The 56,185-nt window shown below is 71.1% G+C and carries 52 protein-coding genes and 1 pseudogene (2 of these 53 running past the window's edge); 26 read left to right on the top strand and 27 right to left on the bottom strand.

Annotated features, from left to right (window positions below):
• Positions 1-869, top strand: the 3' portion of a protein-coding gene (locus QF034_RS25930; RefSeq protein WP_307177186.1) for a helix-turn-helix transcriptional regulator. Its footprint begins 52 nt before the window's first position; 869 of the gene's 921 nt are visible here — the last part of the coding sequence; its start codon lies off the left edge, out of view; its stop codon occupies positions 867-869.
• A gap of 97 nt (positions 870-966) precedes the next feature.
• Here QF034_RS25930 and QF034_RS25925 read toward each other — a convergent pair whose 3' ends face one another.
• The 3 genes from QF034_RS25925 to QF034_RS25915 all read right to left on the bottom strand — a co-directional run bounded on the left by QF034_RS25925 (position 967) and on the right by QF034_RS25915 (position 6,455).
• Positions 967-4,281, bottom strand: coding sequence for a S8 family peptidase (locus tag QF034_RS25925; protein WP_307179974.1), 3,315 nt, complete (start codon positions 4,279-4,281; stop codon positions 967-969).
• Between the two features lie 315 nt (positions 4,282-4,596).
• Entirely contained in the window at positions 4,597-5,847 is a 1,251-nt protein-coding gene (locus QF034_RS25920) for a L,D-transpeptidase (RefSeq protein ID WP_307177185.1), read from the bottom strand.
• Positions 5,848-6,122: 275 nt separating this feature from the next.
• Positions 6,123-6,455 (bottom strand): hypothetical protein, encoded by a 333-nt coding sequence (locus QF034_RS25915; protein ID WP_307177184.1) that lies wholly within the window; start codon positions 6,453-6,455, stop codon positions 6,123-6,125.
• Positions 6,456-6,564: 109 nt separating this feature from the next.
• Here QF034_RS25915 and QF034_RS25910 point away from each other — a divergent pair, with 109 nt between their 5' ends.
• Positions 6,565-6,879, top strand: a complete 315-nt coding sequence (locus QF034_RS25910; RefSeq protein WP_208641698.1) for a hypothetical protein — start codon at positions 6,565-6,567, stop codon at positions 6,877-6,879.
• Positions 6,880-6,946: 67 nt separating this feature from the next.
• Here QF034_RS25910 and hutH read toward each other — a convergent pair whose 3' ends face one another.
• The 3 genes from hutH to QF034_RS25895 form a co-directional block, all read right to left on the bottom strand.
• Positions 6,947-8,539: a histidine ammonia-lyase gene (gene hutH / locus QF034_RS25905; RefSeq protein WP_370880852.1), complete on the bottom strand. Its 1,593-nt coding sequence runs from the start codon at positions 8,537-8,539 to the stop codon at positions 6,947-6,949.
• 93 nt (positions 8,540-8,632) lie between these two features.
• Positions 8,633-9,784 (bottom strand): GGDEF domain-containing protein, encoded by a 1,152-nt coding sequence (locus QF034_RS25900; RefSeq protein WP_307177183.1) that lies wholly within the window; start codon positions 9,782-9,784, stop codon positions 8,633-8,635.
• A 181-nt stretch (positions 9,785-9,965) separates the two neighbouring features.
• Positions 9,966-10,766: an enoyl-CoA hydratase/isomerase family protein gene (locus tag QF034_RS25895; protein ID WP_307177182.1), complete on the bottom strand. Its 801-nt coding sequence runs from the start codon at positions 10,764-10,766 to the stop codon at positions 9,966-9,968.
• Positions 10,767-10,981: 215 nt separating this feature from the next.
• On the opposite strand from QF034_RS25895, the gene QF034_RS25890 reads away from it, so the two are divergent.
• Positions 10,982-11,617: a hypothetical protein gene (locus tag QF034_RS25890; protein WP_307177181.1), complete on the top strand. Its 636-nt coding sequence runs from the start codon at positions 10,982-10,984 to the stop codon at positions 11,615-11,617.
• Positions 11,618-11,646: 29 nt separating this feature from the next.
• Here the strand turns inward: QF034_RS25890 and QF034_RS25885 are convergent, their stop codons facing one another.
• Entirely contained in the window at positions 11,647-12,750 is a 1,104-nt protein-coding gene (locus QF034_RS25885; RefSeq protein ID WP_307177180.1) for an adenylate/guanylate cyclase domain-containing protein, read from the bottom strand.
• Positions 12,751-13,050: 300 nt separating this feature from the next.
• Positions 13,051-13,917 (bottom strand): biotin--[acetyl-CoA-carboxylase] ligase, encoded by an 867-nt coding sequence (locus tag QF034_RS25880; RefSeq protein ID WP_306964388.1) that lies wholly within the window; start codon positions 13,915-13,917, stop codon positions 13,051-13,053.
• A 110-nt stretch (positions 13,918-14,027) separates the two neighbouring features.
• Between QF034_RS25880 and QF034_RS25875 the strand changes: the two genes are divergently transcribed.
• The 4 genes from QF034_RS25875 to QF034_RS25860 all read left to right on the top strand — a co-directional run bounded on the left by QF034_RS25875 (position 14,028) and on the right by QF034_RS25860 (position 16,733).
• On the top strand, positions 14,028-15,638 hold the full coding sequence (locus tag QF034_RS25875) for an acyl-CoA carboxylase subunit beta (RefSeq protein WP_307177179.1): 1,611 nt from the start codon (positions 14,028-14,030) through the stop codon (positions 15,636-15,638).
• Between the two features lie 24 nt (positions 15,639-15,662).
• Positions 15,663-15,872, top strand: a complete 210-nt coding sequence (locus QF034_RS25870; RefSeq protein WP_031132777.1) for an acyl-CoA carboxylase epsilon subunit — start codon at positions 15,663-15,665, stop codon at positions 15,870-15,872.
• 79 nt (positions 15,873-15,951) lie between these two features.
• Complete coding sequence (mmpB, locus tag QF034_RS25865) at positions 15,952-16,080, top strand: morphogenic membrane protein MmpB (RefSeq protein ID WP_267482369.1); 129 nt, start codon at positions 15,952-15,954, stop codon at positions 16,078-16,080.
• 32 nt (positions 16,081-16,112) lie between these two features.
• Complete coding sequence (locus QF034_RS25860; RefSeq protein ID WP_307177178.1) at positions 16,113-16,733, top strand: Maf family protein; 621 nt, start codon at positions 16,113-16,115, stop codon at positions 16,731-16,733.
• Here QF034_RS25860 and QF034_RS25855 read toward each other — a convergent pair.
• On the bottom strand, positions 16,702-17,181 hold the full coding sequence (locus tag QF034_RS25855) for a hypothetical protein (protein ID WP_307177177.1): 480 nt from the start codon (positions 17,179-17,181) through the stop codon (positions 16,702-16,704). The genes QF034_RS25860 and QF034_RS25855 overlap by 32 nt on opposite strands.
• Before the next feature lie 344 nt (positions 17,182-17,525).
• Here QF034_RS25855 and QF034_RS25850 point away from each other — a divergent pair, with 344 nt between their 5' ends.
• Positions 17,526-19,301, top strand: a complete 1,776-nt coding sequence (locus tag QF034_RS25850) for an acetyl/propionyl/methylcrotonyl-CoA carboxylase subunit alpha (RefSeq protein ID WP_307177176.1) — start codon at positions 17,526-17,528, stop codon at positions 19,299-19,301.
• A 289-nt stretch (positions 19,302-19,590) separates the two neighbouring features.
• On the opposite strand, the gene QF034_RS25845 is transcribed toward QF034_RS25850, so the two are convergent.
• Positions 19,591-20,565, bottom strand: coding sequence for a DeoR/GlpR family DNA-binding transcription regulator (locus tag QF034_RS25845; RefSeq protein ID WP_307177175.1), 975 nt, complete (start codon positions 20,563-20,565; stop codon positions 19,591-19,593).
• 165 nt (positions 20,566-20,730) lie between these two features.
• Positions 20,731-22,179: an NAD(P)H-quinone dehydrogenase gene (locus tag QF034_RS25840; RefSeq protein ID WP_307177174.1), complete on the bottom strand. Its 1,449-nt coding sequence runs from the start codon at positions 22,177-22,179 to the stop codon at positions 20,731-20,733.
• A gap of 97 nt (positions 22,180-22,276) precedes the next feature.
• Here QF034_RS25840 and QF034_RS25835 point away from each other — a divergent pair, with 97 nt between their 5' ends.
• From QF034_RS25835 to QF034_RS25825, 3 genes are all read left to right on the top strand, one after another.
• Positions 22,277-22,714, top strand: coding sequence for a gamma-glutamylcyclotransferase family protein (locus QF034_RS25835; protein WP_086565456.1), 438 nt, complete (start codon positions 22,277-22,279; stop codon positions 22,712-22,714).
• Between the two features lie 92 nt (positions 22,715-22,806).
• Positions 22,807-23,631 carry a purine-nucleoside phosphorylase gene (locus tag QF034_RS25830; protein ID WP_307177173.1) on the top strand — a complete coding sequence of 275 codons (825 nt, stop codon included), beginning with the start codon at positions 22,807-22,809 and terminating at the stop codon, positions 23,629-23,631.
• A 406-nt stretch (positions 23,632-24,037) separates the two neighbouring features.
• Positions 24,038-25,720, top strand: a complete 1,683-nt coding sequence (locus QF034_RS25825) for a phospho-sugar mutase (RefSeq protein ID WP_307177172.1) — start codon at positions 24,038-24,040, stop codon at positions 25,718-25,720.
• 108 nt (positions 25,721-25,828) lie between these two features.
• On the opposite strand, the gene QF034_RS25820 is transcribed toward QF034_RS25825, so the two are convergent.
• Positions 25,829-26,545, bottom strand: a complete 717-nt coding sequence (locus QF034_RS25820; protein ID WP_307177171.1) for a PH domain-containing protein — start codon at positions 26,543-26,545, stop codon at positions 25,829-25,831.
• A 198-nt stretch (positions 26,546-26,743) separates the two neighbouring features.
• Here QF034_RS25820 and deoC point away from each other — a divergent pair, with 198 nt between their 5' ends.
• From deoC to QF034_RS25805, 3 genes are read left to right on the top strand one after another with little or no spacing between them, the layout of a single operon-like run.
• Positions 26,744-27,706: a deoxyribose-phosphate aldolase gene (gene deoC / locus QF034_RS25815; protein ID WP_307177170.1), complete on the top strand. Its 963-nt coding sequence runs from the start codon at positions 26,744-26,746 to the stop codon at positions 27,704-27,706.
• A 20-nt stretch (positions 27,707-27,726) separates the two neighbouring features.
• Positions 27,727-29,163 carry an aldehyde dehydrogenase family protein gene (locus QF034_RS25810; protein WP_307177169.1) on the top strand — a complete coding sequence of 479 codons (1,437 nt, stop codon included), beginning with the start codon at positions 27,727-27,729 and terminating at the stop codon, positions 29,161-29,163.
• Positions 29,156-30,043 (top strand): aldehyde dehydrogenase family protein, encoded by an 888-nt coding sequence (locus tag QF034_RS25805; protein ID WP_307177168.1) that lies wholly within the window; start codon positions 29,156-29,158, stop codon positions 30,041-30,043. Before QF034_RS25810 ends, QF034_RS25805 begins: the two co-directional genes overlap by 8 nt.
• A gap of 86 nt (positions 30,044-30,129) precedes the next feature.
• On the opposite strand, the gene QF034_RS25800 is transcribed toward QF034_RS25805, so the two are convergent.
• Positions 30,130-30,528 (bottom strand): hypothetical protein, encoded by a 399-nt coding sequence (locus QF034_RS25800; RefSeq protein WP_307177167.1) that lies wholly within the window; start codon positions 30,526-30,528, stop codon positions 30,130-30,132.
• A 101-nt stretch (positions 30,529-30,629) separates the two neighbouring features.
• Between QF034_RS25800 and QF034_RS25795 the strand changes: the two genes are divergently transcribed.
• Positions 30,630-31,289 (top strand): uridine kinase family protein, encoded by a 660-nt coding sequence (locus tag QF034_RS25795; RefSeq protein WP_370880964.1) that lies wholly within the window; start codon positions 30,630-30,632, stop codon positions 31,287-31,289.
• A gap of 181 nt (positions 31,290-31,470) precedes the next feature.
• On the opposite strand, the gene QF034_RS25790 is transcribed toward QF034_RS25795, so the two are convergent.
• Positions 31,471-32,217, bottom strand: a complete 747-nt coding sequence (locus QF034_RS25790; RefSeq protein WP_307177165.1) for a SigE family RNA polymerase sigma factor — start codon at positions 32,215-32,217, stop codon at positions 31,471-31,473.
• 237 nt (positions 32,218-32,454) lie between these two features.
• Here QF034_RS25790 and afsQ1 point away from each other — a divergent pair, with 237 nt between their 5' ends.
• The 5 genes from afsQ1 (at position 32,455) to QF034_RS25765 (ending at position 36,305) form a co-directional block, all read left to right on the top strand.
• On the top strand, positions 32,455-33,132 hold the full coding sequence (gene afsQ1 / locus QF034_RS25785; protein WP_158101933.1) for a two-component system response regulator AfsQ1: 678 nt from the start codon (positions 32,455-32,457) through the stop codon (positions 33,130-33,132).
• Positions 33,129-34,733 (top strand): ATP-binding protein, encoded by a 1,605-nt coding sequence (locus QF034_RS25780; RefSeq protein ID WP_307177164.1) that lies wholly within the window; start codon positions 33,129-33,131, stop codon positions 34,731-34,733. The genes afsQ1 and QF034_RS25780 overlap by 4 nt, the downstream gene beginning before the upstream one ends.
• Entirely contained in the window at positions 34,733-35,350 is a 618-nt protein-coding gene (locus QF034_RS25775; RefSeq protein WP_307177163.1) for a hypothetical protein, read from the top strand. Before QF034_RS25780 ends, QF034_RS25775 begins: the two co-directional genes overlap by 1 nt.
• Before the next feature lie 95 nt (positions 35,351-35,445).
• The gene (locus QF034_RS25770; RefSeq protein WP_307177162.1) at positions 35,446-36,030 is read left to right on the top strand and encodes a VanZ family protein; all 585 of its coding nucleotides are present in this window, start codon (positions 35,446-35,448) and stop codon (positions 36,028-36,030) included.
• A gap of 62 nt (positions 36,031-36,092) precedes the next feature.
• Positions 36,093-36,305, top strand: coding sequence for a PspC domain-containing protein (locus QF034_RS25765; RefSeq protein WP_086558956.1), 213 nt, complete (start codon positions 36,093-36,095; stop codon positions 36,303-36,305).
• 82 nt (positions 36,306-36,387) lie between these two features.
• Here the strand turns inward: QF034_RS25765 and QF034_RS25760 are convergent, their stop codons facing one another.
• Together QF034_RS25760 and QF034_RS25755 are read right to left on the bottom strand one after the other, a co-directional pair.
• On the bottom strand, positions 36,388-36,714 hold the full coding sequence (locus tag QF034_RS25760) for an ATP-binding protein (RefSeq protein WP_307177161.1): 327 nt from the start codon (positions 36,712-36,714) through the stop codon (positions 36,388-36,390).
• A gap of 141 nt (positions 36,715-36,855) precedes the next feature.
• Entirely contained in the window at positions 36,856-38,013 is a 1,158-nt protein-coding gene (locus tag QF034_RS25755; RefSeq protein WP_307177160.1) for an adenosine deaminase, read from the bottom strand.
• A 123-nt stretch (positions 38,014-38,136) separates the two neighbouring features.
• Here QF034_RS25755 and QF034_RS25750 point away from each other — a divergent pair, with 123 nt between their 5' ends.
• On the top strand, positions 38,137-38,895 hold the full coding sequence (locus QF034_RS25750) for an alpha/beta hydrolase (protein ID WP_307177159.1): 759 nt from the start codon (positions 38,137-38,139) through the stop codon (positions 38,893-38,895).
• A 68-nt stretch (positions 38,896-38,963) separates the two neighbouring features.
• Here QF034_RS25750 and QF034_RS25745 read toward each other — a convergent pair whose 3' ends face one another.
• Positions 38,964-39,926, bottom strand: a complete 963-nt coding sequence (locus tag QF034_RS25745) for a LysR family transcriptional regulator (protein WP_307177158.1) — start codon at positions 39,924-39,926, stop codon at positions 38,964-38,966.
• A 63-nt stretch (positions 39,927-39,989) separates the two neighbouring features.
• Here QF034_RS25745 and QF034_RS25740 point away from each other — a divergent pair, with 63 nt between their 5' ends.
• From QF034_RS25740 to QF034_RS25730, 3 genes and pseudogenes are all read left to right on the top strand, one after another.
• A complete protein-coding gene (locus tag QF034_RS25740; protein WP_307177157.1) occupies positions 39,990-41,261 on the top strand; it encodes an MFS transporter in 1,272 nt (423 codons plus the stop codon).
• A gap of 101 nt (positions 41,262-41,362) precedes the next feature.
• Positions 41,363-42,536, top strand: a pseudogene (gene dnaN, locus QF034_RS25735) (DNA polymerase III subunit beta).
• Positions 42,537-42,655: 119 nt separating this feature from the next.
• Positions 42,656-43,672 (top strand): sigma-70 family RNA polymerase sigma factor, encoded by a 1,017-nt coding sequence (locus QF034_RS25730; protein ID WP_307177156.1) that lies wholly within the window; start codon positions 42,656-42,658, stop codon positions 43,670-43,672.
• Here the strand turns inward: QF034_RS25730 and QF034_RS25725 are convergent.
• Positions 43,556-43,942, bottom strand: coding sequence for an STAS domain-containing protein (locus tag QF034_RS25725; RefSeq protein WP_307177155.1), 387 nt, complete (start codon positions 43,940-43,942; stop codon positions 43,556-43,558). The two genes, QF034_RS25730 and QF034_RS25725, sit on opposite strands and share 117 nt — an antisense overlap.
• Before the next feature lie 136 nt (positions 43,943-44,078).
• Here QF034_RS25725 and QF034_RS25720 point away from each other — a divergent pair, with 136 nt between their 5' ends.
• Entirely contained in the window at positions 44,079-44,999 is a 921-nt protein-coding gene (locus tag QF034_RS25720) for an AEC family transporter (protein ID WP_307177154.1), read from the top strand.
• Between the two features lies 1 nt (position 45,000).
• Here the strand turns inward: QF034_RS25720 and QF034_RS25715 are convergent, their stop codons facing one another.
• The 9 genes from QF034_RS25715 to QF034_RS25675 form a co-directional block, all read right to left on the bottom strand.
• Positions 45,001-45,594, bottom strand: coding sequence for a Uma2 family endonuclease (locus QF034_RS25715; protein ID WP_307177153.1), 594 nt, complete (start codon positions 45,592-45,594; stop codon positions 45,001-45,003).
• Positions 45,595-45,690: 96 nt separating this feature from the next.
• Positions 45,691-46,968 carry a thymidine phosphorylase gene (locus tag QF034_RS25710; protein WP_307179972.1) on the bottom strand — a complete coding sequence of 426 codons (1,278 nt, stop codon included), beginning with the start codon at positions 46,966-46,968 and terminating at the stop codon, positions 45,691-45,693.
• 92 nt (positions 46,969-47,060) lie between these two features.
• Positions 47,061-47,465 (bottom strand): cytidine deaminase, encoded by a 405-nt coding sequence (locus tag QF034_RS25705; RefSeq protein WP_307177152.1) that lies wholly within the window; start codon positions 47,463-47,465, stop codon positions 47,061-47,063.
• Positions 47,462-48,727 carry an ABC transporter permease gene (locus QF034_RS25700; protein ID WP_307177151.1) on the bottom strand — a complete coding sequence of 422 codons (1,266 nt, stop codon included), beginning with the start codon at positions 48,725-48,727 and terminating at the stop codon, positions 47,462-47,464. The genes QF034_RS25705 and QF034_RS25700 overlap by 4 nt, the downstream gene beginning before the upstream one ends.
• Positions 48,724-49,845 carry an ABC transporter permease gene (locus QF034_RS25695; protein ID WP_307177150.1) on the bottom strand — a complete coding sequence of 374 codons (1,122 nt, stop codon included), beginning with the start codon at positions 49,843-49,845 and terminating at the stop codon, positions 48,724-48,726. Before QF034_RS25695 ends, QF034_RS25700 begins: the two co-directional genes overlap by 4 nt.
• The gene (locus QF034_RS25690; protein WP_307177149.1) at positions 49,845-51,416 is read right to left on the bottom strand and encodes an ABC transporter ATP-binding protein; all 1,572 of its coding nucleotides are present in this window, start codon (positions 51,414-51,416) and stop codon (positions 49,845-49,847) included. Before QF034_RS25690 ends, QF034_RS25695 begins: the two co-directional genes overlap by 1 nt.
• 211 nt (positions 51,417-51,627) lie before the next feature.
• Positions 51,628-52,674, bottom strand: a complete 1,047-nt coding sequence (locus QF034_RS25685; RefSeq protein WP_307177148.1) for a BMP family lipoprotein — start codon at positions 52,672-52,674, stop codon at positions 51,628-51,630.
• Positions 52,675-52,977: 303 nt separating this feature from the next.
• Positions 52,978-54,018, bottom strand: coding sequence for a BMP family lipoprotein (locus QF034_RS25680; RefSeq protein WP_307177147.1), 1,041 nt, complete (start codon positions 54,016-54,018; stop codon positions 52,978-52,980).
• Between the two features lie 387 nt (positions 54,019-54,405).
• Positions 54,406-55,638 (bottom strand): M20 family metallopeptidase, encoded by a 1,233-nt coding sequence (locus QF034_RS25675; RefSeq protein WP_307179971.1) that lies wholly within the window; start codon positions 55,636-55,638, stop codon positions 54,406-54,408.
• Between the two features lie 300 nt (positions 55,639-55,938).
• Between QF034_RS25675 and QF034_RS25670 the strand changes: the two genes are divergently transcribed.
• Positions 55,939-56,185, top strand: partial view of a class I SAM-dependent DNA methyltransferase gene (locus tag QF034_RS25670; RefSeq protein WP_307177146.1) — the start only. The gene runs 434 nt beyond the window's last position; 247 of the gene's 681 nt are visible here — the first part of the coding sequence; it begins with the start codon at positions 55,939-55,941; the stop codon falls past the right edge of the window.

The raw sequence follows: 56,185 nt of genomic DNA, 5'->3' as shown, positions 1-56,185 counted from the left end.
GCCTGGACCGGCGTGCCGAGCTCAGTGAGTTCCTGCGCACCCGGCGTGCCCGGCTGAAGCCGGAGGACGTGGGGCTGCCCGACTTCGGGCGGCGGCGGGTGCCCGGGCTGCGCCGCGAGGAGCTGGCCCAGCTGGCCGGGGTGTCCGTGGCGTACTACACACGCCTGGAGCAGGGCAACGGGCGCAACGTCTCGGCGGAGGTGCTGGACGCGATCGCGCGCGCCCTGCGGCTGACCGGCGCCGAGCACGCCCACCTGACGCACCTGGCGAAGCCGAAGCAGCACAAGAAGAAGCAGGCGTCGCGGGCCCAGCAGGTACGGCCGGCGTTGCGGCACCTGCTGGACTCGATCGACGCGGTCCCTGCGTATATCGTCGGGCGCCGCTCGGACATCCTGGCCTGGAACCGGATGGCCGCGGCCCTCTTCGGCGACTGGGCGGAGCTGCCGGCGCCGGAGCGGAACTGGGCGCGGCTGGTGTTCCTCAGGCCCGACTACCGCGAGCTGTTCGTCGAGTGGGACCAGAAGGCGGCCGACATCGTCGGCTATCTGCGCATGGACGCGGGCTGCCATCCGGACGACCCGCGGCTGTCCGCCCTGGTGGGGGAACTCTCCGTGAAGAGCGAGGAGTTCCGCCGGCTGTGGGCCGCGCACGACGTCAAGGAGAAGAGCTACGGCGTGAAGCGGATGCGGCACCCGCTGGTCGGCGACCTGGCCCTGTCCTTCGAGACGTTCCGCCTGGTCGACGACGGCGAGCAGTCGCTGATCACCTACCACGCGGAGCCGGACTCCCCGTCGGCGGAGGCGCTGCGGCTGCTGGCGAGCTGGGGCGCGGACGCGACCCGGGCGGGGAGCGGTACGCCGACTCGGTGAACGGCAACGGCCCGCCGGAAGCCGGGGCTTCCGACGGGCCGCTCAGTGACGAGGCCTACGGCTCACGCCGCGGGCGAGCCCTGCGGCGCAGGGTGTCTCACTTGCCGTAGTACGCGTTGTAGATCGAGATCGTCGACTTGTTGCCCTTCTTGTCGGCGATCTTGGCGTGGAAGGAGATGGCCTTCCCCTTCGCCGGGTTCTTGAAGCTGACCTTGCCCTTGCTGACGGTGAGCTTCTTCCAGGTCTTGCCGTAGTCGTACGACACGTAGACCGACAGCGACTTCAGGTTGCTGCCCTTGGCCGCGCCCTCGACGGTGACCGGGACGCTGACCGTCTTGCCGGCCGGGACCTTGCTGTCCAGGCCGGTGGCCGCGTTGAAGCGGACCGTGGAGGCGGGCAGCTGCTTGATGCCGGAGGTCTTCTTGGAGCGGAACGTCCAGCTCGCGTCGATGCGGGTGGAGGCCGCCGCGACCTTGACGCTGCGCTTGACCGACGTCGTCAGCTTGTACTCGGCGTCACCGGCCGGGACCTTGAACGGCTTCTCCCCGAACAGCGGGTCGTTGTTGCTGCCGACCTTCTTGCCGTTGCGGTACAGCGTCGTGTCGACCGCGGAGAAGGTCGAGTAGCCCGCGTTGCCCTTGCCGTCCGCGAACAGCGGCAGGGAGCCGAAGATCTGGTTGTCCTCGCGGAAGAGGCCGAAGTCGGCGTTGAGACGCGGGCCGAAGACGGCCGTGTTGACTGTCTTCGAGTAGGTCTTGCCGGCGGCGAACTTCTGCGTGCCCAGCGTGTAGCCGGCCTCGTCGACGGGGAAGCCGTCCGCGTCGACACCGCCGAACTGGGTGAACTCCAGCTGCCACTGCACGCCGCCCGCGGTGGACAGGTGCAGCGTCCGGGTGCCGGGCAGGGACTGCGGGATGCCGATCGAGGAGGCGCCGTTGCTCCACGGCATCCAGCCGACGGCGCTGATGGCGCCCTTCTTGCCCTTGGCCGCGGCGCCGAGGCCCGCCTTCACCGTGGCGAGCTCGCTCGCCTTGTAGTGCTTGGTGTAGCCGGTGGCGAGCTGCTTGACCTCGCCGCCGCCGGTGACGTCGTACTCCTCCTTGTCACCCTTGCTCCAGTGGCCGTCCCACTGCTGGGTCACGGAACCGTCGGTGATCTGCGGGCCGACGTGCGCGGTGCGGATGTCGGCGAAGGAGTCGAGGAACCAGCCGAAGCCGTAGCTGGAGTCCTTCGCCTCCACCGTGTAGTCGGCCGAGGCGAACTCCGACTTGACGGCCTTGTCCGGCACGGTGATGTCCACCGGCTTGGCCTTGCGGGCGTCCAGCGTGATCGTCGTGTTCTTGGTGACGTTCAGCTTGGGCTGGGCGAGCCAGTCGGCGCCCTGGAACTTCTCGGGGTCGTCACCCACGTAGACGTTGGTGTTGAGGATGTAACCGCCCTTGGGCACCCGGGTGGTGACGGTGCCGTCCGCGTCGTACGGCGAGTAGAACTTGCCCGCGCCCGGGCCCGAGACGGCGGCCAGGTCGGCGCTGTAGTTGCCGGCGGGCTTGCCGTCACGGTCGAGGAACTTCAGCGTGACGTCGTACGACTCGACCTCGCGCTGCACCGCGGCGGCCGTACGGACGGTCTGGCCGCCGCCCGTCGCCGTCACGTACGACGAGTAGGCGCCGTCGAGCGTGCCGCCCAGCTTCGTGTTCACGGTGAACGGGACGGAGGCCTTGCCGCCGGCCGGGACGGTCACCGAGGTGGCGCCGAGCTTGAAGAAGCCGGCCGGAGCGGCCTTGCCCTTCGGGTCGGTGGCGGTCGACGCCAGCTTCAGCGTGACGTCCTTCGTACCGAGGTTGCGGTACGTCAGTTCCTTGGTGACCGGCTTGTCGTCGGTGTGCGGCCACTGCTGGACGCCGAAGCTCACCGAGGACGGGTTGGCGATCACGGACTGCTTGATGGCCTTGTCGACCTGGATCCGGCCCGAACCCTGCTGGAACGGCGTGTACGTGCCGCCCTTGGTGGAGCCGGTGAGGGCGCCCTTCAGCTCGGGGTACTTCCACTCCGGGTGCTGCTGCTTGAGGATCGCCGCCGCGCCCGCGACATGCGGGGTCGCCATCGACGTGCCGGAGATCGTCATGTAGCCGGCCGGCTTCTCGCCGACCTCCTGGGCTATCTGGTTGCCCGGGGCGGAGGCCGCGGTGATGTCCACGCCGGGCGCGGTCACGTCGGGCTTGAGGGCGCCGTCCAGGCCGGGGCCGCGGCTGGAGAAGTCGGCCAGCACGTCCTTGTCGTCGACCGCGCCGACGGTCAGGGCCGCGGCGGCGCTGCCCGGGGAGCCGATGGTCTGCTCGCCGAAGTCGCCCTCGTTGCCGGCGGCGATGGCGAACAGGATGCCCTTCTCCTCGGACAGCTTGTTCACCGCCGCTTCAAGCGGGTCGATCGCGGGCGTGTCGCCGCCGCCCAGGCTCATGTTGACGACGTCGGCGCCCTCCGCGGCGGCCCACTCGATGCCGGCGAGGACCTCGGAGTCGCTGCCGAATCCGCCGTCGTCGAGCACCTTGCCGTTGATGATCTTCGCGCCGGGCGCGACACCCTTGTACTTGCCGCCGGACTTCGCGCCGGTACCGGCCGCGATGGACGCGACGTGCGTGCCGTGGCCGACCTTGTCGGAGGTGTCGGGCGAGGTGGTGAAGTTCTTGGCGCCGATCACCTGCCCCTTGAGGTCGGGGTGCGTGGCGTCGACACCGGTGTCCAGGACGGCGATCTTCACGCCCTTGCCGTCGTAGCCGGCGGCCCACGCCTTGGGGGCGCCGATCTGCGGGACGGACTTGTCGAGGCTGGCCTTGCGGACGCCGTCGAGCCAGACGTGCGCGATGCCGGAGGCGGTCTTGTCGCCGTTGGTGACCGCGTCCCACAGCTCGGGCGCGTCCTCCTGCGGCGTCTGTACGGCATCCGCGTTCACGGTCTTCAGAGCGTGGCTCAGGCGGCCCGCGTCGCGGACGTCGGCCTTGGTGGCCGCGGCGCTGCCCTGGTAGCCGACGATGACCTTCAGGCCCTTCTTCTGGGCCTTGCGGGTGGCGGACTTGTTGAGCTCGGTGACGTCGAACAGCCGCTGGTCGAGCTTGCCGGTGGCGACCAGGCGGGCCGCGTCGGCCGGGATCACGAGCGTGTGGCCGTCGAGCTTGCGGACCTGGACGGGTATGTCCTCACGTCCCTTGGCCCGCTCCAGGCCGACGACGCGGCCCTTGGCGTCCAGGACGACCCGGTCACCGGTGATCAGTGTGATGCGGTGCTTGGCGGTGACCGACGCCTGCTTCGCGGCTGCGGTCGTCTGCTCGCCGTTCGCCGACGCCGGGCTGGTCATGCCCGCCGCCAGGGCCACGGCTGCCGCTGTGGCGACCGTGGCCGCGCACGCCCTTTTCACTTGTCTGCGCAAGTTTCCCCCTTGCAGAAGTACCGGGCGAATTCCCCGTTCACCCGGCCGGGGGTGGTCTCGTACGCATGGACGTACACCCCCGGAAATACGCAGTATGCCGACGGGTGATCAGTCACTCAATAGTTGAGAGGGCGGTAAGAAATCCGTCGGCAGGCTGTTACACGGCTGCCGGAACTCCGTTACAGGAGAGGACGATTGGGCACGCGTGTTCTCCTTGACACGGCCGCATACGAAGGCGAGCCGCCGCCCGCCCCGGGATCGGGGCAGGGCGGCGGCTCGCCTTCGTATGCGGCTACCGGGTCGTCAGACCGCGGAACCGGCCTTCCAGTCGGCCCAGTTCATGTTCCAGCCGTTCAGGCCGTTGTCCGGCGCGACGGTCTTGTCGCCGGTGTTCTCGACGACCACCACGTCACCGATCATCGAGTTGTTGTAGAACCACGCGCCCGGGGTGTTCGGGTCGTTCGCGCCCTTGGCGTCCTGGAGGCCGACGCAGCCGTGGCTCGTGTTCACGTTGCCGAAGATGGACTTCGCGCCCCAGTAGTTGCCGTGGATGAACGTGCCCGAGCTGGACAGGCGGATGGCGTGCGGCACGTCCTTGATGTCGTACTCGCCCTTGCCGTCGTCGTCCGTGAAGCCCACGGTCGCGCCGTTCATGCGCGTCTCCTTGAACTTCTCGGACATCACCATGACGCCCTCGTAGGTCTTGTTCTGAGGCGAGCCGGCGGAGATCGGGATCGTCCGGACGACCTTGCCGTCCTGCGTGATCTTCATCTGCTTGGTCTTCGCGTCGACGTACGAGACCTGGTTGCGGCCGATCTTGAAGGTGACCGTCTTCTGCTGGACGCCGTAGACGCCCTTGGCTCCCTCGACACCGTCGAGCGCGAGCTTCAGCGTGACGGTGGCGCCTTCCTTCCAGTAGTCCTCGGGGCGGCAGTCCATGCGGTTGGCGTTGAACCAGTGGCAGGCGACCTCCTGGCCGCTGGTCGTGCTGACCTTGATGCCCTTCTGGACGGCGGCCTTGTCGGTGATCGCCTTGTCGAAGTTGATCGAGACCGGCATGCCGACACCGACGGTGGTGCCGTCGTCCGGGGTGAAGCTGCCGATGAAGCTGTTGGCCGGGGAGACCGTGGTGAACGAGGCGTTCTCGTGGGCGACGCGGCCGTCGGAGTCCTTCGCCTCCGCCGCCAGCTTGTAGGTGGTGGAGCGCTCCAGCTGCGTGCTGGGCTTCCAGCTGGTCTTGTCGGCGGATATCTGGCCGCTGACCTCGGTGCCCTCCGACGTCGTCATCTTGACGCTCGTGAGCGTGCCCTTGCTCACGGTGACGGCTGCGGAGTTGTTGATGGAGGCGTTGTCGGAGCCGTCCTCGGGTGTGATCTTGATCTGGGCCTTGGACGCCTTCTCGGCCGCGGCCTCGTCGACCTTCGACTGGGAGCTGCCGCCGCTGTCGCTCCCGGAGGCGTTGTCATCGCCGCCGGAACAGGCCGAGAGCACCAGCACTCCGCCGAGCAGAGCGGACGCGACCGTCAGGCCCTTGCGCCGCTTACTGACCGTCATCACACGCTTCTCCATCGTTGCCGATTTCCCCAAAACCCCGGGTGTCCCCGTCGCAGTCCAAGTGCCCCCGTCAGGACTCGCGAGTCCTCATCCGGAACTTTCAACGCTACGGCCGGTTCGCCCGGTTCCCCATGTCACGCACGTGTGGGAATCACCACGTCCGCGCCCGTCCGCGGCGCACGGGCGCGGACGGTGCGGCTCAGGGCGGTGCGCCGCTTGAGACGCAGTGACCCCGGACGACGGTTGCCGCCCGGGGTCACTATTTTCTCAACGCCTCAGTTGTCACTGTCGTCGTCGACATCATCCTCGTCGAGGTCCCAGTCCGGCGCATCGGGGTCGTAGTCGATCCGCTCGCTGCTCCAGGAGGCCTGCTGGAGCTCGACCCCCGGCACCTGGCTGACCAGGTCGAACGGGTCGACGAGGTACGCGAGGGCCTCGGCAGTGTCTTCCGTCACAGCGGCCTCGCCGTGGGTCCGCTCCGCCGCCGGCATCTCACCGTCGTCGGCGATCCGGCGCAGCGCGGCCTTGGTGATCCCGTCCGCGTCCTGGATCTCGAGAACGAGTTCCACCCGAAGCCGGACAAAACGTGATGTCTCTGGAGTGCTCATGGCGCGAGCGTACGTCCAGGGCCTCCCGTGACTTTCCCGTGACCCGCGACTTTCACTAACATCGCCCCACACGGCCAATTCGCCAGCGCCACAAGGGGATCGATATTCCGTGTCATCCGCTCGCCGTCCGTTGCTGACCGCCACCGCCGCGGCGACCCTGCTGGGCGCCCTGTGGTTCGTCCCGTCCGCCAACGCGACGTCAAACTCGCCGGTGAGAGACGCGGTCGCGGCGAGCCCGTCGCCGCAGGTCACGGAGCAGGCGCGGATCGCGGCCACGACCGCGGGCGACTCCGTCACCGGCACCCGCCTCGCCGACACGGGCAGCTTCGACAGCACGCCGTACGTCATCGGCGGCACGTTCTTCCTCACGCTGGGCGCGGGCTTCGTCGCGTACTCGGTCCGCCGGGAACGACTCGGTTTCTGAGGCCGGCTTCTGACGTCACGCGCCCGGGGCCCCGCCGCGTGACAGGGCCCGGGCTGCCTCCTCCTGCCTACTGAAGCGGGCCGGTGACCGTCTCCACCGCGGCCAGCAGCCGCCCGTCGCGCACGAACGCGTCCGCCGCGGCCAGGTCGGGCGCCAGGAACCGGTCCGGGCCGGGACCCTGAACTCCCGCTTCCCGCAGGGCATCGATGACCGCCCGTGTCGCCGGCGCCGGGGTCAGTCCCTCGCGCAGTTCGATCGCGCGCGTGGCGGCGTACAGCTCGACGGCCAGGACCCGGGTGAGGTTGTCGACGGCCGTGCGCAGCTTGCGCGCCGCCGACCAGCCCATCGAGACGTGGTCCTCCTGCATGGCGGAGGACGGGATCGAGTCGGCGGACGCCGGTACGGCGAGCCGCTTCAGCTCGCTCACCAGTGCGGCCTGGGTGTACTGAGCGATCATCAGGCCCGAGTCCACACCGGCGTCGTCGGCGAGGAACGGCGGCAGGCCGTGGCTGCGGTTCTTGTCGAGCAGCCGGTCGGTGCGCCGCTCGGCGATGGAGCCGAGGTCGGCGACGGCGATGGCGAGGAAGTCCAGGACGTAGGCGACCGGCGCGCCGTGGAAGTTGCCGTTGGACTCCACGCGCCCGTCGGACAGGACGACCGGATTGTCCACCGCGGCGGCCAACTCGCGGTCGGCGACCAGCCGGGCGTGGGCGATGGTGTCCCGCCCGGCCCCGGCGACCTGCGGGGCGCAGCGCACCGAGTAGGCGTCCTGGACGCGCGGCGCGTCGTCCTGGTGATGCCCGGTCAGGCCCGAACCCTTCAGCACGGACAGCATGTTGGCGGCACTGGCGGCCTGCCCCGGGTGCGGCCGGATGGCGTGCAGCTCGGGGGCGAGGACCTTGTCGGTGCCGAGCAGGGCCTCCAGCGACAGCGCGGCCGTGACGTCGGCGGACCGGTAGAGCGTGTCCAGATCGGCCAGGGCCATGACCAGCATGCCGAGCATGCCGTCGGTGCCGTTGAGGAGGGCGAGGCCTTCCTTCTCGCGCAGTTCGACGGGCTGGATGCCGTGCGCGGCGAGGAGTTCGGCGGCCGGGCGTACGACACCGTCGGGGCCCTCGGCGTCGCCCTCCCCCATGAGCGCGAGGGCGCAGTGGGACAGCGGTGCGAGGTCGCCGGAACAGCCGAGGGAGCCGTACTCGTGCACGACCGGGGTGATCCCGGCGTTGAGGAGGTCGGCCATGGTCTGCGCGACCTCGGGCCGTACGCCGGTGTGCCCGGAGCAGACGGTCTTCAGTCGCAGGAACATCAGGGCCCGTACGACGTCCCGCTCCACGCTCGGCCCCATGCCGGCGGCGTGCGAGCGGACGATGTTGCGCTGGAGCTGTGCGCGCAGCTCCGGGCTGATGTGCCGGGTCGCCAGGGCCCCGAAGCCGGTGCTCACGCCGTACACGGGGTCGGGCTTGGCCGCCAGCGCGTCCACGATCTCGCGGGCCGCGGCGAGGGCGGCCAGCGCCTCCTCGGAGAGCTGGACGCGGGCGCCGCCGCGCGCCACGGCGAGCACGTCGGACGCGGTCACCCCGGACGCCCGCCCGTCGCCCACCACCACCCTTTCAAGGCCGCGCTCCGCGCCTTCCCCGTTCACCACAGTGTGCATATCCATATTCAGGAGCGTACGCAGTGAATTCGATGATGTCACCACTGGGGGCCCGGTTCACCCCTTACCGAATACGTCACACGCAGGCTGGCCTACCGGCTAGGGTGCGTGCCGCCCGCGGAAGCGCCGGCGCTCGCCGTCGGTCTCCTGGGACGGCTCGTCCGCGAGCCGCAGGACGGGGTCGTCGGGCCCGGCCCGGCCGGCGACGACCGGCCGCGTGGCCCGCTCGGCCTTCGCCCGGTACTGGGCCGCGTCGGCGAGCCGGAACAGCCGCCGGGCGGAGCGCACCGGTCCGATCGGATCCTCGGTGGACGCGACCCCGCAGGCCACACCGTCCCCGAGCTCCAACTCCGCCGCCCGGCGGCACAGTTCGCCGGCCGCCTTCACGACCTGGTCGGCGGGCGGCCCGACCACGAGCAGACAGAACTCGTCCCCGCCGAGCCGTGCCGCGAGAGCCCCCGGCAGCATGGCCCCGCACAGCGACAGCACCGAGCCGAAACGCTCCAGGAGCCGGTCGCCGGCGGCGTGCCCGTGGGTGTCGTTGACGCGCTTGAGCCCGTTCAGGTCGCAGACGACGAGGCTGACGACGGCTCCGTCCCTGCGGTGCCGCTCGATCGCCTGCTCCAGGTGCACGTCGACGGCACGGCGGTTGGCCAGTCCCGTCAGCGCGTCGGTGAACGCGAGGCGCCGGGCCTCCTCCAGCCGCTCGGTCTGGGCGATGCCGGCGGCGACGACGGCGGCCAGGACGGTGGCGAAGTCGGCGTCGGCCCGCTCGAAGACGGGCTCCCCGGCCGGCCGGGCGACGTACAGCTCGCCCCAGGCCCGGCCGTGCAGCACGATGGGCGCGACCACGCAGCAGCCGCGGCCCCGGCGGCGCAGGGCGGCGACGCGCTGATGGCAGTACCCGGGACGCCGCCCGGCGGCAGGCCCCTGGGCGGTCTCCACCCAGGCGTCCGGCTCCCCGCCGCCGGCCCACTGCTCGTGCAGAAACTCGGTGATCTCCGCGAACTGGTGCACCGGGTAGGACTCGTCCTCCGGGAACTCCTCTTCGCCCTCGGACAGCTCACCGACGTTCACGAGGACCTTCAGCCGCCCCAGCTCCCGCTCCCACACCGACAGCGCGGCAAAGCTCCCGCCCAGCGCCCGGCACGCCCCGACAGCCGCCGCACGCCACGCCTCACGCGACCCGTGCGCGGCCGCCATCCCCTGAGCCAACGCGACGACAGCCACGAGCCGTCTGTCCTCACCCATCACCCCAGGCTAGGCAGTTTCCAGCCATTTGGTTCGGTTGACGGCGCGAACGGGGACCCAGCTGCGGGCAATCGTGCCGCCAGGGGCGGCACGGGTGGGCGCAGCGGCACCCCGCCACGCCGGGCTGCGGACCCACCCCGCCCCAGCACCAACGCCGAGCACCCGGGAACCGCCCCTCAGCTCACTCCCCCGGCCACTGCGGCCTCCGCTTCTCATTGAACGCAGCCACCCCCTCCGCCCGATCCCCCGAAAACGCCACAGCCCGCCAGGCCGCGTCCTCCACCTCAAGGCCGGCCCGCAGATCCAGTCCCTGCCCCAACCGCAACGCCCGCTTCGCCGCCCGCAACCCCACAGGCGAATTCCCGGCGATCCGAGCAGCCAGCTCCAACGCCGACTCCCGGTCCCGCCCCTCCTCGACCACCTGATCGACCAGCCCCAACTCGCCCGCCTCAACGGCCTCCACCCGCCGCGCCGAGAAGATCAGCTCGGCCGCCCGCGCCGCGCCCACCCGCCGCGGCAGCAACTGCGTCCCCCCGCCCCCGGGAATCACCCCCACCGACACCTCCGGCAACCCCACCACCGCAGTCCGGTCCGCCACGATCACGTCACACGCCAGCGCCAGCTCGAACCCTCCCCCGAGCGCGAACCCGTGCACCGCCGCCACCGTCGGCACCGGCAGCTCCAGCACCCCGGTGTACGCCCCCCGCGCGACGGGCCGCTGCCGCACCAGCTCCGCGTCGCTGAACGAGTTCCGCTCCTTCAGATCGGCCCCGACGCAGAACGCCCGCTCATGTGTCGAGGTCAGGACGACCACGCGTACGTCCCTGTCCTCCCCGAGCGCCGCGCACGCCCCGGCGATGGAGCGCGCCATCTCCGTCGACACCGCGTTCATGGCCTTGGGCCGGTCGAGGACGAGCTCCGCGACATGCCCCTGCTCATGCCGCCGCACCAGCACGAACTCCCCGAACCGTTCCTCACTCATGACACCCTCCGGTTAACGCGGGTTAACACCACCACCGCTCCGATCATCGCAGCCCCGCCCCACCCGCGAAAGAGCCGACGCGTCCGGTTCGCGCACCACGACCCCGCCCACCCGTTCGAGTGACATCACCCCATCTCCGGTCCGATCGCCCATGGGAGCGCATAGCGTGCATCCGCCGCGGCGCAGTGGGGGCGCGTGCGTACCGGGGAGGGACCATGACGACGACGAACACGCCGCCGCAGCCACGGCGGGACACCGGAGCACCGGGGGAAACCGACCCCTTCTCACCCCGCGCCGCCCGAGGCCGCCACCGCAAACCCCGCCACCGCAAGGCCCTGCTCACCGCCGGCGGCCTCGCCCTGGCGGCCGGCGCCCTGAGCCTCGTGCGCCTGGCCTCCGGCCCGGGCACCGACAGCGTCGGCACCGTCGAGGCCGAGCCCCGCCCGGACCCCGTCACGACCGGCACGGACGAGACCGCGGACACCGCCGCCACCGTCCCCGAGGCAAGCCCTTCGTCCCCCACCGCCCTGGGCGGCCTGCCCCCGTCACCGGGCACCCACCGCCCGGCCGCCGCGTCGCCCACCCCGTCCCCGTTCACGTCCACGTCCGTGTCCGTCGACACCCGAGGGGCGGATACGGCCGCGACTCCCCGGTCCACGCCCCTCCCCGGCGCGACGAACCCCCCGGCACCGACCGCCAGGGGCGAGGCCCCACGCCCGGCCCCGACCCCGCCCGCACCACCGAGCCGGGCCGCCCCCGCCCCGGCACCCGAGCCCGAGAAGCCGAAGAAACCGCAGGACCCGGACCTGTGCGTGCCGGTCATCGGCGTATGCGTGGACCCGCAGGACTGAGCGCCCTCCGGCCGGCCGCGTCGGCCTCGTCAGCCGCTGCCCCGCCGCGTGAGCAGCCACGGCTCCACGACGCCCAGCCCACGCACCGGCCGCTGCCACATCGGCTGCAACGCGAACCGGTACGTCGGCGGCTCCTCGCCCTCCTTCTCCGCCGCCGCGGCCTCCTCGGCCGCCTCCGCCTCCGAGGACGGTGCGTCCTGCGTGCGGATCAGCTCCTCGGCGAAGGCGGTGTCGACGAGTACGGCGTCCTTCGGAGCTATCGAGGTGAGCCGGGAGGCCAGGTTCACGGTCGTACCGAACACATCACCCATTCGGGTGGTCACCGTGCCGAACGCCATGCCGACGCGCAGCTCCGGCATCGTCTCGTCGTGCGCCATGGTCTCGATCAGCCGCAGGGCGATCTCGGCGGCCGTGCCCGCGTCGTCGGCGGCGTACAGCACCTCGTCGCCGAGGGTCTTGATCAGCCGGCCGCCGTTCGCGGCGACCAGGTCGGCGGCGGTGGTCTCGAAGGCCTCGACCAGCTCGCCGAGCTCCTCCTCCTCCATCCGGCGGGTCAGCCGCGTGAACCCGACCAGATCGGCGAAGCCGACCGCGAGCCGCCGGTCCACCATCTCCTCGTCGTCGGCGGCCTGCACGACCCGTCCGGCCGAGGCGGCGAGCTGCCGCCGCCAGACGTAGACCAGGAACTCCTCCAGCTCGGGCAGGAGCAGCTCGACGATCGGGTACGTCACCTCGGTGCGCGTCATGCCCGGCTCGGGCGGCTCGGTCAGCCCCTCCAGGAAGGAGTCGATCTGCCACTCGGCGAGCCGCGCGGTGGTCTGTCCGGTGGACCGGGCCACCTGGACGGCCATCGCCTCGCTCAGCAGCCCCGCCTCGACGAGACCGGCGAGACGCCGCAGCGCCAGGACGTCCGCCTCCGTGAGGGCCTTGGCCTGCCCGATGTCGGCGAAGCCCATGGCCCGCCAGAAGCGGGAGGCCAGTTCCATGGAGACGCCGGCGCTGCGGGCCGCCTGGAACGGGGTGTAGCGGCGCTCGGCGCCCAGGATGAGCCCTTCGAGGCGCAGGGCGAGCGGATCCTCGCCGGAGTCGGCGCCCTGCGCGTCCTCGCCGGAACCCGAGTCGTCGACGGTCACGCGTGCTGCCCTTCCGATCTGTCACGGTCATGTATCGACCGGCCTCAACTCTACGGCAGGTGTGCGCCAGCTCACTCCGTCAGGTTCAGCCGGGGGGTGGGTGCCTGGCGCTCCTGTGAACTCGGCGTTGCCCCACCGCCCCCAGGGTCCGCGGCTGCCGTAGCCCGCGGGCATGTGTGCCTCCCCCAGTGCCTTAAGGGCCTGGGAGGTACCCCCAGGGCGGCACGGGTGGGCGCGGGCGGCACCCCGCTCCGCCGGGCTGCGCAACGCCCCGACCCCAGCGACAACGCCGAGCAACCGTCAAGCAGGCCTCAGGTGCACGATGTCCCCCGCGCCGACAGGCTCCTGCACCCCCTCCCCCGTGGCCAGCACCAGCCGCCCGTCCCCGTCCACCGCAACCGCTTCCCCGACCACGGCCCGATCCCCCGGCAACTCCGCCCGCACTTCCCTCCCGAGCGTCGCGCACCCCGCCGCATACGCCTCCAGCAGCCCGCACGCCCCCGCGTCACCCCCGGCCGCACGCCACTTCCCGTACCACTCCTCCAGAGCCCGCAGCACTCCCCGCAACAACGGATCGCGGTCCGTGCTCACGGCCCCGGCCAGCCCCAGCGACCCCGCCGTGGGCACCGGCAGCTCGTCCTCCTTCAGCGTGACGTTGATGCCGACCCCGATCACGACCCCGCCGTCCCCGGCCCGCTCCGCCAGGATCCCCCCGGCCTTGCGCTCCTCGCCCCGCACGGTGACCAGCAGGTCGTTCGGCCACTTCAGCGCCGTGTCGACACCCGCCGCCCGCGACAGCCCCGTCGCCACCGCGACACCCGTGAGCAGCGGCAGCCACCCCCACCGGGACACCGGCACCTCGCCCGGCGTGAGCAGCACGGAGAAGAACAGGCCGGAGCGGGGCGGCGCCGTCCACTGCCGGTCGAGGCGCCCGCGCCCGGCCGTCTGCTCCTCGGCGACGAGCACCGCGCCCTCGGCGGCGCTGCCCTCCGCCGCCCGGGCCACCAGGTCGGAGTTCGTGGAGCCGGTGCGCTGCACGAGGTCCACCTCGGACCACAGCCCGCCCTCGTGCACCAGCCCCCGGCGCAGGGCGGTGATGTTGAGGGGCGGACGGTCCAGGTCCGACCACCGGCTACCGTTCGGCTCTGATGCATCTCGCGGCGTCATGCAAGCCACCCTAGGTGTGGTAAACGCCGCACTGCTGATGCGGAGGCACCCCACTACTCTACGGATGAGTAATCGTCCCCCCTTTTGAGCAGGCAGGGAGCCGCATCCCGATGTCCGAGCCGGAAGAGCAGCAGCCTGACATTCACACGACCGCGGGCAAGCTCGCGGATCTCAAGCGCCGCATCGAGGAAGCGACGCACGCCGGCTCCGCACGCGCCGTCGAGAAGCAGCACGCCAAGGGCAAGCTGACGGCCCGAGAGCGGATCGAACTCCTGCTTGACGAGGGTTCCTTCGTCGAACTCGACGAGTTCGCCCGGCACCGCTCCACCAACTTCGGCCTCGACAAGAACCGGCCGTACGGGGACGGGGTCGTCACCGGTTACGGCACCGTCGACGGCCGCCCCGTCGCCGTGTTCTCGCAGGACTTCACCGTCTTCGGCGGGGCCCTCGGCGAGGTCTACGGGCAGAAGATCGTCAAGGTCATGGACTTCGCCCTGAAGACCGGCTGCCCGGTCATCGGCATCAACGACTCCGGCGGCGCCCGGATCCAGGAGGGCGTCGCCTCCCTCGGTGCCTACGGCGAGATCTTCCGCCGCAACACCCACGCGTCGGGTGTCATCCCCCAGATCAGCCTGGTCGTCGGCCCGTGCGCGGGCGGGGCCGTCTACTCCCCCGCCATCACCGACTTCACGGTCATGGTCGACCAGACCTCGCACATGTTCATCACCGGACCCGACGTCATCAAGACCGTCACCGGCGAGGACGTCGGCTTCGAGGAGCTGGGCGGGGCCAGGACCCACAACTCCACGTCCGGAGTCGCCCACCACATGGCGGGTGACGAGAAGGACGCCATCGAGTACATCAAGCAGCTGCTGTCGTACCTGCCGTCCAACAACCTGTCCGAGCCGCCGGCCTTCCCGGAGGAGGCCGACCTCGAGGTCACCGACGAGGACCGCGAGCTGGACACGATCGTCCCGGACAGCGCGAACCAGCCGTACGACATGCACGCGGTGATCGAGCACGTCCTGGACGACGCCGAGTTCTTCGAGACGCAGCCGCTGTACGCGCCGAACATCGTCACCGGCTTCGGGCGGGTCGAGGGCCACCCGGTCGGCATCGTCGCCAACCAGCCGATGCAGTTCGCCGGGTGCCTGGACATCAAGGCCAGCGAGAAGGCGGCCCGCTTCGTGCGGACCTGCGACGCCTTCAACGTCCCGGTCCTCACCTTCGTCGACGTCCCCGGCTTCCTGCCCGGCGTCGACCAGGAGCACGACGGCATCATCCGGCGCGGCGCCAAGCTGATCTACGCCTACGCCGAGGCGACCGTCCCGCTCATCACCGTCATCACGCGCAAGGCCTTCGGCGGCGCCTACGACGTCATGGGCTCCAAGCACCTGGGTGCCGATCTCAACCTCGCCTGGCCCACCGCCCAGATCGCCGTCATGGGCGCCCAGGGCGCGGTCAACATCCTGCACCGCCGCACGATCGCCGAGGCCGAGGCGAACGGCGAGAACGCCGAAAACGCTGAGGCGGTCCGGGCCCGGCTGATCCAGGAGTACGAGGACGCCCTCCTCAACCCCTACGTCGCGGCCGAGCGCGGCTACGTGGACGCGGTGATCCTGCCGTCCGAGACCCGCAGGCACGTCGTACGAGGCCTGCGTCAACTGCGGACGAAGCGGGAATCCCTGCCTCCGAAGAAGCACGGCAACATCCCCCTCTAGTCCCGGCGAGCCCAGGAGGCCCACATGACGATCAAGGTCGTACGGGGCAACCCGACCCCGGAGGAGCTGGCCGCCGCCCTGGCGGTGGTCAGGGCCCGCGCCGCGGCGGCGGCCGCTACGCCGCCCGGCGCGCCGGCCACCCGCGACTCCTGGTCCGACCCGTCCCGCATCGCAGCCCACCGCCTGCCCCAGCCGGGGCCGGCGGCGTGGGGCCGCACGTACTGGCCGGGCTGACCCGTAGGGGTGGGGGCGGGGGCAAGTTGAGTACGCGTACTCAGGCGTCGTCCCCGCCCCCGGTCCGACGATGGAAGGCATGCTGTGGTCCGACCCCGAGAACGAACCGCCCGAAGAACTGCGGGACACGCAGGACATGCTGCGGCGGCTGGGCGTTCTCATGGCGTTGGCCATGGTGCTGGCGATGATCGTGATCGGCGTGAGGTGAGAGGAGACAGGTGACGCCGATACGCTGAACGCATGACAGATCAGCCGCGCCGCCGACTCGTCCTCGCCTCCCAGTCCCCCGCCCGGCTCGGGCTGCTCCGCCAAGCCGGTCTCGCCCCCGAGGTGATCGTGAGCGGCGTCGACGAGGACGCCGTCACCGCCCCCACTCCCGCCGAACTGGCGCTCGCCCTGGCCGAGGCGAAGGCCTCCGTCGTGGCGGCCCGGCCGGAGGCCAAGGGCGCGATCGTGATCGGCTGCGACTCGGTGCTCGACCTGGACGGCCAGGCCCTCGGTAAGCCCCAGGACGCCGAGGAGGCCACGGCCCGCTGGAAGGCGATGCGCGGACGCGCCGGAACCCTCCAGACCGGCCACTGCGTCTACGACACGCTCTCCGGCCGCTACGCCTCGGCCACCGCGTCCACCGTCGTCCATTTCGGCGAGCCCACCGACGAGGAGATCGCCGCCTACGTCGCCTCCGGCGAACCCCTCTACGTCGCCGGGGCGTTCACGCTGGACGGCCGATCGGCCCCGTTCATCGACGGCATCGACGGCGACCACGGCAACGTGATCGGCATCAGCCTGCCCCTCGTCCGCCGGCTCCTCGCGGACCTGGGCGTCGGCATCACGGAGTTGTGGGCGCCGGCGGAGAAGTGACCGGAGAGCCGTCGCCGCCCGCCCCGTCCTGAGGCGGCGCGGCGCCGGCGGGCTCGGCCGGACGGTCGTACGTCATCAGCAGCAGCACGATCAGGCCGAGCACCAGCACCATGAAGAGGAACGCGGGCCAGCCCACGAGCCCCCAGGTGAACGCGCCGAGCAGCCCGTGCACGACCGCCGCGCTGATCAGCAGCACCCGCCCGAAGCCCGCCGGGGGCCGGTCCCGCAGCGCCACCAGCAGGGCGACCAGGCCGCACAGCGCGAAGTAGAGGCCGAAGGCGATCCCGCCGATCTTCGACGACACGGACATCATGTGCGGATCGAGCCCGGCCAGGGACATGTCCTGCCGGTCGACGACGACGCCGAGGAACCAGTTCAGCGCGGCGATGCCGAACGCCTCACCGAAGAGCACCACCGCCGCGATCCACGCCACCGGCCTGCGCACCACCGGGCCCACCCACTTACCCCTAGTACGTTCGAGACATCGCGAACGCTACTAACGAGTAAACCCTGGGACAAGGGTTCTGCGGCGGGCAAAGAATCATTGGGCCATTCGTAGGGACTCCACAAAGAAACAGAGTGGCCCGCAGCACGTGATGACAGAGACCTTGACCACAGGGGAGGGCTAGGGTTTCCCGAAGGAGTACTGCGTACCGCGGTGCGACAAGGGATTTCGCGGGTCGAGCGAGCCTCGCATCACGCTCCGTGTGGGCAAGCTCACCACTGGGGACGGGTCGAAGTGCCGTGTCGGCAGTCCCTAAACTCGGCTTGTTTCAAGGAGGGAGCCTCATCGTGCGCAAGGTGCTCATCGCCAACCGTGGCGAAATCGCTGTCCGCGTGGCCCGGGCCTGCCGGGATGCCGGCATCAAGAGCGTGGCCGTCTACGCCGACCCGGACCGGGACGCTCTGCATGTCCGCGCCGCGGATGAGGCGTTCGCCCTGGGCGGTGACACGCCGGGCACCAGCTACCTCGACATCGAGAAGGTGTTGAAGGCCGCCCGCGAGTCGGGCGCGGACGCGATCCACCCCGGCTACGGATTCCTCTCCGAGAACGCGGACTTCGCGCAGGCGGTCCTGGACGCGGGCCTGATCTGGATCGGCCCGCCCCCGCAGGCCATCCGCGACCTGGGTGACAAGGTCGCCGCCCGGCACATCGCGCAGCGCGCGGGCGCCCCGCTGGTGGCGGGCACGCCCGACCCGGTGTCCGGTGCGGAGGAGGTCGTCGCCTTCGCCGAGCAGCACGGTCTGCCGATCGCCATCAAGGCGGCGTTCGGCGGCGGCGGCCGCGGCCTGAAGGTCGCGCGCACGCTCGAAGAGGTCCCGGAGCTGTACGACTCGGCGGTCCGCGAGGCCGTCGCGGCCTTCGGCCGGGGCGAGTGCTTCGTCGAGCGCTACCTCGACAAGCCGCGGCACGTGGAGACCCAGTGCCTGGCCGACCAGCACGGCAACGTGGTCGTCGTCTCCACCCGCGACTGCTCCCTGCAGCGCCGCCACCAGAAGCTGGTCGAGGAGGCCCCGGCCCCCTTCCTGTCCGACGCGCAGGTGGAGCAGCTGTACTCGGCCTCCAAGGCGATCCTGAAGGAGGCCGGCTACGTCGGCGCCGGCACGGTGGAGTTCCTCGTCGGCCTCGACGGCACGATCTCCTTCCTGGAGGTCAACACCCGCCTCCAGGTGGAGCACCCGGTCACCGAGGAGGTCGCCGGTATCGACCTCGTCCGCGAGATGTTCCGCATCGCCGACGGCGAGGAGCTCGGCTACGACGACCCGGCGCTGCGCGGGCACTCCTTCGAGTTCCGCATCAACGGCGAGGACCCGGGCCGCAACTTCCTGCCTGCCCCGGGCACGGTCACGACGTTCGCGCCGCCGTCCGGTCCGGGTGTCCGGCTGGACGCGGGCGTGGAGTCCGGGTCGGTCATCGGTCCGGCGTGGGACTCCCTGCTGGCCAAGCTGATCGTCACCGGCCGCACGCGCAAGGAGGCGCTGGAGCGGGCCGCGCGTGCGCTGGAGGAGTTCCAGGTCGAGGGCATGGCGACGGCGATCCCGTTCCACCGCGCGGTGGTGAAGGACCCGGCGTTCGCGCCTGAGCTCACCGGCTCCTCCGACCCGTTCACGGTCCACACCCGCTGGATCGAGACGGAGTTCGTCAACGAGATCAAGCCGTTCACGGCGGCCGCGGACGCCCTGGAGGCGGACGAGGAGCCGGGCCGCGAGACGGTGGTCGTCGAGGTCGGCGGCAAGCGTCTGGAGGTCTCCCTCCCGGCGTCCCTGGGCATGTCCCTGGCCCGCACGGGCCTGGCGGCCGGGGCCAAGCCCAAGCGCCGCGCGGCGAAGAAGTCGGGCCCCGCCGCCTCCGGCGACACCCTCGCCTCGCCGATGCAGGGCACGATCGTCAAGGTCGCGGTGGAGGAGGGCCAGGAGGTCAAGGAGGGCGACCTGGTCGTCGTCCTTGAGGCCATGAAGATGGAACAGCCCCTCAACGCCCACAAGTCCGGCACGATCAAGGGCCTCAGCGCGGAAATCGGCACGTCGGTCACGTCGGGCGCGGCAATCTGCGAGATCAAGGACTGACCGGGCAGCACGGACAACTCCTTCGGCGCGGCCCCGAGCCGGGGCCGCGCCGGGGGGTTGTCAGCTGAGCTGCGGGCAATCGCGCCTCCCCCAGTGCCTTAAGGGCCTGGGAGGTACCCCCAGGGCGGCACGGGTGGGCGCAGCGGCACCCCGCAGCGCCGGGTTGCGCAACGCCCCGGCCTCAGCAGCCGCTGGCGGCACCCTTCCACGCCGGGCTGCGGACCCACCCCGCCCCGGCAAAAACGCCGGGTGCCTGACAACCACCAGCACCTGGACCAGCACCCGGCTCTCAACGCCGCCGCAGATCCGCCACCCTCGCCCGCTCCGCCCCAGGACTCTGCTCCCCGAGCATCGTGGCCGACCGCAACCCACTCCCCGCCCCCGGCACCTGCCGCCGAGGCCCGGGCAACGGCACATCACGACGCTGCTGACGCGCCGGGCCGGCATCACCCCCGGGTCCTCCCGCCCCCGCCGAACCCCCCGGCGCCCCCGCGACAGTGATCTGCACTCCCTGATCGGCGAGCGCCTGAAGCTCCGTGGCCGCACGGTCGTCATGGGCGGGCGGCTCGTCCGTCACGAGGCGCGTGATGAGATCCGTCGGCACGGTCTGGAACATCGTGTCCGTCCCGAGCTTGGTGTGGTCCGCGAGGACCACCACCTCCGCGGCGGCCTGCACCAGCGCCCGGTCGACCGACGCCGACAGCATGTTGGACGTGGACAGCCCCCGCTCCGCGGTCAGACCGCTCCCGGACAGGAACGCCCGGGACACCCTCAGCCCCTGCAGGGACTGCTCGGCACCGCTGCCGACCAGGGCGTAGTTCGAGCCCCGGAGCGTACCCCCGGTCATCACGACCTCGACCCGGTTGGCATGGGCCAGCGCCTGGGCGACCAGCAGCGAGTTGGTGACGACGGTCAGCCCGGGCACCCGGGCGAGCCGGCGGGCCAGCTCCTGGGTCGTCGTACCCGCCCCGACCACGATCGCCTCGCCCTCTTCCACGAGATTCGCGGCGAGGTCGGCGATGGCGGTCTTCTCGGCGGTCGCGAGATGAGACTTCTGCGGAAAGCCGGACTCCCGCGTGAAACCGCCCGGCAGTACCGCACCGCCGTGCCGGCGGTCGAGGAGTCCTTCTGCCTCCAGCGCGCGCACGTCCCGCCGTACGGTCACTTCGGAGGTCTGGACGACGCGGGCGAGCTCACGGAGCGACACGGCCCCGTTCGCTCGCACCATTTCGAGGATCAATTGGCGACGTTCTGCAGCGAACACGAAACTGACAGTAACGCCAGCGACCGTCTGCTTTCAGCAGTTTGCGCTGAATAGCAGAAGATGTTCGCACCGAGCAGCGGGAAGTGGTATAGGGCCTAGTCCCCCCGCCTATGCCGTACGCATGGTCGAACACTCCACGTGACCAGCGACGGACCGGATCCGGCCTCAGCCCTCGCCGGTCTCCTTACGGGTGTGCAACTGCCGTGCCACCTCGGCGATCGAGCCCGACAACGAGGGATAGACGGTGAAGGCGTTCGCAATCTGTTCGACGGTCAGATTGTTGTCGACCGCGATCGAGATGGGGTGGATCAGTTCCGAGGCACGCGGCGCCACGACCACGCCACCGACCACGATCCCGGTCCCCGGCCGGCAGAAGATCTTGACGAAGCCGTCGCGGATGCCCTGCATCTTCGCGCGCGGATTGCGCAGCAGCGGCAGCTTCACGACCCGGGCGTCGATCTTCCCGCCGTCGACGTCGGCCTGGGTGTAGCCGACGGTGGCGATCTCCGGGTCGGTGAAGACGTTCGACGAGACGGTCTTCAGGTTCAGCGGGGCCACGGCATCGCCCAGGAAGTGGTACATGGCGATACGTCCTTGCATGGCGGCCACGGAGGCGAGGGCGAACACGCCCGTCACGTCACCGGCCGCGTACACGCCCGGAGCGGTCGTACGCGACACCTTGTCGGTCCAGATGTGACCCGACTCGCGCAGCCGGACCCCGGCGTCCTCCAGCCCCATGCCCGAGCTGTTCGGAACGGCACCGACGGCCATGAGGCAGTGCGACCCCGTGATGACCCGCCCGTCGGAGAGGGTCACCTCGACCCGGTCGCCGACCCGCTTGGCGGACTGCGCCCGGGTGCGTCCCATGACGTTCATGCCGCGCCGCCGGAAGACCTCCTCCAGCACGGCGGCCGCGTCCGGGTCCTCGCCCGGCAGCACCCGGTCCCGCGACGACACGAGCGTCACCTTCGACCCCAGCGCCTGGTAGGCGCCGGCGAACTCGGCACCGGTCACACCCGACCCGACCACGATCAGCTCCTCGGGGAGCTCGTCGAGGTCGTACACCTGGGTCCAGTTCAGGATCCGCTCGCCGTCGGGCTGGGCGTCGGGCAGCTCGCGGGGATGCCCACCGGTGGCGATGAGCACGGCATCCGCCGTAAGGGTCTCCTCGCTCCCGTCGGCGGCGCGCACCACGACCTTGCGCGACCCGTCGAGCGCCTGCATGCCCTCCAGCCGCCCGCGCCCGCGCAGGACACGAGCCCCGGCACGCGTCACGGAGGCCGTGATGTCATGCGACTGGGCGAGCGCGAGCCGCTTCACACGCCGGTTGACCTTCCCCAGGTCGACCCCCACCACCCGGGCGCTCTGCTCCAGCGGCGGGGTGTCGTCCGCGACGATGATCCCCAGCTCCTCGTACGACGAGTCGAAGGTGGTCATCACCTCGGCCGTGGCGATCAGGGTCTTCGACGGCACACAGTCGGTCAGCACCGACGCACCGCCCAGACCGTCGCAGTCGACGACGGTCACCTCCGCGCCGAGTTGAGCGGCCACCAGCGCCGCTTCGTATCCGCCGGGTCCGCCACCGATGATCACGATCCGAGTCACGTACCCCATTGTCCCGCACCCATCAACACGGCACCGCCCCGGGGCCCGCCGCCGATGCGGCTCCGTTACGCGAGTGACTCCGGGGCACCTGCCGTACCCTCTCCCCATGTCGCTCTACGCCGCGTACGCCGGCAACCTCGACGCGCGGCTGATGTCCCGCCGCGCCCCGCACTCGCCGCTGCGCGCCACCGGCTGGCTGAACGGGTGGCGGTTGACCTTCGGCGGTGAGCACATGGGCTGGGAGGGGGCCCTGCCGACGATCGTCGAGGACCCCGTCTCCCAGGTCTTCGTCGCGCTCTACGAGATCGCCCCCATGGACGAGGAGTCGCTGGACCGCTGGGAGGGCGTGGGGCTCGACATCTACCGCCGCACGCGCGTACGGGTCCACACCCTGGAGGGTGACGAACAGGCGTGGGCCTTCACCCTCAACGCCTACGAGGGCGGCCTGCCCTCAGCCCGCTACCTGGGCGAGATCGCCGACGCGGCCGAGTCGGCCGGCGCCCCGCACGACTACGTGATGGAACTGCGCAAGCGCCCCTGCTGAGCCCGCTTCGTCGGAAACGACAAGACAACGATCGTCACCCCGTGAGCTCTGCCATCTACGCGCGTAGGCAATCACCGGCTACCCTCGTGCGCGTGAACGCATCTCTTCTTCCGGACGACCTCCAGGGCGACCCCCACGCCGCCGCCGACGCCGCCGCGGCCCGCCTGCGCGAACTCACGGGCGCCGAGACCCACGACGTCGCCCTCGTGATGGGCTCCGGCTGGGCTCCGGCCGTGGACGCCCTCGGTGCCCCCGAGGCCGAGCTCCAGGTCACCGAGCTGCCCGGCTTCCCGCCCCCGGCGGTCGAGGGCCACGGAGGCAAGATCCGCTCCTACCGGATCGGCAACAAGCGCGCCCTGGTCTTCCTGGGGCGTACGCACTACTACGAGGGCCGCGGCGTGGCAGCGGTCGCCCACGGCGTCCGCACCGCGGTCTCGGCCGGCTGCAAGACGATCGTCCTCACGAACGGCTGCGGAGGCCTGCGCGAGGGCATGCGCCCCGGCCAGCCGGTCCTGATCAGCGACCACATCAACCTCACCGCCACCTCCCCCATCATCGGCGCCAACTTCGTCGACCTCACGGACCTCTACTCCCCGCGCCTGCGGGCCCTGTGCAAGGAGGTCGACCCCACGCTGGAGGAGGGCGTCTACGCCCAGTTCCCCGGCCCGCACTACGAGACTCCGGCGGAGATCCGTATGGCCCGGGTCATCGGTGCGGACCTGGTGGGCATGTCGACGGTCCTGGAGGCGATCGCCGCGCGTGAGGCGGGTGCGGAGGTGCTGGGCATCTCCCTGGTGACGAACCTGGCGGCGGGCATGACGGGAGAGCCCCTCAACCACGAGGAGGTCCTCCAGGCCGGCCGCGACTCCGCGACGCGCATGGGTTCACTCCTGGCCCAGGTCCTGGGACGCCTGTAAGCAACCCGCATCGCCGCTGGGGCCGGGTGGGTCCGCAACCCGGCGGAGCGGGGTGCCGCTGCGCCACCCGTGCGCCCTGGGGGTACCTCCCAGGCCCTTAAGGCACTGGGGGAGGCACGACTGCCCGCAGCGGCGGCCTGCGGCAGCTGAGCGGGACCACGACGCGCCGCACCCGCGCACGGCGCGAAGGGGACGTGTCGGGGGGTGTCCGCCCGCAGCGGTTGGCGCGTCAACGGAGGGTTAGTCGGTACGCAACCCCATCGCGCCGTTCCGAGGACGGACACCCCCCGGCGCGGCCCCGACCCACCACCGGCGAGCAGGCGCTACGCGCACCCCCACGGCCGCGCACAGGCCGCCGCAGGCATCCGCACCCGCACCACCCACAACGGAGAGGCTGAGACAGACCGTGCACGACGAACTCATCGCACAGGCCCAGGCGTGGCTCACCGAGGACCCCGACCCGGAAACCCGCACCGAGCTCGCCCGCCTCATCGACGCCCAGGACAACACCGAACTCGCCGCCCGCTTCAGCGGCACCCTCCAGTTCGGCACCGCCGGCCTCCGCGGCGAACTCGGCGCCGGCCCCATGCGCATGAACAGCTCGGTCGTCATCCGCGCGGCGGCCGGTCTCGCCGCGTACCTCAAGAAGCAGGGCCACCACGACGGCCTCGTCGTCATCGGCTACGACGCCCGCCACAAGTCGCACGACTTCGCCCGCGACACCGCCGCCGTCATGACCGGCGCCGGCCTCCGCGCCGCCGTCCTCCCCCGCCCCCTCCCCACCCCCGTCCTCGCCTTCGCGATAAGGCACCTCGGCGCGGTCGCCGGCGTGGAGGTCACCGCCAGCCACAACCCGCCCCGCGACAACGGCTACAAGGTCTACCTCGGCGACGGCTCCCAGATCGTCCCCCCGGCGGACACCGACATCGCGGCGGAGATCGCCGCCGTCCCGTCCCTCACCACCGTCCGGCGCCCCACCGAAGGGTGGGAGACCCTCGACGACAGCGTCCTCGACGCCTACCTGGCCCGCACCGACGCCGTCCTGTCCAAGGGTTCCCCCCGCACCGCCCGCACCGTGTACACGGCGATGCACGGCGTCGGCAAGGACGTCCTCCTCGCCGCCTTCGCCCGCGCCGGCTTCCCGGAACCGGCCCTCGTCACGGAGCAGGCCGAGCCCGACCCGGAGTTCCCGACCGTCGCGTTCCCCAACCCGGAGGAGCCCGGCGCGATGGACCTGGCCTTCGCGACGGCCCGCGCGCTCACCCCCGCCCCCGACCTGATCATCGCCAACGACCCGGACGCGGACCGCTGCGCCGTCGCCGTACAGGGCGCGCAGAACGGCCAGAACGGCGAGAACGGCGAGAACGGCCAGAACGCCACCGACTGGCGCATGCTCCGCGGCGACGAGGTCGGCGCCCTGCTCGCCGCCCACCTGGTCCGCCGCGGAGCGACCGGCACCTTCGCGGAGTCGATCGTCTCCTCCTCCCTCCTCGGCCGTATCGCCGAGAAGGCCGGCCTCAACCACGTCGAGACCCTCACCGGCTTCAAGTGGATCGCCCGCGCGGAGGGCCTGCGCTACGGCTACGAGGAGGCCCTCGGCTACTGCGTCGACCCGGACGGCGTACGCGACAAGGACGGCATCACGGCCGCGCTCCTGATCACGGAACTGGCTTCGCAGCTCAAGGAGGAGGGCCACACCCTCCTCGACCTCCTCGACGACCTGGCCGTGGAACACGGCCTGCACGCCACGGACCAGCTCTCGGTCCGCGTCGAGGACCTGTCCCTGATCGCGGCCGCGATGCGCCGCCTGCGCGAACAGCCCCCGACCGGACTCGCCGGCCTGCCGATCACCCGCACCGACGACCTCACTCGGGGCACGGACACCCTCCCGCCCACCGACGGCCTGCGCTACACCCTCGACGGCGCCCGGGTGATCGTCCGCCCGAGCGGCACGGAGCCGAAGCTGAAGTGCTACCTGGAGGTCGTGATCCCGGTCGCGACCCACGCCGAGCTCCCCCGGGCCCGCGCACGGGCGACGGCCCTACTGGAGTCGATCAAACGCGACCTGTCGACAGCGGCAGGCATCTGACCACACCGCGGTCGGACACCCACACAACGGCCCCCGGCGAAGCCGAGCACCTCGACCGGGGCCGACGGGCCGTGGGGTGATGGGGTGATGGGGTGGCGTTGGGTGACGTCACCCCACCACCGCCAAAATCAACACCAGCAACGCCCCGGCAACCGCCGGCCCCATCACTTCGTACGCCCACCGCACGGTCACCTCCCCCTGCGCCGTCTCCGCCCGGCGCCGCGCCTCGTGCAGCCCCCGCAGCTCATCCATGATCCGGTCGGTCTCCGCCCGCGCGGGCCCGTCCGACACCGGGCCACCGCCGAGGCCCTGCCCCGGCCCGGAACCCAGCCCCGCACGCATCCCGAGCGCACTGCCGCGCCCCTCGTCCCGCCCCATCTCCCGCCGGGCCTGCGCGGTCGCCCGCATCTCACGCCGCGCGGCCTTCTTGCGGGCACGCAGCGAGACGGGCACGGCCCACAGCTGGTACTTCGCGCCGGACTCGGTGAGGACCTCGTTCGAGTAGGAGGACTTCAACGAGGCGACCTGCCCCCACGGCACCACGATGACGCGGAACGGGTTGCGGATACGCAGCCGGTCGTCACCCACGTACACGGCGGGCCGCAGCGTGAAGGCGACGACCAGCGGCACGACGAGGATCAGCACGGCGAGCGCCATCCACGGCGTGCGTCCCTCGCCCGAGACCACCGCGTCGATGCCGAGCCACCCGGCGATGGCGAGCAGCAGCGCGCCACCGGCGATGGCCGGAACCGACCGGTACACCCGGTCCTCGGACTCGGGCTCCGAAGGCTGCGGCGCGGGCGACTGGGACTCGGGGCTCATCATGCTCCGATTCTGCCGGACCGTGTGCCGACCACCCACCACACCCCACCCGCCGCACCCCACCCGCCGCACCCCACCCCCACACCACAGGCCACACCACGCCCTCCCCGCACCCCACCACCCGCGCACCTCACCACCCCACCCGACCAAACCCAGGGGCTGTACAGCCGCTACGCGCGTAGATATGCTCGTCTGGTGACCATGCCCAGTTCTGCACTCACCGCAGCTCACCCCCTCAAGGACGTCACCGCGTCCGACAGCGCGCTGCGCCGCTTCCTCCACGGGCTCCCCGGCGTCGACGCGGTCGGACTGGAGGCCCGTGCGGCCTCCCTCGGTACGCGTTCGATCAAGACGACCGCGAAGGCGTACGCCATCGACCTCGCCATCTCGATGGTCGACCTGACGACGCTGGAAGGCGCGGACACCCCGGGCAAGGTCCGGGCGCTCGGCGCGAAGGCGGTCCGGCCCGACCCGACCGACCGTACGACGCCCTCGACGGCAGCGGTCTGCGTCTACCCCGACATGGTGGCCGTGGCCAAGGAGGCCGTCGCCGGCTCCGGCGTGAAGGTCGCCTCCGTCGCCACGGCGTTCCCGGCCGGCCGCGCCGCGCTCACCGTCAAGCTGGCCGACGTCCGTGAGGCCGTCGCCGCCGGAGCCGACGAGATCGACATGGTCATCGACCGCGGGGCGTTCCTCGCGGGCCGATACTTGAAGGTGTACGACGAGATCACCGCCGTGAAGGAGGCCTGCGGCACGTCCGCGCGCCTGAAGGTCATCTTCGAGACGGGCGAGCTGTCGACGTACGACAACATCCGCCGCGCGAGCTGGCTCGGGATGCTGGCGGGCGCGGACTTCATCAAGACGTCCACCGGCAAGGTCGCCGTCAACGCGACCCCGGCGAACACGCTCCTCATGCTGGAGGCGGTACGTGACTTCCGTGCACAGACCGGCATCCAGGTCGGTGTGAAGCCGGCCGGCGGTATCCGCACCTCCAAGGACGCCATCAAGTTCCTCGTCCTGGTCAACGAGACCGCCGGCGGGGACTGGCTGGACAACCACTGGTTCCGCTTCGGCGCCTCCTCGCTGCTCAACGACCTGCTGATGCAGCGCCAGAAGCTGGCCACCGGCCGCTACTCCGGCCCCGACTACGTGACGGTGGACTGATACCCGTGAACAGGGAAAACGTGTCATCGGTATTCGCATACGCCCCGGCGCCCGAGTCGCGCTCGATCGTCGACATCGCGCCCTCGTACGGCCTGTTCATCGACGGCGAGTTCACCGAGGCCGCCGACGGCAAGGTCTTCAAGACGGTCAGTCCCTCCTCCGAAGAGGTCCTCGCCGAGATCGCCCAGGCGGGCGAGGCGGACGTGGACCGCGCCGTACAGGCGGCCCGCAAGGCCTTCGAGAAGTGGTCGGCGCTGCCCGGCTCGGAGCGCGCGAAGTACCTGTTCCGCATCGCGCGGATCATCCAGGAGCGCTCCCGCGAGCTCGCCGTCCTCGAGACCCTCGACAACGGCAAGCCGATCAAGGAGACCCGCGACGCGGACCTCCCCCTGGTCGCGGCGCACTTCTTCTACTACGCGGGCTGGGCCGACAAGCTCGACCACGCGGGCTTCGGCGCGAACCCGCGGCCGCTGGGCGTGGCCGGCCAGGTCATCCCCTGGAACTTCCCGCTGCTGATGCTGGCGTGGAAGATCGCCCCGGCGCTCGCCACCGGCAACACGGTCGTCCTGAAGTCGGCGGAGACCACGCCCCTCTCGGCGCTCTTCTTCGCGGACATCTGCCGTCAGGCGGGCCTTCCGAAGGGCGTCGTCAACATCCTCCCCGGCTACGGCGGCGCGGGCGCGGCGCTGGTGGCCCACCCGGATGTGAACAAGGTGGCTTTCACGGGCTCCACGGCCGTCGGCAAGGAGATCGCCCGCACGGTCGCCGGCACCCGCAAGAAGGTCACGCTCGAACTGGGCGGCAAGGGCGCCAACATCGTCTTCGACGACGCTCCGATCGACCAGGCCGTCGAGGGCATCGTGAACGGCATCTTCTTCAACCAGGGCCAGGTCTGCTGCGCCGGCAGCCGCCTCCTGGTCCAGGAGTCGATCCACGACGAGCTCCTCGACTCCCTCAAGCGCCGTCTGTCGACCCTCCGCCTCGGCGACCCGCTGGACAAGAACACGGACATCGGCGCGATCAACTCCGAGGAACAGCTCACGCGCATCACCTCGCTCGTCGAGCAGGGCGAGGCGGAGGGCGCCGAGCGCTGGTCACCGGCCTGCGAACTGCCGGAGAGCGGCTACTGGTTCGCCCCGACGCTCTTCACGAACGTCACCCAGGCGCACACCGTCGCCCGAGACGAGATCTTCGGCCCGGTGCTGTCGGTGCTGACCTTCCGCACCCCGGACGAGGCCGTCGCCAAGGCCAACAACACGCCGTACGGCCTGTCCGCCGGTGTCTGGACGGAGAAGGGCTCGCGCATCCTGGCGGTCGCGAACAAGCTCCGCGCGGGTGTCGTCTGGTCCAACACGTTCAACAAGTTCGACCCGACGTCGCCGTTCGGCGGCTACAAGGAGTCGGGCTTCGGCCGCGAGGGCGGCCGCCACGGCCTGGAGGCGTACCTCGATGTCTGACACGCGACTGAGTGTCCTCAAGACCTACAAGCTGTACGTGGGCGGCAAGTTCCCGCGTTCCGAGAGCGGCCGGGTGTACGAGGTGACGGACTCCAAGGGCAAGTGGCTGGCGAACGCACCCCTGTCCTCCCGCAAGGACGCCCGGGACGCCGTGGTCGCCGCCCGCAAGGCGTTCGGCGGCTGGTCCGGCGCGACGGCGTACAACCGCGGCCAGGTCCTCTACCGCGTCGCGGAGATGCTGGAGGGCCGCCGCGACCAGTTCACGCGTGAGGTGGCCGACGCCGAAGGGCTGTCGAAGTCCAAGGCGGCAGCGGTCGTGGACGCGACGATCGACCGCTGGGTCTGGTACGCGGGCTGGACCGACAAGATCGCCCAGGTGGTCGGCGGCGGCAACCCGGTCGCGGGTCCGTTCTTCAACCTGTCCTCCCCCGAGCCGACGGGCGTGGTGGCGGTCCTGGCGCCCCAGGAGTCGTCCTTCCTGGGCCTGGTGTCGGTGCTGGCCCCGGTGATCGCGACCGGCAACACGGCGGTCGTGGTGGCGAGCGAGAAGTCCCCGCTGCCCGCGCTGTCCCTCGCCGAGGTGCTGGCCACCTCGGACGTCCCCGGCGGCGTGGTCAACGTCCTGGCGGGCCGGACGGCGGAGATCGCGACCCCGCTGGCCGCCCACCAGGACGTCAACGCGATCGACCTCGCGGGCGCCGACGAGGCCCTCGCGAAGGAGCTGGAGATCGCCGCGGCCGACAACCTCAAGCGCGTCCTGCGTCCACAGCCTGTGGATTACGCCGAGACGCCCGGCATCGACCGCCTGACGGCGTTCCTGGAGACCAAAACGGTCTGGCACCCCACGGGGTCACTGGGCGCGTCCGGTTCCTCGTACTAGAGCGCCCCTCACAGCGGAAGCCCCGGCCCTCCTCCGTCCGGGAGGGCCGGGGCTTCTCTCGTGCGCGCCTGTCGCCGTACACGGGCCTACCGCGAGACCATCCCCGCCGCCTGCCCCGCCACCGGGATGCTCTCGACCGACGGGGCCTGCGCCACCGGACCCGTCAGCTCCCGGGACTGCACCGGCTTGAAGTCCGCGACCTCGGTGCCGACGCCGTTGTCGAGCGGGTCGACTCCCGTGCCGGCGAGGGGATTGGGCTTGAGGCCCGTGACCGGGCCGGTGACGTAGCCGACGGATCCGGTGGCGGCCTTGAGGGCGGACTCGGGGTGGGTCTTGCCGAGGGAGGTGTGGACCACGTCCAGGGCCGAGCCGGTGCTCGCCGCCGCGGCCGTGGCCGCCCCCGCTCCCAGCGCCACTCCCGTGGTCGCGAGGACGGCCAGGGCACGCTGGGCGGTCGGCGTCCTGGAGGAGTCGTGTCGAGCCATCGCTGCCACCTTCTGATGCACTGGGTAATCGATTCGACGCAAAGGGTAGTTGAGGTGTGACGCGCACATCAAAGCCGACCCGCGGGGTCGTACGGCCCCCGATGGATGCCTCACACTGGTGTCCCGTGAGTTCTCCTCTGGCCATACCGACGCGAGTCGTGCTGCTCTGCGGCCCCTCCGGCTCCGGCAAGTCCCTCCTCGCGGCCCGCTCCGGCCTCCCGGTGCTGCGGCTCGACGACTTCTACAAGGAGGGCGACGACCCGACGCTGCCGCTGGTGGCGGGGAGTTCGGACATCGACTGGGACCATCCGGAGTCGTGGGACGCGGACACCGCCGTCGCCGCGATCGCCCGGCTGTGCCGCACGGGCCGTACGGACGTCCCCGTCTACGACATCGCGCGCAGCGCCCGCACCGGCACGGAGACGGTGGACATCGGGCGGACCCCGCTGTTCATCGCGGAGGGCATCTTCGCCGCGGAGATCGTCACGCGCTGCAGGGAGCTCGGCGTCCTCGCCGACGCGCTGTGCCTGAGCCGCGGCCCGGTGAAGACGTTCCGCCGCCGCTTCCTGCGAGATCTGCGGGAGGGCCGCAAGTCGGTGCCGTTCCTGCTGCGGCGCGGCTGGCGTCTGATGAGGGAGGAGCGCTCCATCGTCGCCCGCCAGACAGCGCTGGGCGCGTACGCCTGCGACCGCGACGAGGCGATGGGCCGGCTGGCCGACGCAGCCGCGGGTCGGTGCGCGAGCCTCGGCACGGCGGCCTAGACGACGAAAAAAGCGGGACTGGACGGACCCCCCGGCCCTCCAGTCCCGCTCCTGTACTCCCCCGTCTTCCCCCGTGTCCCCCCACTGTCCTGAGGAGACGCCCCCCAGCGTCTCCGCAGTTCCCCCGTGGGCCCCGGTTCCCTCCCCCGTGGGGCCCCTTTTGGTGCTCCCCCCCCGACCTTCAGGCGACGAGCTCGCCGAAGGCGTCCTCCTCGTCACGGCCGAAGCTGAGGACCTCGTCCTCGCGCAGCCGGCGGAGCGACCGCCAGATGCTGGACTTCACCGTGCCGACACTGATGTCGAGGATCTCCGCGATCTCCGGGTCCGTACGGCCCTCGTAGTAGCGCAGGACCAGCATGGTGCGCTGGAGCTCGGGCAGCCGGGCCAGCGCCTGCCACAGGACCGCGCGCAGCTCGGTGCCGCGCATCGCGTCCGTGTCGCCGGGCGTCTCCGGCAGTTCCTCGGTCGGGTACTCGTTGAGCTTGCGGCGCCGCCAGGCGCTGATGTGCAGGTTGGTCATGGTGCGGCGGAGGTAGCCCCCGACCGCGGCCTTGTCACTGATCCGGTCCCACGCCCGGTACGTCGAGAACAGCGCGCTCTGCAGCAGGTCCTCGGCCTCGAAGCGGTCGCCGGTGAGGTGGTAGGCGGTGGCGTACAGGGAGGCGCGGCGCTCCTGGACGTAGGCGGTGAACTCCGCCTCCGACAGCGAGCGGCGCTCCCCCGAGTCCTCCCTGTACGCGGCTCCCCCGTGAGCCCCCTTGATCTCCCCCGCCGGCGCGTCAACCACCGTCATGAACGCGGTGTGCTGACGCCCGGTGCCGCGAGCGCACCCCCGCCCGCTCACGGCACCGGACTTCTCGGAACCCCGGTTCACGTCGTGCAGACGCGTGACCACTGCGCTGGTGCTGGTGCCGTGCAGCGTGTTCATCTCGCGCCCCCCGTCGTGGACTTCCGGTGTGCGGCCCGCCGGTCGGGCGGGCTTCCCTGCTTGTGCCGAAAACTTTGCCGCGGCACTTTCATGGCCGTGTCCGCCGACTGTCACAGACCTGTCACAGGGGTCGGCCACATGGCGGACACACCTCGTGCACAGGCGTCGGCGCTGTGCGCAGGTCTCATCTCGGCCCACATGTCGAACCCCGACCCCTCCATGGGCCAGAATGTGCCCGTGCCTTCCCTGTTGCTGATCGAGGACGACGACGCGATCCGGACGGCCCTGGAGCTCTCACTGACGCGCCAGGGTCACCGGGTGGCGACCGCTGCCAGTGGTGAGGACGGTCTGAAGCTGCTGCGCGAGCAGCGGCCGGATCTGATCGTGCTGGACGTGATGCTGCCCGGCATCGACGGGTTCGAGGTGTGCCGGCGCATCCGGCGCACGGACCAGTTGCCGATCATCCTGCTCACCGCGCGCAACGACGACATCGACGTGGTCGTCGGGCTGGAGTCCGGCGCCGACGACTATGTCGTCAAGCCGGTGCAGGGGCGGGTGCTGGACGCCCGGATCCGGGCGGTGCTGCGGCGCGGCGAGCGGGAGTCCAACGACGCGGCGACGTTCGGCAGCCTCGTCATCGACCGCTCGGCGATGACCGTGACGAAGAACGGCGAGGACCTCCAGCTCACGCCGACCGAGCTGCGGCTGCTGCTGGAGCTGAGCCGGCGGCCGGGGCAGGCGCTGTCGCGGCAGCAGCTGCTGCGGCTGGTGTGGGAACACGACTACCTGGGCGACTCGCGGCTCGTGGACGCGTGTGTCCAGCGGCTGCGCGCCAAGGTCGAGGACGTGCCCTCGTCCCCGACGCTGATCCGTACCGTGCGGGGTGTCGGTTACCGGCTGGATCCGCCTCAGTGACACAGGGGAACCAGGGGGGGACCCGCGGCTGGACCGCGGCGCGCAAGGGAGTTCTGTCGCGGCTGCGCTTCACCAGCCTGCGGCTGAGGCTGGTCGTCGTCTTCGGCCTGGTGGCGCTGACGGCCGCCGTGTCCGCGTCCGGCATCGCGTACTGGCTCAACCGCGAGGCCGTGCTCACCCGCGCCCAGGACGCCGTGCTGCGCGACTTCGACCAGGAGATGCAGAACCGGGCGGGTGCGCTGCCCGATCGGCCGACGCAGGACGAGCTCCAGCACACCGCGGGCCAGATGGCGGGCAGCGATCAGCGCTTCAGCGTGCTGCTGGTCGCGCGCGACGCCGACGGCAGGACCGTCTACGGCAGCTCCGGCGGGCTGAGCGGCTTCTCGCTGCGGGACGTGCCGGTCTCGCTGCGCACGGCGGTGAACAGGGCGCAGAAGGTCGACGGGTCCAACAAGCACCCGTACCACCTGTACTGGCAGCGGGTCGTCGACCACGACACGCCGTATCTCGTGGCCGGGACGCGGGTGATCGGCGGCGGTCCGACCGGTTACATGCTGAAGTCGCTGGAGCCGGAGGCGAAGGACCTCAACTCGCTGGCCTGGTCGCTGGGGATCGCGACGGCGCTCGCGCTGATCGGCTCGGCGCTGCTCGCGCAGGCCGCGGCGACGACGGTACTGAAGCCGGTGCAGCGGCTCGGGACGGCCGCGCGGCGGCTCGGCGAGGGCAAGCTGGACACCCGGCTCAGGGTGTCCGGGACCGACGAACTCGCCGACCTGTCGCGGACGTTCAACAAGGCAGCCGAGGCGCTGGAGAAGCGGGTCGCCGACATGGCCGCGCGGGACGAGGCGTCCCGGCGGTTCGTGGCCGACATGAGCCATGAGCTGCGGACGCCGCTCACCGCCATCACCGCCGTGACGGAGGTGCTGGAGGAGGAGCTGGAGGCGGAGACCGGGAGCATGGACCCGATGATCGAGCCCGCCGTCCGGCTGGTGGTCAGTGAGACCCGGCGGCTGAACGACCTGGTCGAGAACCTGATGGAGGTCACCCGCTTCGACGCGGGCACGGCCCGGCTCGTCCTGGACGACGTCGACATCGCCGACCAGATCACCGCGTGCATCGACGCCCGTGCCTGGCTGGACGCGGTCGAGCTGGACGCCGAGCGCGGCATCCACGCCCGCCTCGATCCGCGTCGTCTGGACGTCATCCTGGCCAACCTGATCGGTAACGCGCTCAAGCACGGCGGCTCCCCGGTGCGGGTGTCCGTCCGGGTGGAGGACGACTCGCTCGTCATCGAGGTGCAGGACCACGGGCCCGGCATCCCCGAGGACGTCCTGCCGCACGTCTTCGACCGTTTCTACAAGGCGAGCGCCTCCCGGCCGCGCTCCGAGGGCAGCGGCCTGGGCCTGTCCATCGCCCAGGAGAACGCCCACATCCACGGCGGTGAGATCACCGCGGCCAACTCGCCCGACTCGGGCGCGGTGTTCACCCTGCGGCTCCCGCGCCACACGTCCGCGCCGGGGGAACAGCCCGCCGAGGGCGAGCGCAAGGACGGGGACCACCCCGGCCAGGACCAGGGCGCGGACGCGAAGGGGGACGCCTGATGACCACACGTCTCGTCTCCAGGGCCCGGATCGGTGCCGTGTCGGTGCTCGCCCTGCTGCTCGCCGGCTGCGGGATCCGGGCCACGGAGGTGCCGACGAACTTCGGGCCGGCGCCCTCGCGGGTGCGCTGTTCGCTCGCCGAGCCGGACGTGTCGACGCAGGCCGCCCGGGGGCTGCCGGTGCAGGTGTTCCTGCTGTGCGGGTCCTCGCTGGTGACCGTCGACCGGACCGTACGGGTTCCGGACGGCGCGGCCGACTCCGCCCGGCGGATGCTGGTGGCGCAGGGCCTGCTGAACCAGCTCGCTGCGCCGCCGTCACCCGCCGAGAAGGAGGCCGGCTACAGCACGGACGTACGCGGCGGCATCACCGTGGGCGGGCCCCGGGCCGGCGACCCGGAGGACACGCTGCGGCTGAGCACGGCTCCGGACAGCCTCACCTCGTACGCCCTCGCCCAGATCGTCTGCACCTTCTCCGACTCGGCGGCCGCCGAGGGTGACGGCTCCGTGGTCCTGGGCGGCCCCGGCTCCGGCTCTCCGCGCCGCTACGCGTGCACGGACGAGGTGCGGGCCCGGCCGGGCAGCAAGGAACCGCCCTCCAAGGACGCGGCCGGGGAGTGAGCGGGCCGGGTTCCGCCCGGCTGTGGCGCATGCCTCACAGGCCAACCGGGGTCCATCCCGGAACCGATCCTGCCGGAGGCCGCGTCTTGGGGGGCGTGCAGCGTCAAGGCTCCATCGGCGGCAGCGCCGCGTTCCGCATCCGTGTGACAGGAGGTGTCCTCCTCGTCGCACATCTCGTGTTCGTCGCCTGGCTCACGCTGCGGCCGCTGGACGTGCCCTGGGTGATGCCGGCCAATCTGCGGCCGTTCGACGGCATCCGGGCCGATCTCGCCCTGGGCTGGCCCGAGGCGGCCCGGCGGATCTGCGAGGGGCTGGCCCTGCTCGCCCCGCTGGGCGTGCTGCTGCCGATGGCGAGCGGCAGACTGGTCGTCTCGCCGCTGGCGTCCCTGCTCAACACCGTCACGGCCGGGGCCCTGCTGTCGCTGGGCATCGAGCTGCTCCAGACCGGCGTCCCCGGTCAGGTCGTCGACGTCGACTCGCTGTTTTTGAACACCGCGGGCGTGGCCCTCGCGCATCTCGCGCTCGTCCCCGCCGGCCGCTCCTGGCTGCGCCGCCGCAGCACCGCGCGCCCGCCGCGTACGCCCCTCCCCCCGGAGGAGCCGGCTCAGGGTCGGACCCCGACGATTCCCAGGGTCGGGATCGCCCCGTGGAGCGACGCTTTGCCCCCTTCGTCTCCGTAGCGTGGAGTGCAGATGGGGTACTCGGACGAGAGGCCTCACGACACCTTACGAAGGAGCCGCACATGTCACGCCTCGCCCGCCCCACCCACGGCCGCATGATCGGCGGAGTGTGCGCCGCGCTGGCACGGCGCTTCGGCACCTCCGCGACGACGATGCGGGTGATCTTCCTGGTCTCGTGCCTGCTGCCCGGCCCGCAGTTCCTGCTGTACATCGCGCTGTGGATCCTGCTGCCGTCGGAGGACAAGGTGCAGAACAAGGCACAGACTGCCTGGTAGCCACCCGTTGCGGAAACGCCGATGGGGCGCACCCTGTGTCCAGGGGTGCGCCCCATCGGTGTGTGTCCGCCGGGGCGGGGGGTCAGGCGCCCGGAAGGCCGTTCACCGGGAGCCCGCCGAGCAGCCCCGCGGCCGGGCCGGTCGGGCCCTGGGCGAGCGCCTGCCCGGCGACCGGCTGGGCGGCGGCGAGACCGGTACCCGCCAGGGTCTGCCCCTGGCCCACCGCCTCGGCCGAGCCCGCCGGCAGCGCCTGGGAGAGCTGCTCCGCCGGGAGCGCCTGGGTGACGGTCTCCAGCGCCTGGGCGGTGTCCGGGACGGCCGGGGCGGCGTTGGCGGCGCCCGCACCGGTGGCGGCGAAGGCGGCACCGAGAGCGGCGACACCGAGGGACTTGGCAGCAGACTGCTTCATGAAAATGCGTCCTCGTAATGGGATGACGGGGTGGGTGAGCGGTCCCGCGACCGTAATCACGCGGCGCCGTCCGCCGCAAACATCGAAATGCGGACGGCTTGTGAACACCGCCCGCATTACCTGTGTGCCGAGGACTCTCGGTCAGCCCTCCGAAGGCGAAGAACCGCTGGTGGAGGCGGCCTGCCGGAACAGCCATTCGGATTTCAACTCGGCATATCCGGGCTTGATCACGTCATTGATCATGGCCAGTCGTTCATCGAAAGGAATGAATGCTGATTTCATCGCATTGACGGAGAACCACTGCATGTCGTCGAGCGTGTAACCGAACGCCTCGACAAGGTGCTCGAATTCCCGGGTCATGCTGGTATGCGACATAAGACGGTTGTCCGTGTTGACCGTGGCACGGAAATGCAGCCTGCGCAGCAGCCCGATGGGGTGCTCGGCGTACGAGGCCGCCGCCCCGGTCTGGAGGTTGGAGCTCGGGCACAGCTCCAGCGGGATGCGCTTGTCCCGGACGTACGAGGCGAGCCGCCCGAGTTCGACGCTGCCGTCCTCGTGGACCTGGATGTCGTCGATGATCCGCACCCCGTGCCCGAGCCGGTCGGCGCCGCACCACTGGAGGGCCTGCCAGATGGACGGCAGCCCGAAGGCCTCGCCGGCGTGGATGGTGAAGTGGTTGTTCTCGCGCTTGAGGTACTCGAAGGCGTCCAGGTGCCGGGTGGGCGGGTAGCCGGCCTCGGCGCCCGCGATGTCGAAGCCGACGACGCCCAGGTCCCGGTACCGGTTGGCGAGTTCGGCGATCTCCAGGGCGCGGGCCGCGTGCCGCATGGCGGTGAGCAGGGCGCCGACACGGATGCGAAGGCCCTTCTCCCGGGCGCGGCGCTCCCCCTCCCGGAAGCCCTCGTTGACGGCCTCGACGACCTCTTCGAGGCTCAGACCGCCTTCGAGGTGCTGCTCGGGGGCGTAGCGCACCTCGGCGTAGACGACGCCGTCCTCGGCGAGGTCCTCGGCGCACTCGGCGGCTACCCGCACCAGGGCGTCGCGGGTCTGCATGACGCCGACGGTGTGGGAGAAGGTCTCCAAGTACCGTTCCAGGGAACCGGAGTCGGCGGCCTCGCGGAACCAGACGCCCAGCTTCTCCGGGTCGGTCTCGGGGAGCTGGGAATAGCCGGTCGCGTGGGCGAGCTCGACGATCGTGGCCGGGCGCAGCCCGCCGTCGAGGTGGTCGTGCAGCAGGACCTTGGGCGCCCGGTGGATCTGGTCCGGTGTCGGGGTGTTCGCGATGGTCTGGCTCGTCATTTCCGCACTCTAACTCCTACGCGCGTAGATGGCGCGTTCCCGGCTCCTTTACGTTTTCGTCGATACGTAACGGTGACCGCAAGGACGGGTCGCGTACACCCGCGCTTCTGACACTGTTCTGTCATGGCACACCAACCGACGCCGGTGCGCAGGGCCCGGCTGGGCAGGACATTCGGTCCGGAGCCGTCGGCGGTCAGCGGCGTGGTGCTGCTGCTCCCCGGCGGTGACGAGGTCTCCGGCCGCAGGCCGTCCCCCCTGGTGGCGACCGCCTCCGTACGCGCCCTGGGGCGCCGCCTGGCCCGCGCGGGCCGGGACGAGGGTCTCGTCACGCACGTGGTGCACTACCGCTACCGCGGCTGGAACGGCGGTGAGGCCAACCTCGCGGCCGACGCGGCCTGGGCGGCCGACGAGGTCGTACGGCGTTACGGAGACGTTCCCGTCTGCCTCGCCGGCATCGGCATGGGCGGCAGGGCCGGACTGCGGGCGGGTGGTCACGAGGCCGTCAACTCCGTGCTGGCGCTCGCCCCTTGGCTGCCGGAGGAGGACGTGGCCGGGCCACCCGAACCGGTGAAGCAGCTGGTGGGGCGGCAGGTGCTGATCGTGCACGGCACGAACGACGGGCGGACGGATCCCGAGTTGTCGTTCCGGCTGGCGGCGCGGGCGAAGAAGGCGAACCGGGATGTGTGCCGGTTCGAAGTGCACGCGGACGGGCACGGGTTGCATCAGTACCGGGACGAAGTGCTGGCGTTGGCCGAGGACTTCGTGATGGGGGCGTTGTTCGGGCGGGCTGTGTCGCGGCCCGTGCGGGATGCGCTGGCCGCGCCGCCGCCGTTGGGGTTGCGGATGCCGTTGGCTGCGGGGTTCAGTCCTTCCAGGCGGTAGCGCCGCGAGGGTGGTTGTCGATTGGCCTGTGCGGGGTCGCTGTGGCTTGTCGCGCAGTTCCCCGCGCCCTAGGTCGGCAACAAGCTGCCTCTTCTTGAGAGGAGGAACCTTTTGAAGGCTGCTACCGGGGGTGTGTCGGGGTGGCCTTCCAGCCAGGCCACGCCGATTTCGCGGGCCGCTCGGGGGGCCGTGACCGTCAGTTCGACCACTCCGGGGCGCGGGACTGCCGGTGGGGGCAGGAGGGCGACTCCGAGGCCCGCTGCCACCAGGCCTCTCAGGGTTTCCGCCTCCTCGCCCTCGAAGGCGATGCGGGGCTTGAAGCCGGCCTCCTGGCAGAGGTCGTCGGTGATGCGGCGGAGGCCGTAGCCGGGTTCCAGGGTGACGAACATTTCGTCCGCGGCCTCGGCGAGGCGGATGCGGCGGCGGCCCGCGAGGGAGTGGTCCGCGGGGACGACGAGGCGGAGCTTCTGTTCGTCGAGGCGGCGGGCGACCAGGTCGGGGGCGTCGGGGACGGGGGACGTCAGGCACAGGTCCAGTTCGCCGGCGCGGAGGCGTTCGAGCATGGCCTCGCCGTAGTTCTGGACGAGGCTGAAGCGGACGCGCGGATGGTCGGCGCGGAAGGCCTGGAGGAGGCCCGGGACCGTCTCGGCGCCCATGGTGTGCAGGAAGCCGAAGGCGACCTTGCCGGTGGCGGGGTCGGCGTCGGCCCGCACCTCCTCGGCGGCGCGCTCGACCTCGGCCAGGGCGCGTTCCACGGAGGCGAGGAAGGTGCGGCCGGCCGGGGTGAGGGAGACCGTGCGGCCGTGGCGGGCGAAGAGGTCGACGCCCAGGTCCTGCTCCAGGCGGGCCATGGACCGGGAGAGGGTCGACTGGGGGACGTTCATCTCCTGGGCGGCGCGGGTGACGTGCTCGGTGCGGGCGACGCCGGCGAAGTACGCGAGGCGGGGCGCCAGCACCTTGGACATCTCCGCCATGTCTTCTGTGTCACTGGACGGTGACAGCCGAGCCGCTGAACTGTGTTGATGCGCCATGGGAACGATTATGGCAGTTCCATGCATTGGACGGATCAGTGCGCGCGTACGTAGTTTCGAGGCATGTCTCCCGCCAGTACCGGGGCGTCCACCATCGTGGGCGCCGATGCCTCTGTCCCCGCAGCCGACGCACGCATGTCCCCGGGCGGACCCGGCTACCGCCGGATGAGCCTCGCCCTCTTCCTCGCGGGTGTCGCGACCTTCGCGCTGCTGTACTCCACGCAGGCGCTGCTCCCGCTGATCTCCGGCGAGTTCGGGGTGGCGGCGAGCGACGCGAGCTGGACGGTGGCCGCCGCGACGGGCGGGCTGGCGCTGTTCGTGCTGCCGATGAGCGCCCTGTCGGAGCGCTTCGGACGGCGTACGGTCATGACGGCCTCGCTGGCCGTGGCGGTGACCGTCGGACTGCTGGTGCCCTTCGCCCCGTCGCTGGGTGTCCTGGTCGTGCTGCGGGCGCTCCAGGGCGCGGCCCTGGCCGGGCTGCCGGCGTCGGCGACGGCGTACCTCGCGGAGGAGGTCAGCCCCAAGGCGCTGGTCACCGCGATCGGACTGTTCGTCGCGGGCAACAGCGTCGGCGGGATGAGCGGCCGGGTCATCACCGGCTGGGTCGCCCAGGAGTGGGGCTGGCGGGTCGCCGTCGGGGTGATCGGCGCGATCGCCGTGGCGTGCGCGGTGGCCTTCCGGCTGCTGCTCCCCGCCCCGAAGAACTTCAGGACCGGTTCGCTGCGGCCGCGTGTCCTGGCCCGGACGGCCCGTGACCACCTGTCGAACCCGCTGCTGTGCCGGCTGTACGCGATCGGCGCGCTGTTCATGACGGTGTTCGGCGGGGTGTACACGGTCATCGGCTACCGGCTGACCGAGGCGCCGTTCTCGCTGCCGCAGGGCATCATCGGCTCGATCTTCCTGGTGTACCTCGTCGGTACGGTGTCGGCGTCGACGGCCGGCCGGCTGGTGGGCCGGCTGGGCCGCCGGGGCGCGCTGTACGCGGGCGGCGGTACGACGGCGGCCGGTCTGCTGCTGTCCCTGGCCGGCTCCCTCCCGTTGGTCCTGCTGGGCCTGGTCCTCATCACGGCGGGCTTCTTCGCGGGCCACGCGGTGGCCTCCTCGGCGGTCAGCAAGACGGCCACGACCGGGCGCGCGCAGGCCTCGGCGCTCTACCAGTCGGCCTACTACGTCGGCTCCAGCGCGGGCAGCACGGTCGGCGCGATCGCCTTCCACGCGGGCGGCTGGGCAGGGACGGTCGGGGTCGGGCTGCTGGCGGTCCTGGGCGTCGTGACGATCACGGTGTTCGGGACGCGGGCGGCGCGGACGCAGCGGCGGCTGACCACGGCCGCCTGAGGCTCGACACCGGACTGTTCCCCCTGGTCGGGGCCGGTTGTCAGTGGGCGCGGATAACGTCCGCGTCTGCTGACCACCGGATTCGACCAGGGGGATTTTTCATGGAGTTCCGCATCGACCGTACGGCGTTCGCCGAGGCCGTGAGCCGGGCGGTACGCGGCGCTGCCCGCGCGGACGCCGGTGCCGGTGCTGGGCGGGCTGCTGCTGGAGGCGGACGCGGGACGGCTGGCCGTGACGGGGTTCGACTTCGAGGCGGCGGTACGGGTGGAGGCCGACGCCGAGGTCGCGGTGCCCGGGCGGGTGCTCGTCCCGGGGCGGCGGCTGCTGGACGTCTGCCGGGTGCTGCCGGACGGGCCGGTGAGCTGCGCGCTGGAGGCCTCGCGGTTCACGGTGGAGGCGGGCGGTACGCGGTTCGGGCTGTCGACGCTGCCCCTCGCCGAGTACCCGGCCCTGCCGGCGCCGCCCGCGCCGTACGGCACGGTGGACGGCGCCGCGTTCGCGACCGCCGTCGCCCAGGTCGCGGTGGCGGCCGGGCGCGACGACACACTGCCTCTCCTGACGGGCGTCCAACTGCGCATGGACGGCGGGGAGATGACACTGGCCGCTTCGGACCGCTACCGGTACGCCGTGCGGCGGCTGGAGTGGCAGCCGGGGGCGGCGGCCGAGGGAGTGGTGGACGCGTTGCTGCCCGCGCGGCGCCTGCTGGACGTCGCGCGGTCGCTGGGCCGCGGCGGGGACGTGCTGATCGGGTGGGACCCGGCCGGGGGCGGCGGGCTGATCGGCTTCGAGGGCGGGCGGACGCGGACGGCGCTGCGGCTCCTGGACGGGCGGCTGCCGACGTACAGATCGCTGTTCGACATGGCGGGGGCCGCGGTCGCCGAGGTCGAGTGCCAGAGTCTCGCGGAGGCCGTGCGGCGGGTCGCGGTGGTGGCGGAGGCGAACAGTCCCGTGCTGCTGGACTTCTCGTCCGACGGGTCGGTCATGCTCCGCGCCGGCTACGGCGACGACGTGGCCGCCCAGCGCCTGCCGGCCACGCTGACCGGCGCCGACGAGATGCCGGTGGCCTTCAACCCGGCCTATCTGCTGGACGCGCTGACGTCCTTCGAGAGCCCGCGCGTACGGCTGGAGCTGCTGGGGGCGGGGCAGCGGGCGCTGCTGCACGCGGTGGCGGACGGCGGGGCCGCCGAGGTGGCGGGCGAGGGAGCGGCCGAGGCGGCCGGGAAGACGGCCGGGGAGCACCGGCATCTGCTGATGTCGGTGAAACAGCTGGTGTGAAGCACTGCTCCTGCCTGCGTTCTTGTGCGCTCGGGGGGCCGTTGTCAGTGGGCTGCGGTAGCTTCCGAAGTGCTGGACGCGATGGCGCGTGACAGAAATTCCACAGGGGTGGGTGGACGATGACGAACAGCACGGCGACACCGACAGACCTGGACACCAGGCTGGAAGCACACCGCACCGAGCTGACGGGGTACTGCTACCGGATGCTCGGCTCCTCCTTCGAGGCCGAGGACGCGGTGCAGGACACGATGGTCCGCGCCTGGCGCAGCTACGACAAGTTCGAGGGCCGCTCCAGCCTCCGCTCCTGGCTCTACCGCATCGCGACCAACGTGTGCCTGGACATGCTGACCGCGGGCAACAAGCGCGCCCGGCCCATGGACCTCACCGAATCCACCCCCCTCGCGCAGGCGGCCCTCTCCCCCCGCCCGGACAACACCTGGCTGGAGCCCATGCCGGACGCCCGCGTGCTGCCCATGACCAGCGACCCGGCGGAGGCGGCGATAGCCAAGGAGTCCGTGCGGCTCGCCTTCATGGCCGCCCTGCAGAAGCTGCCGGCCAAGCAGCGGGCCGTGTTGATCCTGCGCGAAGTGCTGGCCTGGAAGGCCAGTGAGGTCGCCGAGCTGCTGGACACCTCGGTGGCGTCGGTCAACAGCGCCCTCCAGCGGGCCCGCGCCACCCTGGCCGAGCGGCAGGAGCCGGGCGCCGAAGCGGCCGTCTCCGACCCTCTGGACGAGGACCAGCAGAAGCTGCTGGACCGCTATGTCGCGGCCTTCGAGGGCTACGACATGACGGCGCTGACCGCCCTGCTGCACGAGGACGCGGTCATGACGATGCCGCCGTTCGACCTGTGGCTGACCGGCGTCGGCGACATCACGGGCTTCATGACGACGCTCGGCGCGCCCTGCGCGGGCTCCCGGCTGGTGCCGGTCCAGGTCAACGGCCTGCCGGGGTTCGCCCAGTACAAGCCGGACCCGGAGAAGGGCGGCTTCTCGCCGTGGGCGGTCCAGGTGCTGGAGATCTCAGACGGCCGGATCACCGGGTTCCACTGCTTCCTCGACACCCAGCGCTGGTTCCCGCTCTTCGACCTGCCCCTCCACCTCGAAGCGGAGACCGACCAGGTCCAGGAGGGCGCGTAGGGCCGGATCGGGGTCGCGCAGCCGTATCCGGCCCCCGGCCCGCCGGGCGGCCAGCTGGAGCCGCGCGAGCAGGTCGACGGCGGCGAGCCCCGGCGGCCCGAGGCCCCCGACATCGCACACCACGACCCGGGCACGGCTGGTGCGCAGCAGTGCCCTCACGTCGTCGCTCAGTCCGCTCACCTCGTCCCGGGCGACGGGACCGGGGAGCACGAGTACGGGGGGTGTCGTGGCATCCACAATCGGTAGACCGGGCGGGCGGCGGTAACTCATCGCGGCTGTCCGTCCTGTCGGGGCCGTAAGGATCACATTGACCTCGGTACGGCCTTCCCCGGAGGGTTGGCTGTATGCCCCATGCATCTGCCCCTGCCGCGCTGTCCGATGCACGTGTCGCCGGTGAGGGGGCCTCGTGCAGGGGGTGCTGAGCGGCTTCGCGGTCATCGCGGTCGTCATCGGGGTCGGGTATCTGATCGGCCGCCGGGGATATCTGGGCGACGGCGGGCGCGAGGTCCTGACGAAGCTGGCCTTCCACGTGGCGTCTCCCGCCCTGCTCTTCACGACGCTCGCCCAGGCCGACCTGTCGGTGATCTTCTCCGACCGGCTGCTGGTCACGGCGATGAGTACGGCAGTGGCGGCGGGTGTCTTCGTGGCGGTGGGTGCCGCGCGCGGCTGGGGTGCGGGCCGGACGACGATCGGCGCGCTGTGCTCCAGCTACGTCAATTCGGGCAACCTCGGCATCCCGATCGCTGTGTACGTGCTGGGCGACGCGTCACTGGTCGCGCCGGTGCTGCTGTTCCAGCTGGTGGGCGTCACGCCGGTGGCGCTGACGGTCCTGGACCTGGCGAGCGGCGGGGAGAAGCGGCCTCTGTGGCAGCGACTGCTCACGCCGCTGCGCAATCCCATAGCCCTGGGCTCCCTGGCCGGTGTGGCGGCGTCGGCGTCGGGCCTGACGGTGCCGGGCCCTTTGTTGGACCCCCTGACCCTCATCGGCAACATGTCGGTCCCGGCGGTCCTCCTGGCCTTCGGCATCTCCCTGCGCGGCAGCACACTCCCGCTGCGCGGCGCGGAACGGGCCCCGGTCCTCCTCGCCGTGACCCTCAAGGCGGTCGTCCAGCCCCTGGTCGCCTGGGCGCTGGCAGCGGGCGTCTTCGGCCTGCAGGGGGCCTTGCTGCTCGACGTGGTGGTGACCTCGGCGCTTCCGGCGGCGCAGAACCTGTTCACGTACGCGAGCAGCTATCGGGTGGGGGAGGTGCTGGCGAGGGAGGCGATCCTGTTGTCGACGGTGGTGTCGGTGCCGGTTCTGGTGGTGGTGGCGGCGGTGTTGGGGTGACTCAGTTCTCGGGGAACTCGCCGGTGTCGAGCTCGAGGCCGAAGGGCTCCGGCAGTGTGATGCGTTCTCCGAACTTGCCTGCCTGCAGAACCCGGTAGACGTCCCTTTGCGGTTCGCCGTAAAGCGTGATGGTGGGGCCGCCAGGAGCCCAGCCGTCGATGAGCAGATACAGCGGAACACCAGCCTGGGCGTAACCTGCGGCCTTCTTGATCCGGTCGTGGGCCGCATTTGACTTGGACGTGATCTCGACGATGAGTTCAGCGGCAGCCGCTGGGATGAAGTTACCGCCCTCGTCACGCAGCACCTGCCTGGGGGCGACTGCGAGATCAGGGATGTAGAGCCCGTCACGAGACGGGACCGCCGTACCCAGCGTCTGGTAGATGCCCCAATGCCTGGGGATGACCTCGTACAGGGCTCGCTGAACCAGGTCAGCGATGTCGTTGTGGGCATTGGACGGCGGTGGTGCCACGGTGACGATCCCCTCAATGATCTCCACCTTGCAGCCCTCGGGCGCGTCCGTCTCCTGCCAGATCCGAACGAGGTCGTCCCACTCGTGGCCGTTGGCCGTCGAGTGGTCGACGGTGAGTGCGCTCATGGCGGTTCTCCAATCAGTGCGTCACCGATCCCAGCATGCCGAACGGGACTGGTGCGGGTCCACCAGTCCCGTTCACCCGAACGAGAAAACCCCAGCTCAGGCGATACGTTCCAACACCACCGGCGACGCCGTGAAGGCCGTCCCCGGCGCCGCGATGTCGTACGAGCCCTCGACCGCGTCCAGCGCGTACTCGAAGCGTTCCGGCGTGTCCGTGTGGAGGGTCAGGAGAGGCTGGCCCTCCGTCACCATGTCGCCCGGCTTGGCGTGCATCTCGACGCCCGCGCCCGCCTGCACCGGGTCCTCCTTGCGGGCGCGGCCCGCGCCCAGGCGCCAGGCCCCGACGCCGATGTCGTAGGCGTCGAGGCGGGTGAGGACGCCCGAGGACGGGGCCTTGATCACGTGCTGTTCGCGAGCCACCGGAAGCGCCGCGTCCGGGTCGCCGCCCTGGGCCGTGATCATGCGGCGCCAGACGTCCATCGCCGAGCCGTCGGCCAGGGCCTTCGCCGGGTCGGCGCCGCTGATGCCCGCCGCGTCGAGCATCTCGCGGGCCAGGGCGATCGTCAGCTCGACCACGTCCGCCGGGCCGCCGCCCGCCAGGACCTCCAGCGACTCGCGGACCTCCAGCGCGTTGCCGGCCGTCAGGCCGAGCGGGGTCGACATGTCGGTGAGCAGCGCGACCGTCTTCACGCCGTGGTCGGTGCCGAGGCCGACCATGGTGGAGGCCAGCTCGCGCGCGTCCTCGATGGTCTTCATGAAGGCGCCCGTGCCGACCTTCACGTCCAGGACCAGCGAGCCCGTGCCCTCCGCGATCTTCTTCGACATGATCGAGGAGGCGATCAGCGGGATCGCCTCGACCGTGCCCGTGACGTCGCGCAGGGCGTAGAGCTTCTTGTCGGCCGGGGCCAGGCCGTCGCCCGCCGCGCAGATCACCGCGCCGGTGCCGTCCAGGACGGACAGCATCTCCTCGTTCGACAGGAGCGCGCGCCAGCCGGGGATCGACTCCAGCTTGTCCAGCGTGCCGCCCGTGTGGCCGAGGCCGCGGCCCGAGAGCTGCGGGACAGCGGCGCCGCAGGCGGCGACCAGGGGGGCCAGCGGGAGGGTGATCTTGTCGCCGACGCCGCCGGTGGAGTGCTTGTCGGCCGTCGGGCGGGACAGGGACGAGAAGTCCATGCGCTCCCCGGAGGCGATCATCGCGGCCGTCCAGCGGGCGATCTCACGCCGGTTCATGCCGTTGAGCAGGATGGCCATCGCGAGGGCCGACATCTGCTCGTCGGCCACCTCCCCGCGGGTGTACGCGTCGATGACCCAGTCGATCTGCTCGTCGCTGAGTTCGCCGCGGTCCCGCTTGGTGCGGATGACGGAGATGGCGTCCATGGCCATGGCTTGGGCTTCCTTCCGAGGGTTCCAGAAGCCGTACGGCCCCCCTGAGCCGGTCGCGTGAGCAACTCAGAGGGGCCGCACGGAAGTTACTTGCCGAGGTGGTCCGGGCCGAAGGCCTGGGGCAGCATCTGAGACAGCGGCAGGATGCCCGCCGGGGTCTCCAGCAGCAGGTCCGGGCCGCCGAACTCGTGCAGCAGCTGGCGGCAGCGGCCGCACGGGACGAGCGTCTCGCCGTCGCGGTCGACGCAGGTGAAGTGCGTCAGCCGGCCGCCGCCGGTGTTGTGCAGCTCGGACACCAGGCCGCACTCGGCGCACAGTCCGAGCCCGTACGAGGCGTTCTCCACGTTGCAGCCGGAGATGATCCGGCCGTCGTCGACCAGGGCCGCCACGCCTACCGGGTAACCGGAGTACGGGGCGTACGCCCGGGACATGGCGTCCCGGGCCACCGCGCGCAGCTTCTCCCAGTCGACGGCCGGGCCGGCGCCGGTCACTTGCCCTGCCCCTTCCGGTACGGCAGCCCGTCCGCCTTCGGCATGCGCAGCCGCTGGGCGGACAGCGCGAGGACGACCAGGGTGATGACGTACGGCGTGGCGGAGACGACCTGGTTCGGGACCTCGTTGGTGGTCGCGTACCAGGCGAACACCAGGCCGCCGACGACCAGGGTGATCACGGCCTGGAGGTACTTCTTGCGGACCACCAGCCAGACGGCGCCGATGAGCAGCAGAAGTGCGCCGAGCAGCAGCAGGGCGTGGACGTTGGCCGAGCCGCCGCGCAGGTTGAGGCTGTCGGTGTAGCCGAACAGGCCCGCGCCGAGGGCGAGTCCGCCGGGCATCCAGTTACCGAAGATCATCGCGGCGAGACCGATGTAGCCGCGGCCGCTGACCTGGCCCTCCAGGTAGAAGGGGTTCGCGACGATCGACAGGAAGACACCGCCGAGGCCGGCCAGACCACCGGAGATGATCACGGCGATGTACTTGTACTTGTAGACGTTGACGCCGAGGGACTCGGCGGCGACCGGGTTCTCGCCGCAGGAGCGCAGCCGCAGTCCGAACGCGGTGCGCCACAGGATCCACCAGGTGCCGGGGATCAGCGCGACGGCGATCAGGGTCAGCCAGGAGACGTTGGTGACCAGGCCGCCGAGCAGTCCGGCGATGTCGGAGATGAGGAACCAGCCCTGGTTGTTGAGATCCCTGAGCGCGTCGGACAGGCCCGGCACGGTGAAGTTGCCGAGGGAGTCCACCGCCGGGGACTGCTTGGCGGAACCGCCCGTGCGGCCCTCGAAGGCAAGGGGTGCGAGGTAGCGGGTGACGCCGAGGGCCAGGATGTTGATGGCCACACCGGAGACGATGTGGTTGACGTTGAAGGTGACGGTCACGAAGGCGTGCAGCAGGCCGCCGATCGCGCCGCCCGCGATGCCCACCAGGACACCGGTCCACGGGCCCCACTGGAAGCCCGCCCAGGCGCCGAACCAGGTGCCGAGGATCATCATGCCCTCGAGGCCGATGTTGACCACGCCCGCCCGCTCGGCCCACAGGCCGCCGAGACCGGCGAGGCCGATCGGCACGGCGAGCTGGAGCGCGGTGGACATCTGGCTGACGTTGGTGATGCCGTCGGCGCCGGTGATGAGGCGGACGATCGAGGTGAGCGCCAGTCCGCCGGCGATGATCAGCAGCAGGACGGGCCACGACAGGCGGCGGCCGGTCGGCGCCGCGGGCTGCAGCGTGGGCTGGTTGAGGTCGGTCGCGGTGGTCATCGGCCAGCCACCTCCTTCGTGGTGTCGGTGTTGCCGAGGACGTGTCCGGCGGCCAGTTCGGCGCCGACCCGGCGCTGCTGGCGGCGCAGGCCCCACTCGCGGACGGCCTCGTAGGAGACGACGACGGAGAGCACGATCAAGCCCTGCATGATGACCGCGATCTCCTTGTCGTAGCCGTGGAAGTCCAGCTCGGGCGAGGCCTTGTCGAGCCAGGCCCACAGCAGGGCGGCGAAGGCGATGCCCACGGGGCTGTTGCGGCCGAGCAGGGCGATGCCGATGCCGAGGAAGCCGATGCCCGTGGGGAAGTTCAGGCTGTAGGTGTGGGTGTCGCCGAGCAGGATCGGCAGGCCGGCGAGGCCCGCGATGCCGCCGGAGATCAGCATGGCGCTGAGCACCATGCGCTTGGGGTCCACGCCGCTGGCCGCGGCGGCGGTCTGCGAGGCACCGGAGGCGCGCAGGTCGAAGCCGAAGCGGGTGCGGTTGAGGACGATCCAGTAGCCGATGCCGAGGAGGACGGCCAGCAGCACCAGGCCGTAGATCTCGCCGGCCGCGCCCATGCCGATGCCGGGGATCCAGCCGGACTCGTGCATCTCGCCGGTGGTGTTGTTGTTGCCGACCTTCACGCCGAAGACGTTCGGCAGCCACAGGTAGGCGATCACGGAGGTGGCGATCGCGTTGAGCATGATCGTGGCGACGACCTCGCTGACGCCGCGGGTGACCTTGAGGACACCGGCGATGCCCGCCCAGAAGGCGCCGGTGAGGACGGCGGTCAGGAGCAGCAGCGGGACCTGGAGGGCGGCCGGCAGGGCGACGTGGGCGCCGACGACCGCGGCCAGCATCGCGCCGAGCTGGTACTGGCCGTCGACGCCGATGTTGAACAGGTTCATCCGGAAGCCGATGGCCACCGCGAGTGCCGCGATGTAGTACATCGACGCCTGGTTGATGATCAGGACCTGGATGTCGGAGAAGCTCAGCTGCTCGAACATCAGGGCGAACGGCTCGACGGGGCTCTTGCCCGACGCGACCAGCACGATCGCGCTCAGGACGAAGGCCACGGCGAGCGCGATGACCGGTCCGGCCACCGCGAGGAGCACGCGCTCCCTGTCGAACTTCTTCATCAGCGGGCCTCGTCTTCCGGAGACTCGGGGGCGTCGGCCTTCGAGATCTCGGGGGTCTCTTCGTGCGCGAGGTGGCCGGTGGCGGCACCGGTCATGGCCGAGCCGAGCTCCTCGGGCGTGATGGTGGCCGGGTCGGCGTCCGCGACCAGCTTGCCGTTGTAGATCACGCGCAGTGTGTCGGACAGGCCGATGAGCTCGTCCAGGTCGGCGGAGATCAGCAGGACGGCCAGGCCCTCCCGGCGGGCCTCGCGGATGTGGTCCCAGATGGCGGCCTGGGCGCCGACGTCCACACCCCGGGTGGGGTGCGCGGCGATCAGGAAGCGCGGCTTGTGGCTCATCTCGCGGCCGACGATCAGCTTCTGCTGGTTGCCGCCGGAGAGGGAGGCGGCGGTGACGTCGATGCCGGGGGTGCGGACGTCGTACTCCGTGACGATCCGCCGGGTGTCCTCCTGGGCCGCCTTCGGGTCCAGCCAGACGCCCTTGGCGAGCGGCTTCTCGGTGACGTGGCCGAGGATGCGGTTCTCCCAGAGGGGTGCCTCCAGGAGCAGGCCGTGGCGGTGACGGTCCTCGGGGATGTAGCCGATGCCCTGCTCGCGGCGCCTGCGGGTGGGCCAGGCGGTGATCTCCTCGTCGGCGAGCCGGATGGTGCCGGAGTCGGGGGACCGCAGGCCGATGAGCGCGTCGACCAGCTCGGTCTGGCCGTTGCCCTCGACACCGGCGATGCCGAGGACCTCGCCCTCGTGGATGGTGAAGCTGATGTCGTCGAGGAGGGCCTTGCCGCCGGGGGCGGCCAGACGGACCTGGTCGACGCTGATGACCGGGCGGTCGGTGACCGTGGACTCGGCCGTCTCGGGCGTGGGCAGCTCGCTGCCGACCATCATCTCGGCGAGCTGACGGGGCGTCGTCTCGGCGGGGACGGCCGTGCCGACGGTGGTGCCGCGGCGGATGACCGTGATCTCGTCGGCGACGGAGAGCACCTCGCCGAGCTTGTGCGAGATGAAGATGACCGACAGGCCCTCGGAGCGCAGTTCGCGCAGGTTGGCGAAGAGGGCGTCGACCTCCTGCGGGACGAGCACGGCGGTCGGCTCGTCCAGGATGAGGGTGCGGGCGCCGCGGTAGAGGACCTTGAGGATCTCCACGCGCTGGCGGGCGGCGACGCCGAGCTCCTCGACCAGGAGGTCGGGCCTGACGTCGAGGCCGTAGCGCTCGGAGAGCTCCTGGATCTTGCGGCGGGCCTTGGCGCCGATGCCGTAGAGCTTCTCGCTGCCGAGGACGACGTTCTCGAGGACCGTGAGGTTGTCGGCGAGCATGAAGTGCTGGTGGACCATGCCGATGCCGCGGACGATGGCGTCGGCCGGCGACGAGAAGCTGACCTGCTCGCCGTCGACGGCGATGGTGCCCTCGTCCGGCTTCTGCATGCCGTAGAGGATCTTCATCAGCGTCGACTTGCCGGCGCCGTTCTCGCCGACGAGGGCGTGCACGGTGCCCTTGCGGACGCTGAGGTGGATGTCGTGGTTGGCCACGACGCCCGGGAAACGCTTAGTGATCCCGGCGAGCTCGACGGCGGTCACCGATTCCTTGACCGCCGCTCCGGCCGGAGGGCTGCTGGACGCGTTGATGGCGCACTCTCCTGGGGACGGGGGCCGTCTACGCGCGTAGCGCCCCTACGGCATACAAAGGGGCCGACGCACCGCGACAACGGGGTACGAGGAGCAGCCTCCCCGTACCCCGTCGAGCGGACGTAACCCCGGGGGTTACCGCCTGCTTCGAGGCAGTCGGTCGTCAGCTGCTCTTGACCTTGATCTCGCCGCTGATGATCTTCTCCTTGGCCGTCTTGATGGCTTCCTGAAGCTCGGCGTCGTCCGCGAACTTCGGGTTGGAGTCCGACAGGCTCACCTCGCCGGTCTTCAGATCGCCACGAACGATACCGGTCTCGGGCTTGCCGTCCTCGACCGACTTCGCCAGGTTGTACACCGCCTTGGCGACGTCCTTCATCGCCGAGGTCAGGATGAAGTCCTTGTACTTGGCGAGGGCCTCCTGCTTGTACTGGTCGGAGTCCACGCCGATGGCCCACACCTTCTTGGCGGCGGCGGCCTCGATGACGCCCTGGCCGGACAGGCCGGCGGCCGCGTAGACGACGTCGGCCTTCTTCTCGATCTGGCCCTCGGCAGCCGTCTTGCCCTTGTCGGGGCTGGAGAAACCACCCTCCTCGGCCGTCTGCGTCAGGTACTGCGACAGGACCTTCGCCTTCGGGTTCGTGTCCTTGACGCCCTGCTGGAAGCCCGCCTGGAACTTGTGGATCAGCGGGATGTCCACACCGCCGACGAAGCCGACGACGTTCGACTTGGTGCTCTTGGCGGCGGCGACACCGGCCAGGTACGAGGCCTGCTCCTCGCTGAAGACGAGGTCGGCGACGTTCTTGGAGTTGATCGTGGCGTCGTCGACGATGCCGAAGGTGGTCTTCGGGAACTTCTCCGCAGCGCCCTTGACGGCCGCGGCGTACGCGTAGCCGACGCCGATGACCGGGTTGTAGCCCTGCTTGGCCAGCGAGACCAGGCGCTGTTCCTTGTCGGCGTCCGTCTCGCCCTCGGTGGGCTCCAGGTCGGCCGTCTGGTACCCGAACTCCTTCTTCGCCTGCTCCAGGCCCGCGTACGCGGCGTCGTTGAAGGACTGGTCGCCCTTGCCGCCGACGTCGTACGCGATGGCGAGGCCCTTGTTCCCCTTCGAGTCCGACGACCCGGAGGTCGAGGTGCTGCCACAGGCGGAGAGGGCGAGGGCCAGGGAGGCGGTCGCTGCGCCTGCGACCGTGATCCGGGAAATCCGGCGCATGTGTGGGTGCTCCTGTCGTACTACCGGGGCCGCATAGCGCCGGGACGGTTCAGCTTCGGCGCTGGCTTCGCCGCAGATTAACGCGCGTAGACCTGCCTGAAAACCCCTTCTGTCCACCTTGTTATGCGCCCGTGGCCAAGCCATCACCGCGCCTTGGCCGGGGCGTTGCCGACTGCGAACGGAGGGTGGCGCTGGGTGATCCGGGGGCCCGGCGCGGCCCGGAAACGCCCGGGAACGGCAGAGCGGGCGGGCACCCGGGGTGCCCGCCCGCTCCGACGGCCTCACGGCCGGACAGCTGGAGGCCTACTCGGTCTTGACCTTGATCGAGCCGTTGTCGATGCCTTCCTTGGCCTTGTTCACCGCGTCCTTGAGCCCGGGGATCTTGGCGTACTCCGGGTTGGTCTCGGAGAGGCCGACGCCGTTGACCTTCAGGTCGAAGGTCTGGACGCCCGTCAGGGGCTTGTCGTCGTGGACGGACTTGGCCAGCGCGTAGACCGCGCCGCCGACGTCCTTGAGGGCGGAGGTGAGGATGTAGTTCTTGTACGGGGCGAGGGCGGCCTGCTTGTACTGGTCGGAGTCGACACCGATCGCCCAGACCTTCGCCTTGGCGGCGGCCTCGATCACGCCCTGGCCGGACAGGCCGGCGGCCGCGTAGAGCACGTCGGCCTTCTTCTCGATCTGGCCCTCGGCGGCGGCCTTGCCCTTGTCGGGGCTGGAGAAGCCGCCCTCCTCGGCCGTCTGCGTGAGGTACTGCGACAGGACCTTCACCTTGGGGTTGGTGTCCTGCACGCCCTGCTTGTAGCCGGCCTCGAACTTGTGGATCAGCGGGACGTCGACACCGCCCACGAAGCCGACGATGTCCGACTTCGTGGCCTTGGCGGCGGTGACACCGGCGAGGTACGAGGCCTGCTCCTCGGCGAAGACGAGGGAGGCGACGTTCTTGCCCTCGACCACGGAGTCGACGATGCCGAAGGTGGTGTCCGGGTACTTGGACGCCACGGCCTTCATCGCCGGGCCGTAGGCGAACCCGACGCCGATGACCGGGTTGTAGCCCTGCTTGGCCAGCGAGGCCAGGCGCTGTTCCTTGTCCGCGTCGGTCTCGCCCTCGGTGGGCTCGATGTCGGCGGTCTTGTAGCCGTACTCGTCCTTGGCCTTGGTCAGGCCGGCGTAGGCGGCGTCGTTGAAGGACTGGTCGCCCTTGCCGCCGACGTCGTACGCGATGGCGAGGCCGCGGTCCTTGTTGTCACTGCCACTGTCACCGCTGGTGCCGCCACACGCCGTGGCGACGAGCCCGAGCGACGCGACCCCCACCGCGACGCGGGTCAGTTTGGAAATCCGACGCATCGTGAAGTTCCCCATTCTCCAAAAGCCCCGCAGTGGGTGCCCGGTTCGGCGCACATTAACGCGCGTAGACACTCCTGGGAACGGTTCGCCGCGGGGCCGTTATCCATTCGTGCCGATGGCCGGTTACGTCCTTGTGAACCACGGGATCGAACGGGGTCGAAAGGTGTACTCGGGCACACGGCGCATGCCTGCTGGTCACGCGCACAAGGCTGCCGTGGGGCTGTGCCGGGCGCAACCTGAGACGCCGCCGGGGTGGCCGGGGCCCGGGGTGGTTGTCGCCGGGGCCCCGCATCCGCGTGCGGCGCCGTCGTGGCGGTTCGCGCAGTTCCCCGCGCCCCCAAGAAGGTGGCTTCAGCCGCGCCCGGTTCCCGGCACCGCCACGACGGACTAGCGCAGGCCGTCGACCAGGGCCGCGGCAGTGAACAGCTCCACTCCGACCGTGATGGCCGACTCGTCCACGTCGAAGTCGCCCTGGTGGAGGTCGCGCACCTGGCGTTCGCCGGGGGTGCGTACGCCCAGGCGGGCCATCGCGCCGGGGACGTGTTCCAGGTACCAGGAGAAGTCCTCGCCGCCGAGGCTCTGCTCCGTGCCGACGACCGAGTCGACGCCGCGTCGGGCGATCATGGCGTCGCGCAGCAGCTCCGTCACGCCGGGCTCGTTGACGACGGGCGGGACGCCGCGGACGTAGTTGATCTCCGACTTGGCGCGGTACAGGTTGGCGATCTCGTCGATCGCGGCGACCACGGCGTCGGGAGCCTGCCGCCACGCCTCGATGTCGAGGCACCGCACCGTGCCGGAGAGTTCGGCGTGCTGCGGGATGACGTTGGGCGCGTGCCCGGACTCCACGCGGCCCCAGGTGATGGCGATCCCGCTCCGACTGTCGAAGCGCCGGCCGACCAGGGCGGGGACGTCGGTGACCACGCGGGCGGCGGCGGTGACCAGGTCGGTCGTGAGGTGGGGGCGTGCGGTGTGCCCGCCCGGGCCGTTCAGGGCGATCTCCAGCCGGTCGCAGGCCGAGGTGATGGGGCCCTCCCGGAGTCCGACCTGCCCCGCGTCCACCCGGGGGTCGCAGTGCACGGCGATGATCGCGCCGACGCCTTCCAGCGCCCCGCACTTGATGACGTCGGCTGCACCGCCGGGCAGGACCTCCTCGGCGGGCTGGAAGATCAGCCGGACGGGGCGGGGCAGCAGGCCCTGCTTGTGCAGCTCCGCGAGGACGAGCCCCGCGCCGAGGACGACCGTGGTGTGCACGTCGTGGCCGCAGGCGTGCGCGCGGTCGGGCACGGTCGAGCGGTACGGGCACTCGCTCTTCATGTCGGGGATGGGCAGGCCGTCGATGTCGGCCCGCATGGCGAGCATGCTGGGGCCCCCGTCCCACTGCTCGCCCTCCACGCCGATGTCACAGACGAGTCCCGTCCCGACGGCGAGGACGCGCGGCTTGAGGCCGGCCCTCTCCAGCCGCTCCTTGATCGCGGCTGTCGTACGGAACTCCTGGTTGCCCAGCTCCGGGTGCATGTGCAGGTCGCGTCGGAACGCGATGAGCTCGGCGCGCAGAGCGTCGGGCAGCGCACCGGGAAGTACGGCTCCCCCGGGAAGATCGACCTCGGACTCCAGTGACATCAATTGCTTCACCCTCTGAAGGGTAGGGCGCCAGGGCGGTCGGCTGACCCTCGATCAACAAAACTTCAACCCGTTAGGGGCAGAAAATATGACCGCCGAACGTATAGCTATCAAGCGAGATGGGTAAACTCGCCCGCCTTTAGGGCCGAGCCGGTCACCACGACCCACAGAGTGTGACTTCGACCACACCTGCGCCACGGCACCGTTATCCATCCATCCTCCTCCACGGATACCACGCCCTGCGCGGGGAACACGGCCTTGTTCGTCTGGCGGACGCCCGGCCCCGATAGTGTGCGCCCCGTGCGCGCCGACAGCCCCGAGTTCGTCCAGTCCGCCCAGGCCTCGTACGACGCCATCGCCGAGGACTACGCCGCCGGGTTCCCGGACAGTCTCGCCGGGAGGCCACTGGAGCGGGCCCTCCTCACCGCCTTCGTCGATCTGGTGCGTGCCCCCGGGGCGCCGGTGCAGCCGCCGGTCGCCGACATCGGCAGCGGACCCGGGTACGTGGCCGCTCGGCTGCACGACCTGGGCCTGCCGGTGTTCGGGG

The sequence above is a fragment of the Streptomyces africanus genome (assembly GCF_030816955.1).
Classification (GTDB): domain Bacteria; phylum Actinomycetota; class Actinomycetes; order Streptomycetales; family Streptomycetaceae; genus Streptomyces; species Streptomyces africanus.
The sequence above is the reverse complement of the archived record's forward strand: the minus strand, read 5'-3'. Positions and strand labels throughout refer to the sequence as shown.

Bases quoted from the DNA above. Each gene is read 5' to 3' on its own strand.
- QF034_RS25920 (WP_307177185.1), bottom strand. From the start codon at position 5,847: ATGACGGTCAGTAAGCGGCGCAAGGGCCTGACGGTCGCGTCCGCTCTG.
- QF034_RS25915 (WP_307177184.1), bottom strand. From the start codon at position 6,455: ATGAGCACTCCAGAGACATCACGTTTTGTCCGGCTTCGGGTGGAACTC.
- hutH (WP_370880852.1), bottom strand. From the start codon at position 8,539: ATGGATATGCACACTGTGGTGAACGGGGAAGGCGCGGAGCGCGGCCTT.
- QF034_RS25900 (WP_307177183.1), bottom strand. From the start codon at position 9,784: ATGGGTGAGGACAGACGGCTCGTGGCTGTCGTCGCGTTGGCTCAGGGG.
- QF034_RS25895 (WP_307177182.1), bottom strand. From the start codon at position 10,766: ATGAGTGAGGAACGGTTCGGGGAGTTCGTGCTGGTGCGGCGGCATGAG.
- QF034_RS25890 (WP_307177181.1), top strand. From the start codon at position 10,982: ATGACGACGACGAACACGCCGCCGCAGCCACGGCGGGACACCGGAGCA.
- QF034_RS25880 (WP_306964388.1), bottom strand. From the start codon at position 13,917: ATGACGCCGCGAGATGCATCAGAGCCGAACGGTAGCCGGTGGTCGGAC.
- QF034_RS25875 (WP_307177179.1), top strand. From the start codon at position 14,028: ATGTCCGAGCCGGAAGAGCAGCAGCCTGACATTCACACGACCGCGGGC.
- QF034_RS25870 (WP_031132777.1), top strand. From the start codon at position 15,663: ATGACGATCAAGGTCGTACGGGGCAACCCGACCCCGGAGGAGCTGGCC.
- mmpB (WP_267482369.1), top strand. From the start codon at position 15,952: ATGCTGTGGTCCGACCCCGAGAACGAACCGCCCGAAGAACTGCGGGAC.
- QF034_RS25860 (WP_307177178.1), top strand. From the start codon at position 16,113: ATGACAGATCAGCCGCGCCGCCGACTCGTCCTCGCCTCCCAGTCCCCC.
- QF034_RS25840 (WP_307177174.1), bottom strand. From the start codon at position 22,179: ATGGGGTACGTGACTCGGATCGTGATCATCGGTGGCGGACCCGGCGGA.
- QF034_RS25835 (WP_086565456.1), top strand. From the start codon at position 22,277: ATGTCGCTCTACGCCGCGTACGCCGGCAACCTCGACGCGCGGCTGATG.
- QF034_RS25820 (WP_307177171.1), bottom strand. From the start codon at position 26,545: ATGATGAGCCCCGAGTCCCAGTCGCCCGCGCCGCAGCCTTCGGAGCCC.
- deoC (WP_307177170.1), top strand. From the start codon at position 26,744: ATGCCCAGTTCTGCACTCACCGCAGCTCACCCCCTCAAGGACGTCACC.
- QF034_RS25805 (WP_307177168.1), top strand. From the start codon at position 29,156: ATGTCTGACACGCGACTGAGTGTCCTCAAGACCTACAAGCTGTACGTG.
- QF034_RS25800 (WP_307177167.1), bottom strand. From the start codon at position 30,528: ATGGCTCGACACGACTCCTCCAGGACGCCGACCGCCCAGCGTGCCCTG.
- QF034_RS25795 (WP_370880964.1), top strand. From the start codon at position 30,630: ATGGATGCCTCACACTGGTGTCCCGTGAGTTCTCCTCTGGCCATACCG.
- QF034_RS25790 (WP_307177165.1), bottom strand. From the start codon at position 32,217: ATGAACACGCTGCACGGCACCAGCACCAGCGCAGTGGTCACGCGTCTG.
- QF034_RS25775 (WP_307177163.1), top strand. From the start codon at position 34,733: ATGACCACACGTCTCGTCTCCAGGGCCCGGATCGGTGCCGTGTCGGTG.
- QF034_RS25765 (WP_086558956.1), top strand. From the start codon at position 36,093: ATGTCACGCCTCGCCCGCCCCACCCACGGCCGCATGATCGGCGGAGTG.
- QF034_RS25760 (WP_307177161.1), bottom strand. From the start codon at position 36,714: ATGAAGCAGTCTGCTGCCAAGTCCCTCGGTGTCGCCGCTCTCGGTGCC.
- QF034_RS25755 (WP_307177160.1), bottom strand. From the start codon at position 38,013: ATGACGAGCCAGACCATCGCGAACACCCCGACACCGGACCAGATCCAC.
- QF034_RS25750 (WP_307177159.1), top strand. From the start codon at position 38,137: ATGGCACACCAACCGACGCCGGTGCGCAGGGCCCGGCTGGGCAGGACA.
- QF034_RS25745 (WP_307177158.1), bottom strand. From the start codon at position 39,926: ATGGCGCATCAACACAGTTCAGCGGCTCGGCTGTCACCGTCCAGTGAC.
- QF034_RS25740 (WP_307177157.1), top strand. From the start codon at position 39,990: ATGTCTCCCGCCAGTACCGGGGCGTCCACCATCGTGGGCGCCGATGCC.
- QF034_RS25730 (WP_307177156.1), top strand. From the start codon at position 42,656: ATGACGAACAGCACGGCGACACCGACAGACCTGGACACCAGGCTGGAA.
- QF034_RS25725 (WP_307177155.1), bottom strand. From the start codon at position 43,942: ATGAGTTACCGCCGCCCGCCCGGTCTACCGATTGTGGATGCCACGACA.
- QF034_RS25715 (WP_307177153.1), bottom strand. From the start codon at position 45,594: ATGAGCGCACTCACCGTCGACCACTCGACGGCCAACGGCCACGAGTGG.
- QF034_RS25710 (WP_307179972.1), bottom strand. From the start codon at position 46,968: ATGGACGCCATCTCCGTCATCCGCACCAAGCGGGACCGCGGCGAACTC.
- QF034_RS25700 (WP_307177151.1), bottom strand. From the start codon at position 48,727: ATGACCACCGCGACCGACCTCAACCAGCCCACGCTGCAGCCCGCGGCG.
- QF034_RS25695 (WP_307177150.1), bottom strand. From the start codon at position 49,845: ATGAAGAAGTTCGACAGGGAGCGCGTGCTCCTCGCGGTGGCCGGACCG.
- QF034_RS25685 (WP_307177148.1), bottom strand. From the start codon at position 52,674: ATGCGCCGGATTTCCCGGATCACGGTCGCAGGCGCAGCGACCGCCTCC.
- QF034_RS25680 (WP_307177147.1), bottom strand. From the start codon at position 54,018: ATGCGTCGGATTTCCAAACTGACCCGCGTCGCGGTGGGGGTCGCGTCG.
- QF034_RS25675 (WP_307179971.1), bottom strand. From the start codon at position 55,638: ATGTCACTGGAGTCCGAGGTCGATCTTCCCGGGGGAGCCGTACTTCCC.